A 53,512-nucleotide genomic window follows, 5' to 3' on the forward strand; every position below is an offset into this window, starting at 1 on the left:
TACCTTATCTCGTCGGCTGTGGACGGCAACGTAAATTCGATTGAAAAGATACTAGCATTGTATGACCCGTACATATCAAAATGTTGTTTGCGTCCGTTCTACGACAGATATGGTAATGTCTGCATAGTCGTAGACATGGAATTAAAAGGACGTATCAGAGAAGCACTTATCAAAATGATTTTGGACTTTGATATTCCTTTAGAAACCGAAGAATAACAAGCAGTAATCGCAGAGCATGATTTGTTCAATCCCCTCTTTCCTGCTCTGCACCTGCTTTTACATGAAAGCAACACGCTTTCGCCACAGCTCTTTGACAACTGAATAAAGCAGACAGATACGTTTGTGAGATAGCGAGCCACGGGGACTGTACGCCACGACCTTTTCAAAAGAAAGCGAGCGACCCACGCAGTGATCCGAGAGCGACTGTTGGAAAAGTCGTTTTGCCACGACCTATCCTCGCAGAATAATGATACGTCCGCATGGTGCGGTTCTGCCCACAGGAATGGGAATAGTTGAGATACTAATGGAGCTTTCCAAAGCCGTCTGTCTGCTTCTGTAACATTGTGAAAAATACGCATATTGGATAAGCCTATGTGCGTATGTTGAGAATAGATAGCTGACTAAGGGGGCTGATAACTTGGCTAAAAAAGAACCTGCACAATATATCGTAGAACGGGAATTTTTAGGTAAATTTTCCGTAGAGGAATTGCTTGTCCGTATCGTGAAATCTCATGTAAAAAAAGGACTATCAAGAGGGTAAAACCCTTGAAAACAATGGAAAGAAGCCGTACTTTATGGTATAATATTATCATAGGTACGGCAGTTGAATAGGTGGAAAAATGATTTATCAAAAAGGTTCAAACTTATTTAACGTAGCTATTTATATCAGATTATCACGAGAGGACGGAGATAAGGAAGAAAGCGATAGTGTAGGAAATCAGAGAAAACTTTTAACAGAATATGTGAACAAGCATGATGACTTTATCTTATATGATGTTTATATTGATGACGGTTTTACGGGAACGAATTTTAATAGACCAGACTTCCATAGAATGATTGCTGACATTGAAGATAACAAGGTAAATTGTGTTGTTGTAAAAGACCTTTCCCGTTTCGGACGAGATTACATTGATACGGGGCGATATTTGGAAAGAATATTTCCAGAGCTTAATGTTCGTTTTATTTCTGTAACAGATAATATTGATAGTATGAAGCAGGCATACGATATGTTACTTCCTATTAAAAATATATTCAACGAACAGTATGCCAGAGATATTTCTAATAAAGTTCAAGCGACTGTAAAATCAAAGCAGAAAGCAGGAGAATTTATCGGAGCTTTTACAAGCTATGGTTATAAGAAATCTCCTGCAAATAAAAATAAACTTGTGATTGATGAATATGCGTCCGAAGTTGTAAAAAGAGTATTTACTATGTATACACAAGGAATAGGGAAACAAAGCATTGCAAAAATACTAAATGCAGAGGGTATCCTTTGTCCGTCGGAATATAAAAAGCTCAATGGAGAAAATTACAAAAATTGTAATCGGTTAGAAAAAACTTCTTATTGGACTTATTCTACAATTAAAGTGATGTTGCAAAATGAGATTTATATTGGAAACATGGTACAAGGAAAGAAACATCAACGTATGAGAAGCAAACAGCGTCTAATTGAGAAAGAAAACTGGATAAGGGTTGAAAATACACATGAACCGATTATAGACCGTCAACTGTGGGATAAGGTACAAAAACTGCTGACAAAAAAGCATAGGGATATTGATTTAGAAACAAATAAAAATATCTTTGCAGGTTTTATTAAGTGTGGCGATTGTGGTCGGGCAATGATGAAAAATTTCTGGCGACGTGCTGACGGAAGTAAGTCCTATTCATTCTATTGTGGAACTTACAAAAGAAGCGGAAAAGATTATTGCACTCCGCACACGCTCCCGTTTCAAGTATTGAATGATATTGTGCTGGGAGATTTAAAGCAGATTATCCGCAATGTAGAGAACTTGCAGGAACTTGTAAAATCACAATCTTTCACAGCAACAAAAATCAGAAAATCAACAGACATAGAACTGATAAAGTTAAAAGCAGAGCTTGAAAGAGTGAAGAAGTTGAAAAAGTCAATTTATGAAGATTACAAAGACGAACTGATTTCTAAAGAAGAATTTCTTTCTTATCGAGAGGACTATCAACAAAAAGAAACGCTTTACTCCAAACAGATTGAAACGCTGGAAGAAAAGAAAAAGGAAAGTGTAACAGAAGATGTTTTTGAAACACCGTGGTTAAGGCGGTTGTTGGAACTGAAAGACATTGAAGAATTAGACAGAGATATTATTGTGGAAATGATAGACCAGATAACAGTTTATGAAAACCGCAAACTTAAAATCTCATACAACTTCGGAAATGAACTGGAACATTTATTTTCAAGCGTTTACTGTGAGGACTTGGAGAAAAAGGCTATCTAATCTCAATACATTTCTAACTCCCCATATATACTGGGGAATACATATCACAATTTGCGTAAACTACAACCAGCACACTCAAACAATGATTTTGTTTTAGGGCTTTCAACAGATAAATGGAATGCTTTAAATAATGATGTCAACCAACCATTGATGAGTCGTTATACACAAACCTATACACCCGGTTCATCTATGAAACCTATTACAGCAGCTATTGGGTTAGAAACAAAGACGATTGATCCAAATAAGGATTTAGGGGCTAAGGATAAATGGCAAAAAGATTCAAGTTGGGGTAATTATTATGTGACAACATTACATGCGCCTTCCCCTAATGATTTAAAGAATGCAATCACGTATTCTGATAATGTTTATTTTGCAAGAAGTGCGTTAAATATAGGAAAAGATAATTTATTTAAGTATTATAAAAATTTGAAGATTGGTGAAAAGATTCCTTTTGAACTTGCTTTAAATAAAAGTCAGTATATCAATAAAAATCAAAAAGTAAGTGATCAATTAATTGCTGATAGTGGCTATGGTCAAGGACAAATTTTGATAAATCCACTTCAACTTGCAAGTATCTATAGTGCTTTTGTTAATAATGGATCAATCTATCAGCCACATATAGTTCAAGGACAAACAAAAACATGGATTAAAAATGTTTTTTCAAAAGAAACAACAAAAATAATAAAAGAAGATCTTATTAATGCCATTGCGGATGAAAATGGAACAGGACATGCCATCTATCATGATAATGTCATTCTTGCCGGAAAAACAGGAACGGCAGAAATCAAACAAAGTCAAAGCGATACGACAGGAACAGAACTTGGTTGGTTTACAGTCATGACGATAGATGAAAAACAACCTATTTTAATGACAACTGTCGTGGAAGATGTTAAAAATCGTGGCGGTAGTGGTTATGTTGTTGAACATACAAAAGCACCATTAGATTTATATTTATCTCAAGTAAGTGATTAACTAAATGAATGAAATTTCTAACGAAGTTTCATTCGTTTTTTAAAGAAGGGAAAAAATGGGAAAGTATCTTTTAAAGAAACTTGTGATTATTGAAACGCTTATGATTGGCATTGTTTCTTTATTTATAGTAATGAACTATTTTTCTAATAATACTATTTGGGATTTAATAATTCATGATGAACCTGAAGACGTATTACTTTATGAAAATAAGGATGCGACATCAAAAGCAAAGGTACAAATATATGAAAAATGGAGTTTGTCATTGTTTGATAGATATATCCGTGTAGATATTACCTTTAATAATTTAGAAACATATAGCTATTCAACAGTATGTTATGCAAGTGAAAATCTTGATTTTAATAATACTCAAGATGTAAATGTTAAATGGAAAAGGCATATTCCATCAATTTATATGAGGAATCATCCAACGATAACAATCAGGTCTATAATACAAAAGGAGTAGGTATGAAATATAAAGTAAAGTTATTTATTTTTGGTGTGAAAACATTTATGATATTTTGTATTGTTTCTACAATGATTTTTACCCGTATTTATAATGGCTCCTATTTTTTGATTTTTCATCAATTTGATAAACAAGAGCATCTTATTTTAAAAAAGAAAATAAGTAATCGTGATTCTATTGTTATTTTTGAAAGAGGAGAACCAGTATTCTTTGAAAAGAATCATCTAGAAATAAGATTGAGTAATAGAATTGATGTGATCGACATTGACATTGATAATGCAGGCAAACCTTTAACAAAAAAGAATATAGATATTAATCAAAGACAAGATTTTATTGAAATAACAATCCATAAAAATGATGGAAAGACAATAGTTTATAGTTTGATGAAATAATTAAAAATAAAGTGTCCAACACTTCACAATTCATTAAGAAATAATATATAATTTAGTAGAAATCATAGAAAGGATGGTAATTATATGAATGTTCAATCAGATTGTGAGTCATTATATATAAACTGTATAGAAGAATATAAAAAGAAATATAGTATAGATGATGAAAAGGTTTATGAATTATTTCATGAATATCATATTTTTGAAAATGTTCTCTTACAGCATGAATATTTACATCAAGTAAGTTTTGAAGAAGTATTTCAGTATATTGAAAAACTTATTAAACAAGATTCAAAAAAAATAACAGTGTATCATGGTAGTTGTTTTAAGTTTGATCAAATTGATTTGAACAAATCACATAATCGTAGAGATTTTGGTAAGGGATTTTATACAACAGTATTAATGTCTCAATCTAAAGAATGGGCTTATCGATTATCATTAAGAGAAAAAAAGAATAATTATTATGTATATGAATATTTGTTTGAGAAGAAAGATGATTTAAATATTAAATATTTTGATTCATTAAATGAAGAATGGTTAGAATTCATTAAAGAAAATAGAATTAAAGGCGGTTTACAACATCAATATGATGTTGTTATTGGACCAGTAGCAGACGACAATACAATGCAGACAGTACAATTATATATGTCTAATATTCTAACAGCAACAGAAGCAGTAGAAAGATTAAAATATAGTAAAGTTAATAATCAAGTTTCTTTTCATAGTGAAAAATCATTAAGTTGTTTACGATTTATAAGGAGGATGAAATACGATGCATGATATTTACTATTTTAATGGGCAAGATATTACGATGAGCGTATGTATTCAAATTCATAGAGTTATTAATCTTATTCAGGAACAAGAAAAAATTGATTTTGAAGAAGCAACGGGAAGGTTTTATCATTCTCAAACGTATAAAACACTTACTCAAGTTGAAAATGGTTTATGGGCAGAAAATGCTGAATATATTTTAGATCGTTATAACGAAGAAAAATAGGACTTCCTTAGAAGTCCTATTAGTCTTTTAGAGGCTCTAAATCATGATTATAAAGTTCAATGTTGACTTCTTCTACGGTTTGTTTTTTTAATAAGCCATTTAATAAAATAAGATCTCTGGCATTATGAGGATATAAGTCACCTGCATTATTCAAAGATAATAAGTGATTTGTTTCTTTTTGGGTTAAATTCATAGCAAGAGCTAATCGATAGATTTTATCCTTTGCATTTTTTCCTTTTTCGCCACGGATAATTTTATAAGCATAAGTTCTTTCTAATCCTGATTTTCGTATAATATCTGCTTCTTTTAAATGATATTTTTTAAACAAATGATGGATATATTCAGAAAAATCCATATCATGAATTTGTTTTAAAAGATCATCAATATCTGCTTCATTTTTTAAAGAGTTTTCTATTTCTTCTGTTAAAATCATATCATCACCTAAAAATATGATATACTATATTTTACGGAGAGACAAGATATGATAGTTTTAGAATTAGAAGTTATTAAAGAAACACCCCAAAAAAGAATTACATTAGTAAGAGAATTAGATAAAAGAAATATTTATATAAAAAAAGAATTGAAAACATATAATAAAACAATTTGGGAAAAGTTAAAACAATTAGATATAGAAGGAATACCACATATTTATTCAATAGAAGAAAATGAAGACGGTTTAGAAATCATCGAAAAATATTTAGCTTGTCAAACATTATCTGATATTTTAGATGAACATACTTTTTCAAATTTAGAAGCTTATCAAATTATAAGACAATTATGTATTATTTTAGATGTATTGCATCAACAAGATCCACAAATTATTCATCGTGATATTAAACCCGAAAATATCTTTTATGATGGAAAACAAGTCTATCTTTTTGATTTTGATATAGCTAGAAATTATATTGAAAATCAAAAAAGAGATACTACGGTGTTAGGAAGTCAAGGTTATGCAGCTCCTGAACAATTTGGTTTTTATCAAACAGATATAAGAAGTGATATTTATTCTTTGGGAGTTTTATATCATGTTTTACTTACTAATAAGTTGCCTAGAGATTATGACTTACAAGGAATAGAAAAGAGAATAATTGATAAAATGATTGCTATTGATCCTCAAGGCAGATATCAAGATGTAAAAGAAATTATTAAAGATTTAGATCAATTATTTCATATTGAAAAAAAGAAAGAAAAGAAAATCAAACATCCTAATGCTTTACCGGGATTTAGAAGTGGTAAGCTTTGGAAGATGATTGTAGCGATTATGGGTTATCTTTTATTTATATGGATTTTAATAAGTTTTAAGATTGAAAATCAACCAATAAGTCAGTATCAGTATTTTGTTTATCGCTTGATTTTAATTTCTTGGTTTATTATAACACTTTTATTTTCTACAAACTATTTATCTGTTAGGGACTATTTACCTTATTATAAGAATCATAGGATTGTTGTTAAAGTTTTAACAACGATTATTTCTTGGCTTATTTTATTATTTATCTCTATTATTATTGGAACTCTTTTAATGTATCTTTAATTGTGCCCCGAGGGGGCACCTTTTTTTATGTCTTATAAGATAGATTATAGATGTAGTCTATTTCTAAGATAAGGAGGTTATGTATGGATATAGAAGAATACCAAAGTAAAGATATAGCTGGGAAGATTCTTTATTTAGCATCATTGTTTAAGGGGATAAAAGATCATTTGGATGTATTAAATGAAAGAGAAGAGTTTAATCAAGTTGAATCACAAATATTTACGATTTTAAATGATTTAGAATTAGGTATTCATGAATTATGTATTTTATATGAGATATTAGAAAAGGAATAGACAAAAAAGAAAGGAGAGGGAATATGAAAACTTGGAAATTAGTAGCAGGTATTTTATCAATTATTTTAAGTGTATTTGTTTTTTTCAATCAGTATTAGTAGGGACTGCTAATACAATGTCAGCTAATGGAGAAGTAGGAGGAAGTGCTGGTGTTTTTGTCTCTATTTTTATGTTAGCAGGAGGAATTGTTTCAATTGCTGTAAGGAATAGTCAAAAAAATGGAGGAAATATTGCAATTATTATTTTATTTTTATTAGCGAGCCTTTTAGGATTGGGACTTGCTGGGAATTTTGGTGATTTAAATATTTGGGCTGGATGGTGTTTAATAAATGCTGTTCTAGCAATTATTTCAATTTTTAAACAAAATAAAGGAGTAAAACAATGAAGAAAATAATCAAGATAGTTTTAGTTTTGTTTGTAACACTTACATTAGGAGCATGTGGAAGTAGTGAAGAAAAAGATACAAATAAACATACAAAAACAGAAGAAAAGAAAGAAGAAAAAATATATACGATAGGTGAAACTGTAACATATACTAAAAATAGTAAAGATTTGATTCATTTTACAGTTGATTCAGTAAGAAATACAGATGATCGTAATGAATTTGCAGATAGTCAACCAGAACAAGTCATTATCATACATTATTCTTATGAAAATATAGCAAATGAAGATGATATTTATTTTTCAAGTATTAACTTTAAAGTTATTGATGAAGGTGGAAATGTCTGTGAAACTTATCCAGCTTCTATAGATACTTATCCCCAAACAGCACCTATAGGGACAAAAAGTGAAGGGGAAGAGGCTTATGGTTTAAAGCAACAAAGTTCTAAGATTAAGTTGATTGTAGAATTGGATTATTCAGGAACAAAAGCTACTTATGAATTACCAATTCAATAAAATTAAGAAATAATAAGAAATAACTGTAAACGCTTACAAAAAAGTATTGTTTTTTCCTCTAGGTGAATTTATAATTATATAGTATGGAGGAAGAAAATTATGGGAAGTACTGTCAAAAAAATTGCATTATTATCTGGTGGAGGTGACTGTCCAGGGTTAAACGCTGTTATCCGTACAATTACTAAAACTGCAATCTCTAAATATGGTTATGAAGTGATTGGATTTGTTTATGGTTATAGAGGTTTATACCATAATAATTATGTAGAACTTACTGAAGAATCGGTAGAAGATATTTATAAAGAAGGAGGAACTATTTTATATAGTTCTAATAAAGATAATTTATTTGATTATTTAGTAGATGATGGGCATGGTGGAAAAGTAAAAAAAGATGTTTCTGATGTGGCTGTTGAAAACTTGAAAAAAGATGGTGTTGATGTTTTAGTTATTTTAGGTGGAGATGGAACGCTTACAAGTGCACGTGATTTTTCAAGAAAAGGTGTCAATGTTATTGGTGTACCTAAAACAATGGATAATGATTTAGCAAGTACAGATGTTACTTATGGATTTATTTCAGCAATGTCTGTAGGTACAGAATTTATTGATCGTTTACAAACAACAGCAAAATCACATCATCGTGTTATTTGTTGTGAATTAATGGGCAGAGATGCTGGATGGATTACTTTATACGCAGGTCTAGCAGGAAATGCTGGAGTATGTTTAATTCCAGAAATTCCATTTACCATTGAAAATATTGCTAAAGCAATTAAGAAACGTGATGAAATGGGATTACCTTATACAGTAGTAGCTGTTGCTGAAGGAGCAAAATATGCTGATGGAACAAAAGTTATTGGTAAAATCGTAGAAGATAGTCCAGATCCAGTACGTTATTCAGGATTAGCTGCTAAAGTAGCTGATGATCTTGAAAAAGTAATTCCAAATCATGAAGTACGTTCTGTCAATCCAGGACATATTATTCGTGGTGGAGATATTACAGCATATGATCGTATTTTATCAATTCGTTATGGTGTGGCTGCAGTTGAACTTATTAATGAAGGTAAGTTTGGTAATGTTGTTACAATCAATGGTGATAAGATGGGATATACTTCATTAGAAGAAGTAATTGGTGCTGCTAAGGTTGGTCAACAAAAACATGTTGATCCAAATGGAGAACTTGTTAAAGCAGCTAAAGCAATTGGCATTTCATTTGGTGATGAATAATAATAGTAAAAAGAAGTTTCTTGATGAAACTTCTTTTTTATTGGACAAATAATCCAATAGAAATCAAGGTTTATATCATGTATAATACTTTTAGTAGTACATAATAATACAGATTAGGAAGTGAGTTGATTGTATGAAGTTAATACCTACAGGAATTGAAAATTTTAAAACGATGATTGATAAAAATGCATATTATGTAGATAAAACAAATCTAATTGCAGATATCTTAAATGAACAAGTTGTTTTGTATACAAGACCTCGAAGATTTGGTAAGACACTTAATATGTCTATGCTGTATTATTTCTTTTCTATCAAAGAAAAAGAAAATGCTTATTTATTCAATGATTTATATATTTCAAAAAATAAGGAAGCTTTAGAACATCAAAACAAGTATCCAACAATTTTCATTTCTTTAAAAGAAATGAAAAATTTAACTTTTGATGCACAAATTTCATCTTTTTCGAGTATCATTTACGAATTATTAGAAAAAAACTTAGAAATATTATCAGCTTCTCAATTAACTGATGCGACAAAGAAAAAACTAAATAGTTTGCATGATGAAACAACATCAATTGAAGATTTAAAATTTTCATTAAGGATTATATCTAATGCCTTATATACTTACTATCATCAAAAAGTCATTATTCTTATTGATGAATATGATGTTCCATTACAATCAGCTTATCAAAATAATTATTATGATGAAATGGTTGATTTTTTAAGAAGTGTCTTTTCTTCAGCGCTTAAAACAAATGATGCTCTAGAAAAAGGAATTATGACAGGATGTCTTAGAATATCTAAAGAAAGTATCTTTACTGGTTTAAACAACTTTAAAACTTATTCATTATTAGATGAAATGAATGAAGAATATTTTGGCTTTAATGAAAATGAAGTCAAACAGTTATTAGAAGATTATCAATTATCATCTTATATGGATGAAGTCAAAGAATGGTATGATGGTTATCTATTTGGAAATATAGAAATCTATAATCCTTGGAGTACACTCATGTATGTTGATAAAAAATCACATTTTTCTTCATATAAACCTACTTCCTTTTGGGCAAATACTAGTGGTAATGATCTTGTAGTCAATTATATCCAAAATGGTAGTGATGAACTCCATGAAGAATTTGAACAATTGATTCAAGGCAAATCCTTAGAAAAATACATCAAGCCAGAACTCACTTATCGAGAAATGGATCATATCAATAATATTTATAGTTTTCTTTTACTTACAGGTTATTTAAGAGTTATTGAAGATTTAGGAGAAAACAAATATAAACTGGTTATACCAAATAAAGAAGTCTATGAAATCTATAAGCAATCTTTTATGAGTTATTTTGAAGATTATACTTTTGTAAGAAAAGAAGATCTCTATCAATGTCTTGTTAGAGAAGATGTTGATCAAGCTAATGAAATATTAGGGGATATCTTATCAAGAAGTATCAGTTACTTTGATAATCAAGAATCTTTCTATCATGGATTTCTAGTAGGACTCTTCAGTGGTAAAAAAATCAAGTCAAATAGAGAAGCCATGCATGGAAGATTTGATTTATGTATTTTACCTAAACAAATCTTTCAAACGGCGCTTATCTTAGAATGCAAACATTCTAAGAGTGTTAAAGAACTTGTAAGTGACGCAAAAGAAGGAGCAAAGCAAATCATTGATAATAAATATGAAGATGAAATTATTAATGATGGTTATTTACATGTAAAAGGATATGGGATATCCTTTTATAAGAAATACTGTTATATTGTTAAAGCAGAAAACAGTTAAATATACATCACTTAGGAATAGCGGCTTTATGAAATAACATGATATTTTTAAAACGAAGCTAATTAGATAACATGAGGTTTTTTCGGCGTTCTAAATAATCGAGTGCTTTAGCGAAATTCGCTCTAAATTATTAGGGGGATATTGATGTTGAATCAGTATTCCTTCTAAAATATTCAGTGCTTTTTTAAGAGGAAAATTAGGATGATGTCTGGTCCTGGTTTTCCTCCTTTTATTTGTTTTCTATTTTTATTTTATTTTTTGTAGGCTCCTCTAGGATTTCCTATACGTTTTATTCTGTCTGTATGTTCATTCATTGTGTAAGTTTCATATTTGTTTTGAGAATATAGGATTCTGTTTCTTGCACGTTGAAAATTGGACATACCATTTGCATTGGATAAGATCTTCTTTACATAATTGTTTTTACCTTCACATGGTCCATTAGATATACGTCTGTCATTTATCCATGTAAAAGAGTTGAGTATTTCTTCTTTCCAATGTTCAAGCGTCACCGCAACACTTATACTTTCTTCCACATGTGTATGTTTGAATTAGAACAATTAAATATAGAAATAATCAAACAATACTTGATGAAACTCATTAATAAAGGATTGTCATCAAGTATTGTACAAAGTATTAAGAATGTCTTAAAAGTAATCTATATCACCTATGAAGATCAATATGGTTTAAACCATATTGATTTTTCATTAGTTAAAATAGAACAAGATAAAAAAGAAAATGAATATCTAACAGATAAACAATTTAATCAATTACATCAATACTGTATGAAAGAAAAGAATGATATATGTTTAAGTATCTTACTTGCTATGGATACAGGTATGATGATAGGAGAAATGTGTGCTTTAAAAGTAAGTGATATGGATTTAGATAAACAATTGATTCATATAAGTAAAAGAACACAAAGGATTAAAAATGATGAAGAGGGATCTAAAACTGTTTATGATATTTATGAAGTTGAATGGCCTATTTTAAGAGATATTACAATTCCAAAGGAGTTGTTTTTTTATTTACAAGAATATTTAGATTGTGTTGATAAAGATTGCTATTTAACTTCTTGTCAAGATGTAGTGAGTGATTTTACTAAGTTACAAAGAGGTTTAGATCGTATAGGACATATTTTAGGTTTTAAGACGACTTTTAAGGATTTAAGGAATATGTATAAGGAAAGATGTTTAAGAAGTTGTATGGATATACATATTGTAATGGAGTTATTAGGTGTTCAATCTATGAAACTATCTCTTCCAGAAAATTATAAAAGTTCTGATGAAGAAAAGAAAAAACAAATAAACAAATTATAGCCAATGGAAAGACCATTGGCTATTTTTGTATTTTAATTTTATGTTAATTATAGAGAGTTAAAGATAGTGTGCTTTAATCGATAATATCATTAACTGGGCTATGAAGAGGATGACGAACGTCATTTTCTTTATCATAGCTTATTTTATTTTGGATGTTTGTTTGATAATCTTTTTTGAATAAACAAGAAAAAATCACATTTAAAATATATTCAATTGATGTTTGTGATGCAAAAGGGGCAATCTTGGTAAAAATCTTTTCACGTGATCCAATATTTAAAATATAGTTAGCATAATGGGAAAGTCGATTATCACCAATTGAAGTTAAAACAATGATAGGTGTTTTCTTTTCTTTTAATATTTTTGCTATTTTAATAAGTTCATTAGTTTCTCCTGAATAAGAAATAATCATTGCTATTTTGTTTTCATTGGAATTATAAGACATAAAGACTTGTTCTCCAGCGAGCATTTTGAGATTAACGTTTCTTTGTATTCGCATCATTTTATGTTGGAAAGACATAGCTGCAAGTAATGAATTTCCTGTTCCATAAATATCAATATCTTTGTTTTGATCAAGTAGTTCAACGATTTGATGAAGTTGTTCAAAATCAATCAATTGGATGGTTTCCGCGATGACTTCTTGATTTAAACTAGCTAGTTTATAAGCAATCATGGAATCATTATCTTCTTCATTAAAGGGGAAATTAACATCTATACGATCTGTATGAGCTAAATCAAATTGTAATTCAGCAGAATATTTGATTTTAAAATCACCATAGCCTTCTAATCCTAATTTATGGCAAAGTCTTACAATCGTGGCTGGAGAAGTATAGGTTTTTTTAGCAAGTTCTTTAATTGAAAGATTTAAAACTTTTTCTCCCTCGTTTAATATATAATGGGCGATTTCTTTTTCTGAATGGGAGAAATCAAGCTCAAATTCTAGTTGTGTCATTATACTCATTTTATATCACCATTTATAGTATAACATGAAACAAAGTTTCATGAAATGGCTTTTATTTAAATTAAATATGAAACATTATAAAAAGGAAAGTTGAAGATATTTACTTTCGAGATGAGATGATTAAAATGTTATGTGGATATAAAAGAAGGAGAACATTTTATGGAAAGAAAATTACCAAAAGATTTTTATTGGGGTGGATCAGTTTCATCATTCCAAACAGAAGGACATAGAAATGAAGGAGGAAAAGGTTTATGTGTTTATGATGTAAGACCTATGAATCCTGAATTTTCTGATTGGAACGATGCTATTGATGAATATACTCGTTATGATGAAGATATTGCATTAATGAAAGGTATGGGATTCAACTTTTATCGTTTCTCTATTTGTTGGTCTCGTATTATTCCTAATGGAACATTAGATGAACCAGTTAATGAAGAAGGAGTTAAATTCTATAGTGATTTAATTGATAAGTTATTAGCTGCTGGTATCGAACCAATGATTACATTAGTTCATTTTGATATGCCTTATCATTTAGTAAAAGAATATAATGGATTTGCATCTCGTTATGTTGTAGATTGTTTTGAAAGATATGCTAAAGTTTGTATTGAAAGATTTGGAGATCGTGTTAAACATTGGATGTCATTCAATGAACAAAACTTACACAGTATGATGTTACGTGTATCTAATGCTGAAGTTATTCCTGAAGGTGTTAGTTATCCAAAACACTTATATCAAGTAAACCACAATGTTATGATGGCTCACTGTAAAGCTGTTCGTGCTTTAAGACAAATGCAACCAGATGCTAAATTCTGTGGAATGGGTGCTATTACTAATATTTATGCTTATGAAAATAGTCCAGAAAATAATTTCTTTGCTACTAAAGGATATAATTTATTAAATGGTTTCTTAGTTGATACATTTGCTCAAGGTAAATATCCTGATTATTGGAATGCTTATCTTGAAAACAGAGGATGGATGCCTACTTTTGAAGAAGGTGACGAAGAATTATTAAAATATACTGTTGATTATATTGCTTTCTCTTATTATCGTTCAAACACTGTTAAAACAGGTGAATTTGATTATGAAAGACCAGCTCATGAATGTGTAAATGAAAAACAAATTAAAAACCCTCATTGTGAAGCAAATGAATGGGATTGGGAAATCGATCCAGTTGGATTTAGATGGACATTAAATGATTTACATCATAGAACAGGTCTTCCAGTATTCGTTCTTGAAAATGGTATTGGTTGGCGTGAAGATATGAGTCAAGAAGAAGTAGATCAAATGTTAGCTGAAGGTCGTACAATTGAAGATGATTATCGTATTAATTATCATAGAGATCATATCAAAGAAATGGAAAATGCAATCTTTGAGGATGGTGTAGATTGTTTAGGATATATTACTTGGGGACCAATTGATATTCTAGCAAGTATGTGTAACATGGATAAACGTTATGGATTTGTTTATGTAAATAGAACAAATAAAGATTTAAGAGATATGAAACGTATTCCTAAAAAATCATATCAATGGATCAAAAAAGCATTCGAATCAAACGGTGCTGATTTAGACTAATCAACAAAAAGCCTCGATTATACGAGGCTTTTTATAATATGTGGACGACAAATGGACGACATTTTATAATTTTTCTATATATTCGACTAAAGCGGTACGTCTTTTTTCATAAATATGAGCATAAGTACTTCTTAACATATCAATAGAATGGCCTAATCTTTCAGCGACTAAGCTCTCACTAATCATAGGATTAGAAAGAAGATAACTGGCATGACTATGTCTAAACCCGTGAATCGTTATACGTTTTACATTCACGTTCTTTAAATCGTTATTGAAACGATAACGGAATGTTCCTGGCCAAGTTATAGCGATATCACCAAAAACATAATAATTGTCATTAAATCCATCTAATTTTTTCTTTCTTTCATATCTTTGTTTTAATTCTTCAACAAGTCGATTAGGAAGATCTATTGTCCTGATAGATGTTTTCGTTTTTGGAGAAGTAACTTTTCTTGATGCGGTACTAAATGAACCTCTAACACTTAATTTCTTATGTTCCAAGTCCAAATCGCACCATCTTAACGCACAAAGTTCTCCAATTCTTAATCCAGTTAAAAATAATGTATCATAAGTTTCTTTATGATCAATATTTTCAACAGTAGCAATAAATTTATTAAATTCATCTACTTCCCAAAAGTTTTCAACAGCATTTTCTTCTTTCTTCACTTCATTAGGATCTTTATAAGGCTTAGCATACTTGCAAGGATTATCATCCAATAGTTTATGATTAACAGCGAAAGTTAAAAGGCCTGACATATGTAAATATAAATTATTGGTATATTCTTGACTATAAGGACCACCATTATTGCCAGTCAAAGCTCTTTCTTTGTTCCACTTAGTAATATCAATAGTTTTTATCGTATCAATATACCTATCTCCAAAAAAAGGAATTATATGCAATCGTTCAATCATTTCATACATTCTCAATGTAGAATATTTAATAGCACTTTTCATTTCTTGATGATAAAGTTCAATTAGAGCATTCATCTTAATTCTTCCTTGGCCACCTTTAATTTTTAATAAAAACGCATCTTCTACAGCCTTTGCTTCTTTCTTAGTTTTAAAACCTCTTTTCTTATAATCATGTCGCTTTCCTGCTAAATCACGATACTTACCAGTGTAATACCATTTACCGGTCTTTTCATCTTTATGTACAGACATAAAAAACACATCCTTTCTATTTAATTTAGATGTGCTTATATGTTAAAATTAAAAACGTAGAAGCACATCATAGGTTCTTGCTTTTACACTTTTAGAACTTCCTTATTGCCAGTAAGGGAGTTCTTTTTATTTTGTTATAATTTTCTTCTTTGGAGGTGATATGCATGTCTAAAGAAGAATATATCAAATGCATCACAAGAATATTGATGCAAATTGATGATCTAGAATTGCTAGATGTTATCTATAAAGCAATACATAAACTTTATAGAAAATCTAAATAATTCAATGGGCAGCTATTGCCCATCTTTTCCAAATGCTTTTTCTAAATAATATACAAGAACTTTACGCTCGACTTTATTTAAATTTAAAAAAGCTTTGATAGCTCTAACTTCATTATCTTCTAAATCATAATCTTTTCTCAGTAATTCAATAGAATTGTTATTTTCAATAAAAATATCTCCGTCTCCATCAGTCAACCAATTATAGTTAACTTTAAATTCGTTGCAAATTAACCTAATTGTTGCTTCTGGAGGTGTTCTATCTCCTTTTTCCCAGCCAACAACAGTAGAACCAGCCGAACCTAATCGCTTGCCAAATTCTATTTGTGTCATTTTTAATTCGCTTGTTCTAAGAAATTTAATTCTTTCACGAATAGAGTTGTTATTTTTAATAAAAATATCGCCAATACCATTCGCTAACCAATCGTAGCTAACATTAAATTCATTACAAATTGTTTTGATATTTCTTTTTGTTACTGTACTGCCGCCTTTTTCTAATTTAGCTATTGCAGTACCTCCAACACCGCATACTTCACCTAATTCTAATTGAGTAATTTTAAGAATCTTTTTTCTTAAGTAACGAACTCTTTCGTTTATTGTCATATCCTTTGCATTAATTAGTGTGTCCATTATAGTTTCTCCTGAAATTGTTATTGTTCGTCTTTTCCAATAACTCTTTCTAAATAATTTATGAGAACATCACGTTCATTTTCATCAAGCTTTAAAAATTCTTCAATAAGCCTAACTTCTACATCTCTTAAATTATAATCTCTTTTTAACAATTCAATAGTTGAATTGTCATCTTCAATAAAGATATCTCCATCCCCGTCAATCAACCAATTATAGTTTACATTAAACTCGCTACATATCATTTTAAGAGCAGTTTCACTTGGCTTCATATTACGTTTTTCCCAACCTGTTACAGTTGTACCCGCAATACCGATTTTTTTCCCAAACTCAACTTGCGTTAAATGAAGAATATCTTTTCTTAAATATTTAATTCTCTCATTAAGTGTATTCATTCAGTCTCTCCTTTCAAGAAATATATTATCTCAAAAAAACGTGATTTTCAAGTTTTTTAAATTGATGTTATTGACACAAACGTGAATATAGAGTAAATTATAATTGTAAAACGTGATAATCACGTAAATAAATTAAAAAAACGTGATTAGCTTTCAAAAAAGAAAGGAGGAAATGAAAATGGAAGAGAGAAAAGTGAATTCAAAGAGAAAATCTCTAGATGCTTTATTATCCATTACTAAACAATTAGATGATAAAGAAGTTAGAAGAGTTGCTGACATTTGCCAAGGCATGGTTCTAGCAAAAGCTGCGCTTTCTTCTAATGAAAAGCTCAAAAGAAAGGAGGAGTAGTTATGCCAAGAAGAATTCTTGATACTTCTAAAATTAACAAGACACGTCTAGAACTTATTAACAAAGGCTATCTAACACGTAGTGAAATTGCTAAATTTGTTCCTTGTGGTTCAGTTAAAGCAAGTCAAATTTACCATGAAATTAGAAGTCAAGTTGAAGCAGAGGGTTTAGAAAATTGTTTCAACGTAATTTTGGTTGGAAGACTACTGGCTTTCATGGGTTTAACGACAAGGGAAGTTAGAGAAGCTGCCAAACGTGAGATTTCTTGAAAAGGAGGTGTAGCCAATGATGGGAGATTCAGCAAAGAAGCAAGAGGCTTTAAATACTCTAAATGGGATATCGTACAATGATTGGATGGAAATCAGGTTCAAAATTGACAAGTATTTTTCTGACCAATTAAGCAAATATGAAAAACAGCTTAAGCTTGATTCACAATACACCAATTCTCATTATTAAAAATATTTTTTGTTGGTCATCAAAGAGTCAATTTCTAATCTAAAAGAAGAAAGTTGCTAATTTATTCCATAAAAACAAATCAAAGAGAAGTTGGCTCTTTGATGACCGACAGGAGGAAAGGAAAAACAAAATGGATGAAATAGAACAAAGAGTTGCACATCTTGAAGCTGAAAATGTGAGACTAAAACAACATATCGTTCAATTAGAAGAAATACTTCTAGATACTTTAAAAATGCATAAACAACACACAACTTTAATGATTATGTTGGCAATAAATGTCGTTATTTTGTATTTGAAAATATGGTAGGAAAAAATGTTGAAAATCGAAAATGTGAAAGAGTAGACAATGTTGAGGAAAGAACATTGTTAGTTGTAACTGTTTTAAGAGGCAAAGGAACTAAAGAAGATGTGTGTAGACTTGTAGAGCTTTACTACGAAAAAGATAGAGAGGGGAACTATCATCTTCTATTTGATAAAGATCCTCGAAAAGAAAAAGAGCAAATTTAATTACTCTTTCTTAGCTTTAACTTTTTCATCAGATATCGCAGTTATATCACTATAAAGCAATTCAGTAATGAGTATCAAAATATTTGCTGTAATACTATCAACAATTTCTTTTGTTATTTCGGTGATTAATTTCATTCGTAAATAAAATTTATGAGAAAGGAGAAACAAGATGGACAATGAAAAAAAGGCTCTTGAAGAAAGAATTCAAGAACTCAATGAGCGTATTACAAAATTAGAATTAATAATTTCAATTAATACAAAATCCATAAAAAATAATTCTAATGCGATTATTGCTTTAGCAGTGACAGTAATTCTTCTATCCATAAGGCTAGTGACGTTATGATCAAAGCAAATTTTGGTCAATCAAAAAATATTTAAAAGTAGCAAAAAAGTTTAGGAAAGGACATTCAATGAACACTGTAGAGGCAATTAAAAGAATCTATTGTATTTGTTATCCAATGATTATATGTGTTTTATCTTGCGTTTATTCACAAGATAAAAAAAACCTACAAATTAAAGTGCAGGTTTTGGTAATTGTAACTTATTACATATACATTTATATTCTTCAAACACTGAATTAGTCAATGGATTAAAAATATTATCAAACGCTTTTAGCAAGGGATGTTCAAAATCTAATGCTGTTGAAATATCTGATTTGATTTCAATTAAGTCAAGATATGCTGCATATAAATTTGGAACGTATTTTTGACTGTTTGAATCCATTAAATACATGTTATTGATACATAAATATGTAAATTCTTCAATAACTTCTAAATCCATATGCGATAGCTCATTCTCTTTAGAACAAAGATTTAATGATATGTAGTTTCTATAAAATGGAAAATAAAATTCATCAAATCTTTTGTGTAGGGTATCTGTTTGGATTTGTTTTTTACTGGTTCTATTGTTTATCCACGCTAAAAGTACAGCTGTAATAAAAGGCACAGTTACATTAAGTAAACTAATTATATTTTCAAAGCACATCATAGTTCAACTCACTTTCTAATTAGATTTCGATATTGCAGTATCGATAACTTAATTATAAAGAAAGAGAAGAAATATGTAAAAAAACAATTAGATAATTACTGACTGCCCAGGAATCAATCTCTCCATTTTTTATCGATTCCTTAAATTATAAAATTATATCATTTGCATTTAAATCACAACAAAACAGCAGGTTTTTCATTTTAGTTGGAGATTGGTTCCTGGGTGGTCAGTAGTAGAAAGGATAAGTTATGGAATGGATTTTATTATATTTTTCAGTATTAGCAAATGTTTTGCTGATAGTTGTCTGTATTTGTCTTAAAAAAAGTAGAGACTGGTACAAAAAGAGCTGGTATGAACTAGCTAATTATTTATCTAAAAGACCAATGAGGAATGAAAAATGACAGCAAGAGGTTTAGTAACAATTATTGCTGCAAGTTGTTTTGTAGCTGATTGTTTAGCAATTTTGGTTAGAGCTTTTTAAAGGAGGAATGGAAATATGATTCAAATGGTAACGCTTGACAGCAAGAAAGTTGCATTGGAAATAGCCAAACAAAATTACACAATCAAAGATTTTTCAAAGAAATGTGGGGTTCATCGTTCAACTATAAGTGAAATTATCAATAGAGATAATTCTCAATGTAAGTTATTAATCGCTTGTAAGATTGCAAATGCTTTGAATTTAGAAGTTGCAGATCTTACACCAATAGATAAAAAAGGCAGAGTAATTACTGGTAGAACAAGTATTCCCTGGTATGGAGATAAGGAATATGCCGAAAGAAAAATCGCTGAAATGAATTCCCTTTTTGCAGGAACTGGAATAGAAGCAAAGCTTTATACAAGGCAAGTTGGAAATGGCCATTTGCAATGTGAAGAATATATGATTGTCATTTCAAAATAAAAAGGCTGATACGAAAGTATCAGCACAACATATCAACTAAATTATAGCTAATTTAAGGAGGTTTTACAATATGAAGTTATCAAGAAATGGACAAATAGTGCTTTCAGCCTTATTTGTAGCATCGCTTATTTTTGGTGGTGCAGGTTATGCACAATCAAGAGCTACACAAGCTGCTTATGAAGAGCAAAGCAAACAAATGGCACTTTACAAAGAAAAATTAAACGAAGCTCAAAACACCATTCAAGAAAATACATCCATCCAAGCAAAGTACGAATGTGTGCAGGTCGAAAGAGACCAGCTTCAAAAACAGGTCGAAGAATTAAGCAAGTGAAAAGCGCTTGGCCAGTTTACTATCACATTCTACTGGCCCGGTGAAGACCAATACGGAAATTTAACATCTACAGGAGCTATTGCTAAGGAAGGAAAGACGATAGCTGTAGACCCATCAATCATACCCTACGGCTCAACTATCCTAATCAATGGGAATGAGTACGTTGCGCAGGATTGTGGAGGAGCTATCAAAGGCAGAAAGATAGACGTGTTCGTAGAAAGTCCAAAGATGGAAAAACAAGTTACAGAAGTTTATTTGAAAAGGAGAAATTAAATATGAATGAGTTATTAGATGCAATAATCCAAAAATTAAAAGACGAGGGGGGGGAATTACCCGATATCCATTTGATTGCTATGGAATTAGTAGCAACATCCGAAGATGGAATTGAGTGCAGAGTCCAAGGCAGCCAATTAACAAAAGACCTTCTAGAAGATTTGGAAATCTCTAACGAAGAACTAGATAGAATGCTAAGACCAGCTGCTGTTTGTTTAAAAGAATTTGCTGAAATTTTAATCGAAAGAATGGAGAAAAAAGATGAAGAAAGAAAAGATGAAATATTAGATAAGCTTTTAAAAATATTAAATTAAGAGATAACCATTTGTTGTCTCTTAGCAAATATAGAGACTTCCTTTAACTGCTGCTAGCCATGTTCTTCTCTATATTTGCTAAGAGCTGATAAATAAGCTCTATAGGCTATTATTTGACATTAAGTTTAATTTTAAATTACCTCCAAAAAAATTAATACCGACGAAGAGTTTGTGAAAGATTTGTATGTTTTCAATAATAGCCTATTTTTTTTCACTTGAAAGGAGAAAGAAATATGAAGTGTGTAGATGATGTGGTTGATCGTATCAACGCGTTACAAAAAAGATACACGTATAGGAATGTTTTCAAAGACTATTTAATCATGGTTGCCGGTTGGAATTATGGAGAACACAGATTTGAGGATGGTACTTCATTTGATGATGTAGTAGAGCAATATGGTTATAAAGATTTAGAGGAACTATCTAAATGCGCATTCGCTCTTTATAATACTGGAGCTAGAAATGTCAATTTTCTTTTGGCTGTCAATGACACGTTGAATAATGAGGATCATGATAAAATGCATGATTTTATTATTGAAAAATTCTCATAAAAAAAGAAGCCATCAATTAAATAATTGACGACACCTTTCCAATACTTTTCTCGACACATTGATTATAGCATATGTATTTGAAAATGTGTAGATGTAATCGATAGAAAAGCTGTAGGAAGGGTGTCCTAATCAAGCTTGTAATAGATATTAACATGTCAACGAAAAGAAGACATAGAGAAATAGAATATGATTATGAGAATTTTTATGACACACCAATAGACAGTCTAAAAGATAAATACATAGAAGAGCTGCTAAGAACAAACAAGATAGATCATCATTACACTACAAAAACAATTAAATCAGGAAATCAATTTGAAGTAGAAATATACCCAACATTCAATAAGAAGGATATTGAAAATTATAAACCTCCTAGAAAACCATCGAAAAAAGCTCAAAAGAACTTGAATGAGAAAAATTCTAGAAAGAGGCTCATTAGATTGATCAACGCAAATTTTGATTTGGATGATTGGGCAATCCATTTAACTTACAGTAATGAGAACTTGCCACCGACAGTTGAAGAAGGTGAGAAAGAAGTTCGCAATTATATTAGGAGAATCAACTACCGAAGAAAGAAAGCAGGTCTTCCTAATGCAAAATGGATATATGTAACTGAGTATGATCCTAAAAAGAAAATAAGAATGCATCATCATTTACTGATAGAAAAAGGGATTGATAGAAAGGTTATGAAAAACCTTTGGAAAAACGGAACAAGGACAGAAGTAGAAGAACTTGAACCGGATGAATTTGGATTGACAGGAATTGCCAATTATATCTCTAAAGATCCTAAAGGAAAGAAGCGCTGGAAATCTTCAAAAAACTTGAAACAACCGGTGGAAAGAAAAAGTTACACAGTGTTCTCTAAGAAGAAAATCAGCAAAATGATAAGTGATACTTCATTGATTTCTCAATTTATGAACTCCAACTACAAATCAAAGCAGTATCTATCCCATGAGGTTAGATACAACAAGACAAATCACATGTACTACATCTACGTACAAATGAGAGTCAAAAACAAAGATGAAAGGGAAAGGAGGAATATTTGAGAGATATGGCGGAGGAATTCAAAAGGATTAACATCAAGATAACAAAGTCTATGATGAACAGTTATTTGGAACAGTTCATTGATGAAGAAATAATGGATGAAAAGACTGAATCGACATATAACAAGTATAAATTGGTTCTCACTAAGTTCATTGATTTTATCGAAAATGAAGAAGTTACAAAAAAAGACATGATAGCATACAAGAAAAAAATGCAAGAGAAGTATGCAACTAAAACCATCAACAATTACATTGTCATTATCAATAAGTTTATGAAGTTTATTGAACTGATGGAAGTTGATGATTTTTCTAAAAAGAAACTGAAAAAGCATATCTCAGACAATTATTCTCTTAAAGCAATTAGAGAACAAGAAAAGACAAGTCTTGAAAATGTGCTAGAGCCGAGTGAATTCAAGAGAATGTTGAAAATGGCCAAGAAAATCGGACAGCAAGACACCTACATGATCATGAAAGTGTTCGGCTACACAGGAATAAGATTGAGCGAGTTGAAGTTCTTTACTCTTGAAAACATCCAAGAGAAAAAAGGCTATATAGAAGTCTACAATAAAGGGAAATTAAGACAAGTTCCATTGAGAAACGACCTTAGAAGAGAACTTTTGAAGTATGCCAAGGAAAATAAGATTGAACAAGGCTATTTGTTTCCCGGAGTTAAGGATAAAAACAAGATGTTGGCTAAAAAGACTATTGAAAATAGAATCAAGAAAATTTGTGGCCAATGTAGAGGCATCTCATTAGAAAAAGCCCATCCCCATGCATTTAGACATATGTTCGGCATTCAGTGGGTGCATCAAAATGGCCAAGCTTCACTATCTGAACTTGCAAAGATAATGGGTCATGGATCTATTCAAACAACAGCTATTTATACGAATACTTCTCAGCAAGAGAAAAAAAGAAAAGTAGAAGCTATCAAATATTAAAAGAAAGGAGAAGAAAAAAATGACACTAAAAGATTTGGTAATGACATTAGTACCATCAGGAATGCTATTCATACGTAGCAAAGATGAAGAACCATTACAAACAATAAAAGCTATAGATGCAACCGGCATAGAAGAAGAACTATTAAATAAAGAGGTGTTGTCAGTTGCACCAACCTATACGCTAGACGGCAATAAAATATTAGGTTGTCTAATGATAAAAATAAACTTCAAATTCGTTAAAAAAGAGGTTTAAAAAATCAACAAAGTTTTTAATATGAAAAATTTCTCAAAACCGTTGATATATATAGGTTTCAAAAGATTTAGTTAGTTACGTTTAATATAGGGTTAAACGTAATGAAAATATAGGTTTCAGGGGGTGAAAAATCATGGCCAAAAGGTATAAATATGAATCTTTCACATGTATCAATTATGACGATATGATGGAAACATACAATCAAATGTATGCCGAGGATTATCAGCTTATCGGCTATAGATTATTTAAATCTTCTGAATTGTATCAAAAAGCAGTTTTAACATTATATCCAAGAAGAAAAGGAGTGAAGAAAGATGGAAAAGGAGCAAGAAGCGGTTAAAGATAAGAAAAAAATGGATATAGTTTCAGCAAATCCACTTTATAAATATGTAAAAGGTGTATTCACGTTGATTGGCAAAGATGGAAACAGCACATTATTTCTAAATGATGCTGGATTACACTGTAAAACTAATGATATTTGTATCAAGATTCAAGGGTTTATCAACGGAGTATCGGTTTTTGAAGAATTAGAGCAAGAAAAAGAGTATGAGCTTTGCAAATTGCCCGGAAACAGTTACAGATTATCATCTATTGGCTTCAACGAAGAAAAAGAAACAACTTATAGAGCAATTATTGAATGTACAAATACAAGTGGTGGTTCTATTTGCGGTATCAATCCCGGAGAGTTTGGAGCAACGTCCAAAATCGCCATCTATTCAAGATATTGTTTAAAGGATTCATACGCTAGATCAATCGAAAAATTCGGTCCCTGCGACGTATTTTTAAGTAAAAATAAGCAATATATCATCTTGCACAAGACTGAATATGATAAAAATGCTACTTTTAACTATTATAAGGCTTATTTTACGGTTTCCATGGAAGATATTGAAAGTGAAAAGAAGGCGTATGAGAAATGAGTGTCATAGGTTACAAAGGGTTCGACAGCAAACTAAGAGGAATGGGGATGCAGTTTGAGGTTGGAAAGATTTTTGAAGTTGATGGTGATCCAAAAACTGTTAGAAATGGAATGCATTTTTGTACTGAACCATTCGGCGTGTTTGATTACTATCCAAGGCGTTGTGGCAATCGTTATTGTATTGTAGAAGCTCTTGGTCAAATTTCAACGGATAACAATCTCAATACGAGAGCATCTACAAATAAAATGAGAATTATCGAGGAAATTTCAGAAGATGAAATGGTTAGAATCCAAAAAGAATATAGAGATTCTCTTGATAAAAAAATAAGGAGTGGTATTGATGAATTTCTTAGAGCAGATGCAAAGCAGTAATGATCCAATGATTACAATGATTAAAAATCATCTTTTATCGAGAAGCGATACCAGTGAATTGCTTAAAAAAGAAAATAAGAACATTGAAGATATGATGCTTTTTGTTGGTCACGAACTTTATGTTAAATATTTGAAAGGAAAGAATAATCATCGTATGGCTTGTGTTGCTGGTCCTGATGAAGAACTATATGGAATAGTTATGCATTATCTTGATGAAGATGATATTGATATGAAAAAGATCGAGAATGAGATGTCGAGAATTTCTTTTGTTAATCAGGAACAAAAAAGACCTAATCAGGAAGAAAAAATTCCAAAAAGTGAAGAAAAAGTGAAAAAAATCCTAAAAAATACACATAAAGAATCAAAAACTATCAAAAAAGCCAAGAAAAAAGTAAAAAAATCAACTATCGTCGAAGGACAAATGAGCATTTTTGATTTATGAGAGTTACTAAAAAGCAAATTATAGATGAACTGATAGCAATTCCTGAGTATAAAAAGATTGATTATTTAATCAAAGAGGGCAATAAAGAAGCTAAAAGGTGTGACTGGAATATTCAAATAAGATTGGACAATAACACTTATTACTGTACTAATTGTGAAACTGAATATCATGATAAGAAAGTTAAGATAGGTGAGTATAAAAAGTGTCCTGTTTGTAAAATAAAGTCAGAAGTCCATAGAAAAACAGCAAACCCACAAGGTTTTAGGGCTTTACTTTCACTAACTCATGTAAACAAGAGAAATGAGCTGATCATGAGAACGTTTGAATTCAAAAAAAGATTTAATAAAACATCACGTTCTTTCAGTTATGAAGCCTTTGAAATTTATAGATACAATGTAGATAGAAATATATTCGTAAAAAAGAACGTCAAAGTAAATATGTATTACATCTATTATATTTTTGATTCCGAAGACAAGTGGAGAGTAACACAACGTAGTAGTTCTTGGGCAAAAGATGTAAGACTTACGGGTAAAATAATTGGTTCCAGCAAGAAAAAGAACATCAGCAAGACCAAATACAAGTATGCTTGTCTTTTAGAAGCTTCAAAAATATGGGATTTGAGACAATATATTGAAGTCTATGAAATGTTTCCTGAAATAGAAATCATATTAAAAATGGGAATGCGTGAGTATTTTAAAGACTTGATGCGATATATGGAAATAAGAGATGTGGAAAATGTAAGAAAGTTTTTAAAAGAAAATAAACGTTATTACAAGATATGGTCTAAAGTGAATCCTAGAAGTGCTGAAATGCAAATGATGGTTGATCTAGATACCTATGATTATAAATTTGCAAAAGATGCTTTAACTGTTAGATATCGAAAAAGACAAAATATCTATGCTAGTGATAGAAAAGTAGTAAATTATTTGAAAAAGCAAAGTCAGGATTTCAGTTTTTGGCTTGATTATGTTGATTTTATTCAAAGATTAGGAATAAGTCTTGATAAAAATAGATTGTTTCCTAAAGATTTAAAAACCGAACATGACAAGATGTCAAAGAATCTTAAAATTTTAAATGATGAAGCATATGAAAATGATATTGTTGAATTTGAAGAAATGTTAAGACCTTATAATTTAGAAAATAAAAGATATTTAATAAGATGTGCAAAGACAATAGATGAATTAAAAGATGAATCTAATCAAATGAATCATTGTGTTAGAAATTACATTCCTAAGATAGCACATCATAAATCAGCAGTTTTCTTTTTAAGGGAACAAAGTGAAAAAGAAAAATCCTTAGTGACAATAGAAATAGATCCCGTTGATAAAGTGTTGCTGCAAGCAAGAAGAAAAGACAATGCAGAACCAACAAGTGAACAGATGTCTTTTATCAATGAATGGTGTACTAGAAGAATGATAGATAATTCAGCGTTAACTTATACAGTTTAGGGGTGAAAATATGGATTTAGAAGCCAAAAAACTAGATGATATGAATCAAGAAGATATAAGCCTATGTGATCAATTAAGAGATGCTTTACTCAGTTGGGGCGAGAACATATACTTGCCCCTCATCAAAGAAAATCAAAGGTTAAGATTTCAAAATAAAAGATTATACCAAAAAAATAAATCTTTGTCTGAAAGATTAGCAAGGCTTGATGGTGAAATTGTATTGAAAGAGTCAAATAAGAAGCAATACGCTTTGTACAACACTAAAACTGACGAGATTTTAATGGTTGGCAATGTTCAACAATGTGCTAGTTATTTAGGAATAACAACAGACAATTTCAAATGGAGGCTGACACCGACCGGACGAAGAAGAGCCAAGCGTATTACAATCATTGATGCCGATGAAATAGATAGATTAGAAGAAAAGGAGGAATAAAGAAATGACAGTAAAAGAATTATTAAGCTTTAGAAGAAAAAACGGGCTTTTAGAAAAAGTAACAGTATGGAAAAACTGTAATGAAAATGCTAATGAATATGAAAAAATAGCAGAATTCAATACTGAATTTTATGAGGCAGTTTCTAAAGAAATTCTTGATTTAGAAATTGAAAATTATGATATTGATTTTGAAGAAGATTATTGTCCAACACCAACATTATTAATCTTTGTAAATTCCTAAAAAATAGTATTAAAAAAATTCAAGAAGTTTTCAAAAGCAAAAATCTCTCTAATCCATTGCTATATATAGGGTTTGAGAGATTTAAGTGCTTACGTTTAATTCTAGGTTAAACGAAATGATTATATCTAGGTTAAACGTAACATTTTATAAGAAAACGGGGTAAAAAGAATGAAAAAGGAAAGATTGACCTCTCTATTAAATAACACTAAAAAGCGGGTTAATATATTTGATTGCAAAAGTACTTTTATTTGTGAGGGTCGCGGTTATAAGCTTGGCCAACATATAGGAAGTGCCTTATATAATTCTGAAATTCTTTTCATAAAAGATGATGGTGAAGAACTTAGTGTTGTTGTTAATGTAGAGTTAAAAAAAGAGGTAGGAGAAAAAGTATGAATAAATACCAAGATGCATTAAATTTATTGAAATCATGGGCTAAAAAAGATAGGGACGCCTATAGTCCTAAGCATTTAGAAAATATAAATAACTGTGCAAATACATTACAAGAATTAGTTGATTTTAATAAAACATTTGCACATGTGTTAGGTAGCATTGATTTTAAAGCTCTTAGAAACATTTTAGAAACAAAATTGCCTAAGAAGCCAATCAAGAAAGAAACCGTTACTCTTTCAATGTTAAATATAGATGTAACTTTTGGAAAGTGTCCAACTTGTGGTTCAGCTTTAGCAGGAAAGCAAAACTATTGTACAAAATGTGGACAAGCTATCGATTGGGAGGGTTGAAAATTGAAAAAACCTAGTAGAGAAGAATATACAGAGCGAGGCGCTGCACTCGGTGTCGACGAAACATATAAGTACGTAGAAGCTCTAGAAGGATATTGTGAGCAATTAGAAAAAGCTTACGAAGATGTAAAAAAAGGTTTAGATAATGCTTGCAACAAACTAGAAGGTTTATATCTTTGCATTGATGTTTTAACGGATAAAGAATCTAAAAAAGATAAAGAATATTGGAAAAAGAAGGTAATGAAAGATGACTAAATTTGAATTGAATCTATTAAAAGAATTCTCTGATGATGGATGTGGTGGGATGACTTTGATGAAATCAGTACATTAGTTGGCATGAGGATGAGAGGCTACTTTCAAGATGCCGAAGATGATGAAACCATTGATGAATTGATAGAGAGGTATGAAGAATGTATAAGTCGCCAATAGAAATAGTAATGAAAGAAGTGTTTCAAAAGATGAATGAGGATTTTGAAAATTCAGTATTTAAAGCTATACAAAAAGTCGGCATAAATGTTGATAAAGAAGAACTCCTAAAAGCTCTAATTTATGATAGAGGACAATATGATAAAGGATATGAGGATGCGATGAATGAAATCAAGCATCCTCAACCCCTTAAATTTGAAGATTTAACTCCTGGTATGTGGGTTTGGGATAATTTCTTTACAACTTTTACAAGATTAGAAAATACATATTTATATTCTGATGATGCTCTTGCCAAAGAAACTAAAATGACAACGTTTTATTGCGATGCAGGTGTTCTAACTAAGCCTTTTGAAGAAAATAGATATTATCCAGTTCAAATTCCATGGGAAGGAGATAAAAAACAATGGGAGCGTACTATAGAAAGTTGCAAACAGTAAAACATGCTTTGCAATACTATATCACTAGACCGAACGCTAGTAAAAAGGATCTAGTAAGAGAAAAGAATTTATTGAAGTCAGTTGAAGAAGAAGTAGAAATTTATCAAGAAAGAAATCACATTCCAAAGAAGGAGAACAAGTAAATGAAAAAAGTATTAATCATATTAGCAAGTGTATTTGCTTTAACCGGGTGTTCAAAAGCATCTAGAGTTAATCATAATATTAGAAAAGATGCCAACAACTTTAAAATTACAAGAAAAGTCGTTGCTCTTAATACTAGAACAAATGATCCTTTATTTACCGTTGAGGGAAAGATTTCCCTCGATAGTGATGAAGATGGAGATTTAAACGTAACTATTAAGACTGGAAAAGGAAAATACAAATTATTTTATGCACATCTATCAAATGATGTTACATACACTTGTATTCAAACGGAAGCTAAAAAAGAAAATCCTTATGCTTATGATATTCAATTCTTCCCAGCAAAAGAAGTTGTTGAAAATGGAATTATAGATATCAAATCAAGTGAATGAGAAAGGGTAAAACAATGACAAAGTTTGAATTGGACTTATTGCAAGAGTTAGAAGAGTTAACTAGTGGGCTTGATAATCACTTTGATGAAGTGCCTCTTTTGCTCGGTATGAAAGAAAGAGGATACTTTCAATATGTGCCATACGGCATGACATTAAAAGATGCTATTGTCATGTATAAAAAATTATTATACAAAGAAAAATAGAAAAAAACGTTAAGAAATGTTAAGATTATTTACATAAGGAATAATTAGCAAATCATGAGGAATAGAGATGCAAGAATCAAAGTATCAAGTTATTAATTGGAAACGCTGGAAAGATACAAAAAGGCTTTTAGAAGAAACACGTGATCAACTAAAGGATGATAGAAAAGCAATTACTTATTCTAAAGAAATGCCAGGAACAAATCACATGAGTGTTATTCAAAGATATAATAAAATCTTAGAAAACACTGATATTTACGATGGTTATATTCATGCTTACAAGATTGTAATTGAAAGATTGGAAAATTGTATAGCAACCTTGCTTAATCAAGAGCAAAGAAAGGCCATTATCATTTATGCAAATAATCCAGGAAAGGGAGAAAGTGGGATGCGTGAACAAGAAGCTCTAAAACAAGGCTTCTCAAGAGCAAAATTTTATGAGGTAATAAATCAATCCTTTAATATTTTAGACACTGTTCTAGCCCTTGAATCGGTGCAAAAAACGGATGCTGGACTAATTCAAGACTAAATACTAGAAAAAATGTGTTATATTATTAATGTGGTCAAGCCATAAGAAAGAAAAGCACCCCTTTTCGAAATTCAATAAGAGCAACTTCGGTTGCTTTTTTTCTTTATTTAATATAGCAGGGTAGTAAAAAGGTATAACGCAAGTCTCTTTAGCTTGTATTCCAGGTTCGATTCCTGGTCCTGCAACCACTAAAAAAATAAAGGAGGTGTGTCATATGACAGAAAAGCAAAAGCTGTTCTGTGATGAATATTTAATTGATCTAAATGGCACACGAGCCTACAGAACAGTATATAAGAGCAAAACGGATAGAACAGCTGCAACTAGAGCAAGTAATCTTTTAAAAAAAGAAGATATCGCTGAATACATCAACAAGCGACTTGAAGAAATTCATAATGAAAAGACTGCAGATATTCAAGAAGTCATGGAATATCTCACATCAGTTATGCGTGGAACAAGTGAAGCTAGTACTCTAGCGATGTGCGGTGATGGTATGCAAGAAGTCATAACTAAAAAGCCTGATGAAAGAGAAAGATTGAAAGCTGCTGAACTTTTAGGTAAACGTTTTGGCATGTTTAAAGAAAGTGTAGATATTACTTCTAATGGTCAAACAGTGATTATAGATGATATCGAATAAAGTCAATTTAAAATCAATCATTGGTCCAGCTTTTTATGATGTTCATAAACATATCAAAAATAATGATTTCACCCACTACTGGTTAAAGGGTGGCCGTGGATCATTGAAATCATCGTGTATTGGAACTGAAATTCCTTTAGGTATCATGAGGGATGCAAAAAAAGGATTAATGAGCAATGCAGTTGTAATCAGACGTGTAAAAGATACTTTGAGAGGTTCAGTTTACGAGCAAATCAAATGGGCCATTTATATGTTGAAAGCTGAAAATGATTGGGAAATTCCTGATTCAAAGCTGCAAATGACATATAAGCCAACTGGCCAAGTCATCATATTTAAAGGCGCTGATAACCCTAAAAAGTTGAAATCAACTAAGGTATTTATTGGCTATATTAAATATGTTTGGTATGAAGAATGCGATGAATTTGAAAGTTATGACAAGATAACGAATATCAATCAGTCGTTGCTTCGTGGTGGTCCTGAATATTGTGTCTTTTATTCGTTTAACCCACCTGAATCGCAAAGAAGTTGGGTAAATAAAGAAGTTCTAGTTAAAAGAGATGATTCTTTTGTCTCTCATACAACTTATCTTCAAGCACCGAAAAAATGGCTTGGAGAGCAATTTCTTATTGAAGCTGAACACATGAAAAAGACAAAGCCTGAAAAATACAAGCATGATTATTTAGGCGAAGTAACTGGTACAGGTGGAGAAGTATTTACCAATCTTACAATAAGAGAAATTACAAATGAAGAAATCCAAACATTTGATAGATTAAAGAATGGTTTGGACTTTGGTTACGCTGGTGACCCATTAGCATATCTTAAGATGCATTATGACAAGACGAGAAGACGTCTTTTTATTTTTGGGGAAGTATATGGTACACGTTTATCCAATGCAAAAGCAGTTGCGAAAATTAAAAAGCTTAACCCATTGAATAAATTAGTAACGTGTGACAGTGCAGAACCACGTACGATAAACGAATTCAAGTTGCTTGGATTAAAGGTAACTGGAGCAAAGAAAGGACCTGACAGTGTAGAAAACGGGATAAAGTGGATGCAGGATTTAGAAGAAATCATTATTGATCCTATTCGTTGTCCTAACGCTGCAAGAGAATTTAATGATTATGAGATTGAAAAAGATAAAGAGGGAAATCTTAAAGGAGAGTTTCCTGATAAAAATAACCACACGATTGATGCTGCACGATATGGGTGTGAACAAGACATCATCCAATCAAAAGGTCGAGCAGGTAAGAACCGTGCTAGATATGAAAATTAGGAGGTATCCACGTGTTTACGTTCACAATAGATAGTTCAAATTATGATGAAACAAAGTTGAATCTTGTTCAAATTGAAGAGTTGATCAACAAACATCGTAATTTGATTGGAAGAATTAAAAAGAATCAGCGATATTATGAAGCTAATCATGATATTAAAAGAAGACAAAAGAAGTTGAAGACATCAGCAAATAACAGAGTTGTTTGTAATCACGCTAAAGATATCAGTGATACAGCAACTGGTTATTTTATGAACAGTCCAATTTCTTATGCAAGTTATGATAATCAAAATAAAGAAAGCATTGATAAACTAACGGATGCATTTGATAAAGCGGATGTAGATGATGTCGATAGTGACAATGCACACGATATGAGTATTTGTGGTGTCGCTTATGAATATGTGTATATCAAACAAGGTGAAACTGAAATAGCAGTTAGAAATCTTGAACCTGACCATACATTTTTAGTATACGATGATACGATAGAGCAAAATCTTCTTTTTGGTGTTTATTATTATCGATACAAGGATGTAATCACCAGTCAGCAATGCTATCGTGCGACTGTATGTACTAAGAATTACATCACTACAATGATTTTAGAATGTAACAATAGAAATAGGCATAGGTTTATTGATAAACCAGTTAAGCACTTTTTTGGAGATGTTCCAATCATTGAATATCGAAACAATAAGCTTTGTATTGGCGATTTTGAACAGCAAATCTCTTTGATTGATGCTTATAACAAGCTCATGAGCGATAGGGTTAATGATAAAGAGCAATTTGTTGAATCATTGCTTGTTATTTATGGTTCGCTGATGGGTGATGACAATGAAGAAGTCAGTGAAACAATGAAGATTCTAAAAGAAAATGGTCTTCTAGAATTACCTGCAGAAGCAAGAGCTGAATATCTTTCAAGAGTTTTTGATGAAGCAGGGATGGAAGTATTAAGAAAAGCAATCAAAGAAGATATCTATACATTTTCTCATGTTCCTAACTTAACTGATGAAAATTTCGTTGGTAACAGTTCAGGTGTGGCCATGGAATATAAACTTTTAGGACTTCAAATGATTACTGGAGAAAAGGAAAAGTATTACATAAAAGGATTAAAAAGAAGAATTGAATTGTTCTGCAATTATTTAAATATAAAAGCAATCGTAATAGATCCTGGAAATGTAAAAATCACATTTACTCGAAAACTTCCTAAAAACTTGAATGAGTTAGCTCAAATGATTGCCAATTTAAGTGGAAAGGTATCAAATGAAACATTGATTGAACAACTTCCTTTTATTGAAGATGCTCCAAGTGAAATGGAAAAAGTCAAAAAAGAAAATGAAGAAAGCGTAAAACTTCAACAGCAAATGTTCAAGCAACAAAGTGATGTACCTTTTAATCAAGACGAGGAGAACAAGGATGATGAAACAGGAAATGACACTGATACAAAAAATGATGCTTCAAATGTTAAAGGTAATAAACAAAATTCTAGCATTCCTAATTAAGAAATTAAGATGATATGAAGAATGAGAAATATTGGAAAAAGCGCCAAGAAGAAAAGCTTTCATCTATTTTGAATGATGCACAAGTAGCAAGTGAATATGTTTCAGATATCTACAGTAAGGCTAGTCTTTACACTCAAAGTAAAATCAATGGTATCTTTGAAAAGTATAGAGATGGTCATGGCTTATCAAATGCCGATGCAAAAGAAATGCTTGATTCTTTGATAAGCGATAGGGATTATAATCAAATAAAAAGAATACTTGAAAATAATCCAAAGACCAAACAAAGAAAAGAGCTTTTAAAGAAATTGGATACGCCACCCTATCAATATAGAATCAAACGACTTGAAAATATGCAAAGTCAGTTAGATAAATTGATGAATGAAGTTTATAAAGTTGAAAAAGATGTAAGCACTGATTGTTATATCAACAGTGCTTTTAATGCTTATTATAGAAATGTATATAATCTTCAAAAAGGCATGAAAGTTGCTTATCAGTTCGATATGTTGGATCCTGAACTGATAGACAGCATGTTAAAGTCAAGATGGAGTGGTAAGAATTATTCCAATAGGATTTGGGATAATACGAACGCACTGGCCGAATCTTTAAAAGATGAAATGCTGATGGGCGTTTTAACAAACAAGACTGAAAAAGAAATGGCCGACACGATTATGAATAAGTTTGCTGTTGGTGCTTATCAAGCAAGACGACTTATTCAAACTGAAAGTGCAGCAATGACAGCATTTGCTGATCAACAAGCTTTTAAGGATGCTGGCATTGAAAAAGAAATGTTTATTGCAGTACATGACAGTAGAACATCCCAAATTTGTCAGCATCATGATAGAAGCATCGTAGAAATAGCAAAAGCTAAAGTAGGTGTCAATGTTCCACCTCTTCATCCAAATTGTCGTTCACACATGATTCCTTATATTGAGGGCGTTACTGATGCTATGAAGAAAAGACAACGCAATCCCGTTACTAATAAAGATGAAGTTGTGGATGTTAGTGAAAATTATGATCAATGGTTGAAAAGACAACAAGAAGAACATGGTGTTGATACTGTTAATTCTTTCATGGAAAAAACAAAGAATGCATCTAGCGATAGAAAGCAGTATAATAAATACATTGATGTTTTAGGTAAAGAAAATATGCCAACTTCACTATCTAAATTTCAAGATATGAAGTATAATGATGTTGAGAAATTCAATGATTTAAAATTGCATTTTAAAGATAGTAAGTTGCAAAAGGGAATCACTGAATCTTACAATTTGACTTTACGAGAAGGTCAACAAGGGAAACACATTTTAGGACATAATAATTATCTTGAAGGAAGAAGTTATATAGTTGATGCATCAATGAAAGATATACAAGAATGCATAAAAAAACATGCTGGAAATGGTACAATAAATCGATATAGAAATGGAGACTGGGATAACACAGAGTCTATAGTTGATAATTCAATTGTTGGATATGTATTAAGTATTGACAAGACATGGATAGCAACAAATAAGTTTAAAATACATTATAGTAAAGAGAAAGGTACACATATGGTACCGACACTAAAAGGAGTAAAGAAAAATGACTGAAAGAGAATTGTTTGATTGTTTAGGAAAAAATGTAAAAATCATTTTTAAAGATGGTCAAATTTTAGAAGGATTTTGTGAAGGGTTTGATACTGAAAATGATAATGCTCCTAGAAAGGCATCAATTGATATTAGACAGAAAAATAGTTCACATTGTGTTGTGGCATTTGCTGATGAAATTGAAAAAATAGAATTAACCGACAACTAGTCGGTTTTTATTTTGCCTAAAAAGAAAGGATTAAGAGAAATGTTAAAAGCGTTATTAATTATATTTGTAATAGCAAAAATTCTAGGATTGATTACCTGGCCATGGTGGATTGTGTTATGTCCATTGATTATAGCGATGTTAAGTCCTATTATAGTTTATTTATTTTGTTATATTTTAAGCAAGAAATAGAAACTTGCTTTTCTTTTATTCGTAAAAAGGAGGGCTTTATGTCACAAGGATTAAGACCTCACTTTCATCAAGAATACATTGGTAGAAGTGAACAGTACTACAATAAAAAGAAACATCTTTTAATAAAAAAAGAGCAAAAGATATGTATGATATGTGGCCGAGAGAGATACGTAATTACTAAATGTTATGTACCGCCGCCAAATAGAAAAGAAAATTCAAACGGGTAACTGAGAGGTTGCTTTTTATTTTACTAAAAAGGAGGCATATTATGGCAAAGTTAAGAGTTATTCATAACATGGTTGATACTAGATGTGGAATCACAAGAAGAACTGGAGAAGTTTTTGAAGTGAACGATGAAGAACGTATCAAAGAGTTATTAGATGCAAAAGTAGTAGAAGAAGTAAAAGAAAAAATTAAACCTGATAAATAGGCAATTACTGATTGTCTTTTTATATGTCCAAAAACTTATGACACTAAAAGATGGGATGGTCTTACGGACCTTAACTGGAGGATTTTATGAAAGAAAAATTTTTATTTCCTTTAAACATTCAATTATTTGCTGATGATGGTTCCGGAAATGATTCAGGAAATGATAATGATCAAGGAAACGATGGCCAAGGTAATGACGGCCAAGGAAATGATGGTCAAACTGGCCAAGAAACGAAGACTTTTACTCAAGAGGAACTAGATAGAATCGTTCAAGGAAGAATTGCGAAAGAACGTAAATCTTGGGAAAAGCAATTGGAAGAACAGCAAACAGAAGCTCAAAAACTAGAAAAAATGAGTGAAAAAGAAAAGAAAAAGTATCAGGAAGAAAAAAGAATCAAGGATTTAGATGATAGAGAAGCAGCAATTACACGTAGAGAATTGACTGCACAAGCAAAAGTACAATTGGCCGACAAAGGAATTCCAACTGAACTTGCTGAGATCCTTATTTTAACTGATGCCGATTCTTGTAAAAAAAGTATCGAAACAGTAGAAAAAGCTTTTCAAACAGCTGTGCAAAGAGCAGTGGAAGAAAGAATAAAAGGTAGAGAACCTATGAAAAAAGCTAAAGATGCTAAATTAACTGATGAGGAATTAGTTTATCAAAAAATGATGGGAAAATAGGAGGTAATAAAATATGGCAATTAACACATTAGCAACAGCTACTTTATTTCAAGAAACATTAGATAAAGTAGCTATGCACGAAGCATTAACAGGATGGATGGAAGCAAATGCAGGAGATGTAATCTATAATGGTGGTGCTGAAATTAAAATTCCTAAAATGTCTTTACAAGGATTGGGAGATTATGACAGAGATAATGGATATACACAAGGCTCTGTAACATTAGAATATGAAACAAGAAAAATGACACAAGATCGTGGACGTAAGTTTTCATTGGATGCAGTAGATGTTGATGAAACTAATTTTGTCGCAACTGCTTCAACCGTTATGGGAGAATTCCAAAGAGTTCATGTTGTTCCTGAAATCGATGCATATCGATTATCAAAAATTGCAACAGATGTTATTACAGCTAACAAAACAGAAATGATTGAATATGGATATACTCCTGCAGAATCAACTATTTTAAGAAAAATGAAAACTGGTATTAAAAAAATCAGAGATGCAGGATATAACGGTGATTTAATCATCCATGCAACTGGAGATGTTATGTTAGAACTAGAAATGTTCTTATCAACAAAAATGCAAACAGCAACAATTTCAATCGGTGGAATTGATTTAACAGTTCCAGCAATTGATAAATGTGCAATCATCGAAACACCTCAAAATCGTATGTATACTTCTATCAAAATGAACGATGGAAAAACATCTGGTCAAGAAGTAGGTGGATACGCAAAAGGTACAACTGCAAAAGATATCAACTTTATGATTATTCCTAAACCAGGTGCGATTGCGGTTTCTAAACAAGACAAAATGCGTATCTTTGATCCTAATACAAACCAAAAAGCTGATGCATGGGCAATGGATTATAGACGTTTCCATGATGTTTGGACAAAAGACAATACATTACCATTAATTTATTTAAATATTAAAGATGCTGCGTAATAGGAGGTCTTTTTGATGAAAACTATTATCAATAGCAATGTTGAAAGAATTATCGAAGATGAAATGTTAGAAAAATATAAAGCCTTAGGCTACAAAGAAATTTCATCTTCAAAAGCAAATGATAACGCTCCTGAAAATAAGCCGTTATCTAAAATGAAAGTTGATGAATTAAAAGCATTAGCAACAGAATTAGGAATTGAAAATACAGACTCACTTACAAGAGATGAATTGATTGCAGTAATCAAAGAAAAGAAAAATGGATAAATTAAAAGAGCAGTTTAAAAAACTAACAGGAGAAACTGATGAAGAATTGGTTTCTTCTTTTCTTTTAAAATCTCAAAATACTGTATTATCAAAAACCAATCGAAGTGAGTTGATTGATGATCTCAATGATTATGTTTTGAAATTGGCCATTGCACTTTACAATCGTCAAGGAAACGAGGGGCTTGCATCTTATAGCGAGGGTGGAGAGAGTGAAAGTTATCAAAGTGAAGATGAAATTCTTTCAGGTATTTCCAATTATCGCTTATCAGCTATGGCAAGGAGATTGAAAGATGAAAAAAAGAAGTCTCAAGAAGTTTCAAATTAAAACTTACAGTGCTGTAAAAGATGATGAGGGCAATGTCATTGAAACCTATAGTGATGAAGCAAATGAAGATGTAGCTCTTATATGGCCAGCATCTTCAAAACTTCAAACTGAACTATATGGTATGCGTGTAAATGGTATCTTGAATATGCATTATTATGGCTCTCTAGCAATTAAAGAGCATGACATGATTAATTATGAGGGTATCAGCTATAAAGTCATCAGCATTCAAAATTTCAAGCGATTTAAAGCAATTGAGATTGAAAGAGTATGACAAGCACTGATTTTAGCAATCTCATAAGAAAACTTTCAGCGTTGGACAACCAAGCATGTCAGGAGGTTGCAGTTACAGCTGTTAAACAAGCAGGTGTGATGGTTCAATCTCAAGCAAGACTGCTGATATCCAGTGATACTGGAGCATTGGCCCGTTCAGTCAAGGTGAAAAATGAGGTCAAGGAAAACAAGGCAACAGCCACTGTTTACACTAATTCAGCTTATGCACCTTACTATGAATTTGGAACTGGTCCTAATGGAGAAGCCAATCATCAAGGTATTTCTCCTCAAGTATCACCCAAATATAAACAAACAGGTTGGATGATACCTGCAGATGCGATGACAGTTGATAAAGCTGAAATGTATGGTTTCAAGGTTGCTTATAAAGATGGTGAAGTCATTGGTTATTACACTAAAGGTCAAATGGCAAGGCCTTTTATGTATCCTGCGCTTCATGATCAGGAAGATACCATTAATAAAAATACTGAAAAGCTATTTAAAAATAAAATAAGGGAGCTATGTAAAAAATGATTAATGTTAAAGATATCGTTTATAAAGGATTGTCTCAAGTTGTTGAAAATGTAAGTGATGCTTATCCACAAAACTGGAGCAAAACACCTGCAATTCAATATGTTGAGGAAGAAAATAAGCCATATGAATTTACGGATGATAAGGAACAGCTTTCTTTTGTTCGCTTTAGAATCGACATATGGGATATGAAAAGTACTTCACAAACAGCATGTGATGTAGATGATATCATGTCGTCTCTAGGATTTTTAAGAACGACATGTGCGGATGTTCCTGACCCAAGCGGTTTAAAACATAAACAAATGAGATATGAGGCAATCATTGATTGCAAAAAACAATTTATTTATCACACAAAATAAAGGAGGAGTAGAAAATGTTAGCGAATGGAGCAACATTAGAATATAAGAGTAAGTCAGTAACAAGCTTTGCTAAATTAAAAGGCTTGAAAGAAATTCCTGAAATTGGAGTGGATCCTGAAAAAGTAGATAATACTGATTTGGAAGCCTCTCAAAAAGTGTATGAAATGGGAATTGGAGACCCAGGAGACATCACTTACAAATTCAAATATGAAAATACTGAAACTGACAGTCCATATCGTATTTTAAGAGCATATGAAGCATCAGGAGAAACTTTATCTTTCAAAGAAACATTGAAAGATGGAACAACTACTGAATTCGATGGCCAAATTTCTCTTAAGAGAACTGGTGGCGGTGTCAATGGTGTTATTGAATTTGATTTAAATATTGCATTAGCAAGTGCATTTAAAATTACTGATCCAAAAATTGTTTAGGAGGCTGAAAAATGGGAGTATTAAGTGGAGAAACCGAAGAAGTTCAAGCAGAAGTCGTTGAGGCACCAAAAAGAAAACCTTTTACCATTTGGGAAGTTGATGGTAAAGAATACAGATTAAAACTCACTACTTCTGAAATTGTCAGCTTAGAATCAAAATTAAGAGTTAACCTATTAACGATTATTTCTAGTGCTGATGATGGTTCATTGCCACCATTGAAAGTAATGTTATTGATTACACATGGTGCAATGAAAAAGTTCCAACATGGAATCAAAGAAGATGATGTCATCGAATTATTTGATAAATATTGTGAAGAGGGCGGAACTCAAATGACATTCATGACGGATGTGTTCTTGCCAATTTATCAGGTAAGTGGTTTTTTCTCCCAAACTCAAGCGGAAACGATGGACAAGAGACTAGTGGAAGCGAAAGAGCAAATGTAGAAAACATAGAATTTGAATATGTATCTGATTTAATAAATGAACTATATCCAGTCGCTTTAGATTGTGATATCAGTTCATTTTTATTTTGGGAATCTTCGGTACTTGAAATCACTGACTATATCGAATCGTATCGAAGAAAAGAAAAGAGAAAACAAAAGCAAATAGCAATCGACAATCATATTCTTGCTGATCAACTGCTTAAAGGAATATCAGTTATTTTCAGTGAAGAAAATAAAGCTATTGAAATCAATGAATTATGGGATTATTACCCTGGATTATTTGAAGAAGAAAAGAAACAGCATCTTATTGAACAAGAAGAAAATGAATTTGAGAACTTTAAGGCAAGAAGAATGAAATTTGCGAATGCTTACAATAAAAAATTTAAAGGAGATGATTAAAAAGACACTAGAAGAATTAAAAGTTATCATCTCAGCTGAAACAAGCAAATTCAAGAATGCATTGAAAGATGCGACGAATGAAGCAAAAACATCAGCTAACAGTATTGAAAGCTCTACTGGTCGAATCAGCAGAGCAGTAAGTGGAATTAAATCTATGGTAGCAAAGGTTGCTGCAGGTTTTGGTTTGTACAAATTAGGAAAAGAAGCGATTGAGGTTGCTTCCAATATTACTGAGGTACAGAACGTAGTAGATACAGCCTTTGGAGATATGTCATGGAAAGCCGATAGGTTTGCACAAAATTCCATTCAACAATTTGGTATGAGTGAACTCTCAGCCAAAAAGACAGCATCTACATACATGGCCATGGCATCAGGTATGGGACTAGGTGCTGACAAAGCGAGTGATATGGCTATTTCTTTGGCTGGACTTTCAGGGGATGTTGCATCGTTCTACAACATTTCACAAGAGTTAGCGGATATCAAATTGAAATCAGTATTTACTGGTGAAACTGAAACCTTAAAAGATTTAGGAATCGTTATGACACAAACTAACTTGCAATCTTACGCATTGAGCCAAGGAATCAGCAAGAATGTAAGTGACATGTCACAAGCTGAATTGACAACTTTAAGATACAACTTTGTATTGAATCAATTATCAATGGCTCAAGGAGACTTTGCGAAAACAAGTGGAACATGGGCCAACCAAGTGCGTATCTTGCAAGAACAGTTCAAACAGTTATTAGGAATCATTGGTAATGGATTGATTGCTGTATTGACACCAGTCATTCAAGTTATAAATATGATTATTGGAAAACTCATTACACTAGCAAATGTAATTGCAGGTGTTTTTGGCAAATTATTTGGTAAAAAGAGTGGAGCAAAACAAGCAAGTGCTGGATTTACTGCTGCAGGTGATTCAGCTAAAAAAGCTACAGCTTCAACTGGTGGCTTAAATAAGTCATTGAAAGGTACTGAGGGTCAAGCTAAGAAAACAGCAAAGGCCTTAGGCTCATTGGCATCATTTGATGAAATCAATACAATCAGCGCAAGTGATTCATCAGGTTCAGGTGGTTCAGGCAGTGGAGCAGGTGGAGGCGTTGGTGGTGGAGGCTATGATATAGATCCAATCGATTGGGACAGTGCTTTTGGAGAACCTGATACGAGCGGTATCGATAAAGCAGTCGACCATGTATTGAAGAAAATTAATTCTATCAAGGAATGGCTCGTACAAAACAAGCCAATCATTCTTTCATTGATTGCAGGTATCGTTGCTGGATTCCTTACTTTTGAAGTGATCAAGAATTGGGGTACGATTATTGCTGCAGTCACTTATCCATTTCAATTATTAAGTCTTGTAGTTTCTACATTCTTATCAGGAATGGCTGAGGGCGGTGGAATATTAGGTGGATTTCAGGCAGTCTTGGGTGTTACAGCAGGAACTGCAGCATACTTTGCAACAATTGTAGCAGCGATTACTGCCGCATTGGTTTATTTATATCAAACGAGTGATAGCTTTAGACAGTTAGTAAATGATTCAATAGGAGAACTTGTAGGAATTTTAAATAATTTCTATAAGAATATTCTTGTTCCTATTTTTGATTTCTTATTAGATTTGTTTAATACAATTATCGTTCCTTTAGCAACCTTTATAGCAAAAGTCTTTGTAAAGGCAGTAGAAGCAGTCTTTACTATAGCTCTTTCATTATGGAAAAACGTTTTGGCACCACTAGCTAACTTCTTAGTAAGTGTGCTTTCAGTAGTATTACAAGGTGTCTTGGAAGTATGGAATACATGGAAACCGGGCATTGAAGCAATTGGAAAAGCAATCAATTGGGTATGGGACAATGTTCTTTCTCCATTGGTTGACTTTATTCTTGGGTCATTCAGCGATACATTCAAATCATGGGGCGATTTGATCAACAAATTGATTCCTGATGTTATTGAAATCTTCCAAGGATTGACTGATTTTTTTGTTGGAGTATTTACTGGCGATGAAAAGCGTTGTTGGGAAGGAATTAGAAAAATATTTGAAGGATTCTCAAGCTTTCTTAAAAATATCTTTGCAACTGACTGGACACAATCATTTGGTTTATTAGGTGTTCCTCTTAATGCATTCTGTTCAACGGTTACAACTATTTGGAACACGATAAAAGGTGTCCTAAATGGAATTATCACGTTTATTAGAGGTGTATTTACTGGAAACTGGAGACAAGCATGGGAAGGTGTTAAACAAATCTTTTCAAGCATCGTCAGTGGATTAGCAAATATTTTTAAGGCACCAATCAATGCAATTATCAGTGGAATCAACAGTTTCATTGGTGGATTAAATAAAATTAAAATTCCTAATTGGGTTCCAGGTGTCGGTGGAAAAGGATTTAATATTTCAAAAATTCCAAAATTGGCTGAAGGTGCAGTTGTTTCAAAAGCAACTCCTGCAATCTTTGGGGAAGCAGGAACTGAAGCAGTTATCCCTTTACAAAGAAATACTAGAGGTTTAGACTTAATTGCTCAAAAGATTTCTGAAAGATTGCCACAAGTTGATAATGGTAATGGAGGTACTTATGTTATCAATTTAGTTTTAGAAAATGGTAAAGTTTTAACTAGAATGGTGATTGATAATATCAAAGAATTTGAAGCGCAAACTGGTAAGCCAGTATTCGATTATTAATTAGGAGGTGTAGAATATGGCCGATGAAGCTAAAATAAAAGTGAATGGTGTATTATTACCTACGCCTTCTGATATCAGTGTTGAAATCCAAGATTTGGATGGTGATAGCATTAGACCTATCGCTACAGGAGTTTTAAGGCGTAACAGAATAAGGTCAAATATGTTGAAAGTGACATTGACATGGAATCTAAAGACATTTGTAGATGTCATGAGCATTCTAAATGCAGTTACTCCTGCAGAGTTCAATGCGGAGCTGTATATTCCTGATCATGGAATACGTGGCACCAAAAAAATGTATGCTGGAAATAAGAAATTTAATTATGTAAGGACAAAGGTTGGGCTCAAAGCACAATCTTTTTCTTTTGCTTTGATTGAGGTGTAGAAAATGCTTATTAAATATGGAGATTTGGATGTAACCCATCGTTTATTGGAATATAAAGTATCTGTTGCCTTTGCAAAGGGATATCTTATCGGGAATGTTCCTACAATGCAGTTGAATCTTAAATTCGATAACTACGATGGCATCCTTGATGATTTGGATATAACCAAGTATTGGGAAGTACAGGAAAATGACAATAGCGATGTAAGATATTTCAAAGTATATGATCAACCTGAAAAATATACAAAGTCATTGAGTTTGAAACTATATGATGATAACTATGAATTGGATGTTCCTTATGCAACTCAATTATCTTATCCAGTAACAATTAAAGACCAGTTATATGAAATAGAAACGCTAACTGGTTTTTCTATTGTAAGAACCAATATTCCTGCGTATGTCTTAGAAAAAGAGGTTTCCTGGTACGATAACACAATTGTCATTAGAAACTACTTAGGATGGATTGCTGAGCTTTTTGGAGCAAATGTATTTGCAAGTGGTAAAAGCTCTCTTGAATTTGTTCAAGTAACTAAGGATGTGTTTGCTAAAACAGATACGTTAACAAACTATGAAAAAAATGAATTGTACTGCGTGTCTAGAATTTATTATGAAAATGGGTTAAATCCATTAGAAAAAGGAGATACAACGGGTAATACCATATTTCTAGATTCTAATAATTTATACTTAACAGATGAACAAAATTTGATTGATAAACTATATGATCAATTAAATGGATTAACATTTTATTCAACAAAAAGCATATCAATGATTTCAATAGATAACTTGTTACCAGGATGTTTAGTAAATTATAATGATGAATTCAATTTTATGGTTACTGATTTGTCTATCACATATAAAGGTGGAGAATTTTCTATAAGTGAAGTTGATGGAAATACTCCAACAAAAAACGAAGAACGTGTTATTAAGAAAATTACCAATTCAACAAGAATTAGAAAATTACAGATAACTCAGGACCAAGAAAAATTAAAATTAGATATTGTTGCTAAAGAGCAAGAAGATCTAAATACAAAAATGGGTGAGTTATCATTATCAAATGAAGAAATCAAAACAAAGATTAATGAAATAGAATCCAAAATAGATGATTTGGATGTTTCATTGATTACTGTTAATCTTGTACCTAGTGCAACTATACTTAATAGTTATAATCAAAGTATTAAAATTGCATGTCATGTTATGAATTCTAATGAAGATGTTACTGAAAATTATAATGATCTAAGTTTTCAATGGTATTTAAATGATAAAAAATACAAAACAGGTAAATTTATCACATTAACTCCTGATGATATTAATATGTCAGTTAATGTCAAGTGTGTATTTACATTGGACAATATTCAATTTGATACAGGATACACAACAATAGTTGATGAAAGTGATGCAGTTCATTTAGGAAATAGTTTTCTAGACGTTACTAATACTACATTAACTCAAAAATTAAATGACAACGGAACTTACATTCCTGATTGGACCATTACACCAGCAATCATTACACCTTGTATTATGGACGGTAATGTAATTATAGAATTAAGTAATTGTACGATTGGTTATAAAAAAATAATCAATAGTAAGGAAGTCGACATAGACAGTAGTTATGAGATCGTAAAAGATGGTATTTTATCAGTTAATAAAAATATTATGACAAACAAATTGCCTAATGTAACATACGTTTGTGATGTTGCATATAAAGGTACTTCGATTAGATTATATGTAAATTTTTCATTAGCTGAACAAGGAGTAGGAATTCAAAATATTACAACCTATTATTTAGCATCAAGTAAAAGTAAAGATATAAGAGTAGACAGTGAGGGATGGACAACATCTATTCAAACTATCAATGCAAATAATAAATATCTATGGACATATTCAGTTACAAATTATACTGATGGTTCATCAAAAACAAGTGAACCACTTATAATGGGAACTTATGGTGATGATGCAATAACTCTATATATTGAATCCTCAAATGGAAATACATTCAAAAATAGTGATATTGCAACTATATTGACAGTTCATATTTATGTCGGTGCTGAAAGAATTGAAAGTGCTGAACAATTGGAAAAAAGATTTGGCAAAAATGCATATCTTCAATGGCATGTAAAGAAATTTGGAGAAAAAGAATTCTCACCTATAGATATTGAAGATACAAGAATAAATGATAAAGGATTTATATTTACTATAAGTCCAAGAGATATAAATAAGAAAGCAGTTTTCAACTGTGAATTAAATTTGGAGGAATAAAAGAATATGGCAATCAAAGCAAGTAATCAAGTAGATTTATTAGATATGACGGATGGGTATACCGTTGTATTGACAAATGATAACTATACATTTTTAGGAACTACTACTGCTGTTAATGGAACTCAAACAACAAGCACACAAGTAATGGCTTTGCAAGGTTCTGAAACAGTACCCGCTAAAATAGGTACAATTACATGCCCAACAGGTATTAGTGCTGTTAGTGATGGAAAGACTCCAATGCCTACTATCACAATTACTGCAACCAGTGCATTAACAAAAACAGGTAGTTTCACTATACCAGTAACTGTTAATGAGGGAACGGTAAATGAAGTAACTATTAACAAAGTATTTTCTTATTCTATTGCTTTTAAAGGAAATCAAGGAATTCAAGGTACAAGTGTTAAAATCTCATCTAAATCAATTCAATATGTCGGTTCTTCAAGTGGTACAACAACACCAACTAGTGGATGGCAAGATACTATTCCATCAGTTAGCGCAGGAAACTACTTATGGACAAAAACAACAGTAACTTATAGTGATGGTACTTCTACAGTATCTTATTCAGTCGCTAGACAAGGCGCTAATGGTTCATCACCTACAGTATCTAAAACAGTTACTGAATACGTTCAATCAACAAGCGGAACAACAACACCAACTAGTGGATGGTCTACAACTCCACCAACAGCAACTGCTGGGCAATATATTTGGACAAGAGTAACAGTGACTTATAGTGATGGTAAGACAGCTGTTAGCTATACTGTATCTAAAAATGGTGCTAACGGGGCAAAAGGTGATAAAGGAGATAAAGGGGAAACAGGTGCTAAAGGTGATGATGCAATCTATATGAATATTACTTCGTCTAATGGAAATGTATTTAAAAATACCGCAATTGCCACAACTTTAACTGCACATGTTTATAAAGGCGCTACAGAATTAACTGGCGCTGCTATTACAGCTTTAGGAACTATCAAATGGTATAAAGATGGTGGAACAACTTCTATTGCAACTGGTCAAGCATTTACTGTCAGTGCAGGTGATGTAACAAATAAAGCAACTTATACTGCTCAATTAGAGGGATGATATATGGCAGTTAAATCTAGTGCAATTCTAACATTGATTAGAATTGATGATGCAAGCATTAGAAGTGCAACTGCACCTAGTGATACTACAAAGTTGTGGTTTGATACAACTACACAAACTTTAAAGAGATATGACAGTTCAAGTGGTACTTGGGAAATTGTTAACGATTATGCTGATGATATGAACAATATGAGACAAGAAATATCTGTTGAATATAACTCAGCGATAACTCAATTAAAAAACTCATTAACATCATTAGTAGAAGAACTGCAAACAACAACTACTAATAATACAACATCTATCAATAGTCTTAGTTCTCAAATTATTCAAAATGCCAGTTCAATTCAGTTGGTTACGAATAACGTTAATTCTATTACTGATAAATTAACGGGAGTGGCTACAAAAGAAGAAATTTCTCAATGGGCTAAGTTTGAAGAAGGAATATTAAAATTAGGATCTAGCAATAGTCCTTTTGATGTAAGACTGTCCAATACGGAACTTGGATTTTACGAAAATGATAAAAGAATTGCTTATCTTTCAAACCAACAATTGAACATATCACAAGCAGTTGTAATGAAACAAATCAACCTGGGTACTTTTCAAATTATCTATGATGAAGATTTAGGATTGTTAATTTTGTAGGAGGTAATATATGGCAACATTTGGAACCACTAATAAATATATAAATTACAGTGTTAATTCGCAGGAACTGTCATATGACATCAATTCTAACACATCAGTTGTTCGTGTTTGGATTGATGTATGGCGTACAAATACAGGATATACGACATATGGTAATGGTACAGTATATGCTCGTATAAATGGAACAGTATATAGTGCTGGAATAGGTACTGGCCAAAAAATTACTTCCAGTGCAATTCGATTAGGAACTTGGGATGTAACTGTAGGACATAATAGTGATGGTTCAAAGTCAATCGGTGTAAGTGGTTGGATTAGTCATGATAGATTCAGTTCAAGTGAAAATGGATATACACATACATTAACCACTATTCCTCGACAAGCCAATATAACCGATTCACCAACAACTTTCAAAGATACTGATAATCCTTGGTTCAAATACAGTAATCCAGGTAACTTCAATATGGAATGTTGGTTGGAACCAAATCCTAATGGAGAACATTACGCTAAAAGGACATTAAGTGGTACGAGTGGTACGTTTACATGGGAACTTACTAATGATGAAAGAAAACAGTTAAGAGAAGCATGTAAGGGCAAAACATGCACTATTCGTATAGGACTATATTCAAATAACTGTTCCTGGGCAAGTTATCACGATAGAACATATCAGATGACAAACGCTGAACCAACTATAAATAGTGTTGTAACAAGTATTATTGATCCCTTTGGAAGTCTATGTTTACAAAATAGATCCAATATTAAATTTACTATTTCAGCAACAGCTAAATATGGAGCAACAATTACTAATTATGCGGTTAGTGGTAATAACTTTAGCTATGCAGGAAGTAAAAATACGTGTCAAACTTCAAATATCAGGGATAGTGGAAGCTTAAAATATACAGTCACAGTTACTGACAGTAGAGGGTTTACAGCTTCTACAACAAAAACAATCAATGTTACTGGGTATTCCTATCCAACTATTTCTATGGAGGCGTTTAGAAGTAATTCAAGCGGTACAAAGGATGTATCCAGTGGCACTTATATTTGTGTCAAACCAGTATTTACGTATTCAGCAATAACTGGCAATTCAATAGCAAGCAAAGCTATTAAAATAAATAACATTTCTAAAAGTACAAGCTTTTCAAGTGAAGGAAGTTATGTATTTAGTGGTTATTCATTAAACGATTCTTATGATGTAGTGTGCACTGTAACAGATTCCGTTGGAAACAGTGCAAGTATAACAGCCACAATCACAGGTGCTAAAATACCTTTTAATATATCGAAGAATAAAGATGCTATAGGATTGGGAACAGTAGCTAAATATGAGGGTTACATCAATATTGGCTATGGATTTTGCAACGAGAATGGAGAACAGTTGTTTATGTTTGGAGTAACTGATAATTATGATGATGATTAAGGAGGAAAAATCTATTATGCAAGAATTTAAAATCTTCGGGGGGGGGTGCGATATTTACTATTTAAATATTGCATTTCCAAAGAAAGAAGGTGCGCTAATTTAATTAGTGGACCAAGTGGTGATTGTGTATGAAATTTCTAAAACCACCAAAGAATATGTTCTTGAGAAAAAAGGATGTGTACTTTAAATATTCTATCGAAGAACAATGGACTGGTGAATATTGGTTGGATGGAAAGAAAATATATAGCAAAGTTATACAATCAACAGGTGTATTATCTTCTGCTGGTGTAGTTAATATTAAGCATGATATTGTTAATTTAAATGAATTTATTGATTATGAAGTTTTTATTCAAGGTGATAATACATTTTACAAACTACCAGTAGTTTATTATTCTAATGCGACATCAGGGACTTTTTATGATATGTTTGCAAGAATAAACGAAACAAGTCTTCAAATAATTAATAATAGTGTCGGCTGGAACAAATACGCAGTAACTGCTATTATATATTATACAAAAAACACATATCACGATTTTGACTAATTAAATTTAGCAGTAAAAATGAGTTTCATAAAACTTTTTGGAAATAAAATTAGAGCAAAGGATGTTGTAAATAAAACAGGTGTAGATCTTTTGATATGGAAAGAAACAAAGAAAGGTGCAAGGTTTGGCCAAACAATAAATTTAATAGACGGAGCTACGGAATATTTATTTTTATGCCACATGGCTCCAGGTACTGATGGATCATTAACATATCCTTTTTATATACCAGCATTCCTTTGCTCAAATATTGCAACTAATAATTTAACTTTTAGATTTGGAGGATATTTAACAAGTGGTGTAAGTCATGGAATGACTATAATGTTTGACAAAACAAGTAACTATTTTAAGTTGTCGGATTGGTATTATGGAAGTTCACCTAAAAACACCACATATACAGTTGATATCTATTATCGCTAATAGTAAATATCAAAACAAATGAAATTTATTAAGTTTTTTGGAAACAAAGTTAGAAAGAAAGATGTTTATTTCAAGTATTCTACTGAAGAACAGTTTACGGGTGAATACTGGATAGACGGAAAAAAAATATATTGTAAAGTTATATCCGTAAGTGGCTTCACTAAAGATAAATATGTAGCACATAATATATCTAATTTAAAACGAGTGTTGAGTTGTGACCTTTTTGTAATGTTTGCTGATAATACAAACCATATGATGCCACGTGCTCATATGGATAATGATCATGATGGTATTTCTATTCAAGTCAATAAAACTAATTTGATATTACAAGTTGGTACATCAAATGGTTTTGCGGATACAACAGGTTATGCAATATTAAAATATATCAAAACAACTTAAAAAAAGGAGACAAAATATGGATAACAAAACAAACGTATATACATTAGATGTAAGTGAAAAAACATTTAATGATGTACAAGCTAATAAATTCTATATTACTGATACAAAGAATTTAAAAGCAGGAGATTATATATTATTTAGAGTAGTTGTTAAAGATGAACAACAAAATGATAGTTATACTGGAGCAAATGTAATGTTAACCGTTAGTACAATTAATGATACATTTGTAGGTTTAGAAAAAGGATACAGTGTTGTATTTCTTAAGTAGAAGGTGAGGAAAATGAATAATATGGAAAAAGCATTCAACACAGCAGTAGCTATCTTAGCTACTTTTTTTACGTATCTATTTGGTGGCTGGGATTTAGCTTTAAAGATTTTAATTACATTCATGGTGTTAGATTATATGACAGGTGTAATTTATGCTTATGTAATTAAAACACTTAATAGTGAGGTCGGCTTTAGAGGATTAATTAAAAAATGCATGATTCTAGCCGTTCTTATTGTAGGAGTGGAATTAGATCGTATGCTTGGAAATGGTGGCACTTGGGTATTTAGAACTCTTGTAGCGTATTTCTATATTGCGAATGAAGGAATTAGCCTATTAGAAAACATTTCTAATCTAGGTGTTCCAATTCCAAATAAAATCAAAACTGCGTTAGAACAGTTAAACAATGATGAAGATCAAGAGAAAGAGTAGTCGAAAAGGGCTACTCTTTTAATTTAAATAACGAAGGAGAATAGAAAATGAAAAAATATGTTGGAGTTAAATTAATTGAAGCAAAACCAATGACAAGAGGAGATTATAACAACTATCGTGGATGGACTATTCCAAAAGATGAAGATCCAAAAGATGAAGGATATTTAGTTAAATATTCTAACGATTATGAAAGCTGGTCTCCTAAAAATCCATTTGATGAATCATATAGAGAATATGATGCAAATGCATTACCTCAAACTGCTTTAGGAATGATTAGTAGAGATTATAAAGAGAGATTTAAAGCTGAATACGAACAACTTGTTATTAGATATAACGGCTTAAATAGAATGATTGAAAATTGGGATAGAGGTTGTTTATCTTTTAAACCAACATGCCCTAGAAGCACATATGATTTACAATTAAAAACTATGAGAGATTATATTGCTGTTTTAGAAGCTAGGGCAGTTATGGAAAATGTTGAATTATAGGAGGAAATAAAAAATGAATATTATTGAAAAAACATATAACTGGAAAGGTAGTTTAAAAAATAGAACTTCAACAAAGAGAATCATCTTACACCACGCTGAATCAAAATCATGTACTGCAGATGATATTCATAGCTGGCATTTAGCAAATGGATGGGCAGGTATTGGGTATCATTTCTTTGTAAGAAAAGATGGATCTATTTATAGAGGTAGACCTGAAGGTGTTGTTGGATCACACGCTAAAGGTTCTAATAGTGATTCTATTGGTATTTGTTTTGAAGGTTCATACATGACAGAAACAATGAATCAAACTCAAATCAATGCTGGTAGAGAATTAGTAGCTTATTTAAAAAATAAGTATGGTATTTCTAAAGTCCAAAAACATAAAGATGTATGTTCTACTAATTGTCCAGGAACAAATTTTCCTTTTAATGAAATTGTAAATGGAACTGTTGCTCCAAAACCTACACCATCACCAACTCCTGCAGCTAAACCATCTACAAGTGGGAAAGCAATTGGAACATATGAAGTTACAGCTAGTGATCTATCAGTTAGAACTGGTCCTGGTACTAATTATCGTAGAAAAAGACATGATGAATTAACAGCTGATGGTAAAAAACATGATAAAGACAAAGATGGATGTTTAGATAAAGGAACACGAGTAACAGTATATGAATGGAAAAATGGGTGGGCAAGAACGCCTAGTGGATGGTTATCAGGAGACTATTTAAGAAAAGTTTAATTTATTGTATAATATATATGCACATTTGTTGTATTAGTTAATAAAAAAAGTGAAATGTAATATTATCTATTCTTCGAAAAAATCTACAACCTTATTTATTAACTAATAATTGCATGAAAAGACCTACTCATAAATTTGGGTAGGTTCTTTTTTTATTTTTAATGTATTTTTTATGGAAAAATAGCATATAAATAAAATAGTGAATTTTAACACAATATAGAGTGTTTTATAACAATATGAAGAGGTATAAAGGAGTATAAAAGGTTTCTAAACGAGAAAAATATTGCCAAATTGTGAATAGCCTTGATATAATAACGTTGAAAATGTGAATAACTTAATGTTTATGTGAATTGTTGTATGGAGGGAAAAATTATGAAAGGAAAGTATTCTGCTTTGACAGTAGCAAAGTGGTTTTTGTGGTAC

Annotated in this window: 84 protein-coding genes and 1 tRNA gene (2 of these 85 cut by a window edge); 77 read left to right on the plus strand and 8 right to left on the minus strand. The window is 31.5% G+C overall.

All coding sequences use genetic code 11. The features are described from left to right. From HUU89_RS01015 to HUU89_RS01045, 8 genes are all read left to right on the plus strand, one after another. Positions 1-216, plus strand: partial view of a helix-turn-helix domain-containing protein gene (locus HUU89_RS01015; RefSeq protein ID WP_008393959.1) — the 3' portion only. The gene continues 27 nt to the left of window position 1, outside the view; only the last 216 of its 243 coding nucleotides appear in the window; the start codon falls outside the window, past its left edge; the stop codon is at positions 214-216. Positions 217-637: 421 nt separating this feature from the next. Beyond that, the gene (locus tag HUU89_RS15230; RefSeq protein WP_002323371.1) at positions 638-760 is read left to right on the plus strand and encodes a hypothetical protein; all 123 of its coding nucleotides are present in this window, start codon (positions 638-640) and stop codon (positions 758-760) included. A 79-nt stretch (positions 761-839) separates the two neighbouring features. Further along, positions 840-2,468, plus strand: coding sequence for a recombinase family protein (locus HUU89_RS01020; RefSeq protein WP_008393956.1), 1,629 nt, complete (start codon positions 840-842; stop codon positions 2,466-2,468). 51 nt (positions 2,469-2,519) lie between these two features. Next, positions 2,520-3,440, plus strand: coding sequence for a penicillin-binding transpeptidase domain-containing protein (locus tag HUU89_RS01025; RefSeq protein WP_254697672.1), 921 nt, complete (start codon positions 2,520-2,522; stop codon positions 3,438-3,440). 55 nt (positions 3,441-3,495) lie between these two features. After that, positions 3,496-3,903: a hypothetical protein gene (locus HUU89_RS01030; RefSeq protein ID WP_117792448.1), complete on the plus strand. Its 408-nt coding sequence runs from the start codon at positions 3,496-3,498 to the stop codon at positions 3,901-3,903. Between the two features lie 2 nt (positions 3,904-3,905). Beyond that, positions 3,906-4,295 carry a hypothetical protein gene (locus tag HUU89_RS01035; RefSeq protein ID WP_175300749.1) on the plus strand — a complete coding sequence of 130 codons (390 nt, stop codon included), beginning with the start codon at positions 3,906-3,908 and terminating at the stop codon, positions 4,293-4,295. Positions 4,296-4,379: 84 nt separating this feature from the next. Beyond that, complete coding sequence (locus HUU89_RS01040; RefSeq protein ID WP_117867750.1) at positions 4,380-5,072, plus strand: DUF3990 domain-containing protein; 693 nt, start codon at positions 4,380-4,382, stop codon at positions 5,070-5,072. Next, positions 5,065-5,289, plus strand: coding sequence for a hypothetical protein (locus HUU89_RS01045; protein WP_117867749.1), 225 nt, complete (start codon positions 5,065-5,067; stop codon positions 5,287-5,289). Before HUU89_RS01040 ends, HUU89_RS01045 begins: the two co-directional genes overlap by 8 nt. 19 nt (positions 5,290-5,308) lie before the next feature. Here HUU89_RS01045 and HUU89_RS01050 read toward each other — a convergent pair whose 3' ends face one another. After that, entirely contained in the window at positions 5,309-5,722 is a 414-nt protein-coding gene (locus tag HUU89_RS01050; protein WP_032091348.1) for a hypothetical protein, read from the minus strand. A 48-nt stretch (positions 5,723-5,770) separates the two neighbouring features. On the opposite strand from HUU89_RS01050, the gene HUU89_RS01055 reads away from it, so the two are divergent. The 6 genes from HUU89_RS01055 (at position 5,771) to HUU89_RS01080 (ending at position 11,005) form a co-directional block, all read left to right on the plus strand. Beyond that, on the plus strand, positions 5,771-6,820 hold the full coding sequence (locus tag HUU89_RS01055) for a serine/threonine protein kinase (protein ID WP_175300750.1): 1,050 nt from the start codon (positions 5,771-5,773) through the stop codon (positions 6,818-6,820). A gap of 83 nt (positions 6,821-6,903) precedes the next feature. Then, on the plus strand, positions 6,904-7,113 hold the full coding sequence (locus HUU89_RS01060; protein WP_022001110.1) for a hypothetical protein: 210 nt from the start codon (positions 6,904-6,906) through the stop codon (positions 7,111-7,113). Positions 7,114-7,144: 31 nt separating this feature from the next. After that, positions 7,145-7,498 (plus strand): hypothetical protein, encoded by a 354-nt coding sequence (locus HUU89_RS01065; RefSeq protein WP_254697673.1) that lies wholly within the window; start codon positions 7,145-7,147, stop codon positions 7,496-7,498. Beyond that, a complete protein-coding gene (locus tag HUU89_RS01070) occupies positions 7,495-8,010 on the plus strand; it encodes a lipoprotein (RefSeq protein WP_119363218.1) in 516 nt (171 codons plus the stop codon). Before HUU89_RS01065 ends, HUU89_RS01070 begins: the two co-directional genes overlap by 4 nt. Positions 8,011-8,109: 99 nt before the next feature. Then, positions 8,110-9,228: a 6-phosphofructokinase gene (locus tag HUU89_RS01075; protein WP_032091342.1), complete on the plus strand. Its 1,119-nt coding sequence runs from the start codon at positions 8,110-8,112 to the stop codon at positions 9,226-9,228. 133 nt (positions 9,229-9,361) lie between these two features. Continuing rightward, positions 9,362-11,005: an AAA family ATPase gene (locus tag HUU89_RS01080; protein WP_175300751.1), complete on the plus strand. Its 1,644-nt coding sequence runs from the start codon at positions 9,362-9,364 to the stop codon at positions 11,003-11,005. Between the two features lie 251 nt (positions 11,006-11,256). Here the strand turns inward: HUU89_RS01080 and HUU89_RS01085 are convergent, their stop codons facing one another. Then, positions 11,257-11,538 (minus strand): transposase, encoded by a 282-nt coding sequence (locus tag HUU89_RS01085; protein WP_317992311.1) that lies wholly within the window; start codon positions 11,536-11,538, stop codon positions 11,257-11,259. Between the two features lie 6 nt (positions 11,539-11,544). Between HUU89_RS01085 and HUU89_RS01090 the strand changes: the two genes are divergently transcribed. Next, positions 11,545-12,321 carry a tyrosine-type recombinase/integrase gene (locus tag HUU89_RS01090; RefSeq protein WP_175300752.1) on the plus strand — a complete coding sequence of 259 codons (777 nt, stop codon included), beginning with the start codon at positions 11,545-11,547 and terminating at the stop codon, positions 12,319-12,321. Between the two features lie 73 nt (positions 12,322-12,394). On the opposite strand, the gene HUU89_RS01095 is transcribed toward HUU89_RS01090, so the two are convergent. Beyond that, positions 12,395-13,279, minus strand: coding sequence for a MurR/RpiR family transcriptional regulator (locus tag HUU89_RS01095; protein ID WP_032091339.1), 885 nt, complete (start codon positions 13,277-13,279; stop codon positions 12,395-12,397). Between the two features lie 159 nt (positions 13,280-13,438). Here HUU89_RS01095 and HUU89_RS01100 point away from each other — a divergent pair, with 159 nt between their 5' ends. Further along, positions 13,439-14,851, plus strand: a complete 1,413-nt coding sequence (locus HUU89_RS01100) for a glycoside hydrolase family 1 protein (protein WP_032091338.1) — start codon at positions 13,439-13,441, stop codon at positions 14,849-14,851. Positions 14,852-14,914: 63 nt separating this feature from the next. Here the strand turns inward: HUU89_RS01100 and HUU89_RS01105 are convergent, their stop codons facing one another. The 3 genes from HUU89_RS01105 to HUU89_RS01115 form a co-directional block, all read right to left on the minus strand. Further along, the gene (locus tag HUU89_RS01105; RefSeq protein WP_117827136.1) at positions 14,915-16,012 is read right to left on the minus strand and encodes a site-specific integrase; all 1,098 of its coding nucleotides are present in this window, start codon (positions 16,010-16,012) and stop codon (positions 14,915-14,917) included. Between the two features lie 293 nt (positions 16,013-16,305). Then, entirely contained in the window at positions 16,306-16,920 is a 615-nt protein-coding gene (locus HUU89_RS01110; protein WP_117575743.1) for a helix-turn-helix domain-containing protein, read from the minus strand. Between the two features lie 20 nt (positions 16,921-16,940). Then, a complete protein-coding gene (locus tag HUU89_RS01115; RefSeq protein WP_117575745.1) occupies positions 16,941-17,312 on the minus strand; it encodes a helix-turn-helix domain-containing protein in 372 nt (123 codons plus the stop codon). A 178-nt stretch (positions 17,313-17,490) separates the two neighbouring features. On the opposite strand from HUU89_RS01115, the gene HUU89_RS01120 reads away from it, so the two are divergent. From HUU89_RS01120 to HUU89_RS01140, 5 genes are all read left to right on the plus strand, one after another. Next, positions 17,491-17,661, plus strand: coding sequence for a hypothetical protein (locus HUU89_RS01120; protein ID WP_158548300.1), 171 nt, complete (start codon positions 17,491-17,493; stop codon positions 17,659-17,661). A gap of 2 nt (positions 17,662-17,663) precedes the next feature. Next, positions 17,664-17,930, plus strand: a complete 267-nt coding sequence (locus HUU89_RS01125; protein ID WP_117575747.1) for a hypothetical protein — start codon at positions 17,664-17,666, stop codon at positions 17,928-17,930. Between the two features lie 16 nt (positions 17,931-17,946). Next, complete coding sequence (locus tag HUU89_RS01130; RefSeq protein ID WP_158548301.1) at positions 17,947-18,117, plus strand: hypothetical protein; 171 nt, start codon at positions 17,947-17,949, stop codon at positions 18,115-18,117. A gap of 130 nt (positions 18,118-18,247) precedes the next feature. Then, a complete protein-coding gene (locus tag HUU89_RS01135) occupies positions 18,248-18,424 on the plus strand; it encodes a hypothetical protein (RefSeq protein ID WP_175300753.1) in 177 nt (58 codons plus the stop codon). Next, complete coding sequence (locus HUU89_RS01140; RefSeq protein WP_175300754.1) at positions 18,418-18,624, plus strand: hypothetical protein; 207 nt, start codon at positions 18,418-18,420, stop codon at positions 18,622-18,624. Before HUU89_RS01135 ends, HUU89_RS01140 begins: the two co-directional genes overlap by 7 nt. Here the strand turns inward: HUU89_RS01140 and HUU89_RS15235 are convergent, their stop codons facing one another. Next, positions 18,625-18,759, minus strand: coding sequence for a hypothetical protein (locus HUU89_RS15235; protein WP_317992312.1), 135 nt, complete (start codon positions 18,757-18,759; stop codon positions 18,625-18,627). 34 nt (positions 18,760-18,793) lie between these two features. Here HUU89_RS15235 and HUU89_RS01145 point away from each other — a divergent pair, with 34 nt between their 5' ends. Further along, positions 18,794-18,967 (plus strand): hypothetical protein, encoded by a 174-nt coding sequence (locus HUU89_RS01145; protein WP_175300755.1) that lies wholly within the window; start codon positions 18,794-18,796, stop codon positions 18,965-18,967. 170 nt (positions 18,968-19,137) lie between these two features. Here HUU89_RS01145 and HUU89_RS01150 read toward each other — a convergent pair whose 3' ends face one another. Next, complete coding sequence (locus HUU89_RS01150; protein WP_175300756.1) at positions 19,138-19,404, minus strand: hypothetical protein; 267 nt, start codon at positions 19,402-19,404, stop codon at positions 19,138-19,140. Positions 19,405-20,107: 703 nt separating this feature from the next. On the opposite strand from HUU89_RS01150, the gene HUU89_RS01155 reads away from it, so the two are divergent. The 55 genes from HUU89_RS01155 to HUU89_RS01420 form a co-directional block, all read left to right on the plus strand. After that, positions 20,108-20,509, plus strand: a complete 402-nt coding sequence (locus HUU89_RS01155; protein WP_175300757.1) for a helix-turn-helix domain-containing protein — start codon at positions 20,108-20,110, stop codon at positions 20,507-20,509. 70 nt (positions 20,510-20,579) lie between these two features. Beyond that, positions 20,580-20,840 (plus strand): hypothetical protein, encoded by a 261-nt coding sequence (locus HUU89_RS01160; RefSeq protein ID WP_175300758.1) that lies wholly within the window; start codon positions 20,580-20,582, stop codon positions 20,838-20,840. Positions 20,841-20,939: 99 nt separating this feature from the next. Next, on the plus strand, positions 20,940-21,113 hold the full coding sequence (locus HUU89_RS15380) for a 3D domain-containing protein (RefSeq protein ID WP_411897122.1): 174 nt from the start codon (positions 20,940-20,942) through the stop codon (positions 21,111-21,113). Positions 21,114-21,115: 2 nt separating this feature from the next. Beyond that, positions 21,116-21,427, plus strand: a complete 312-nt coding sequence (locus tag HUU89_RS01170; protein ID WP_175300759.1) for a hypothetical protein — start codon at positions 21,116-21,118, stop codon at positions 21,425-21,427. A gap of 233 nt (positions 21,428-21,660) precedes the next feature. Further along, complete coding sequence (locus HUU89_RS01175) at positions 21,661-21,975, plus strand: hypothetical protein (protein ID WP_175300760.1); 315 nt, start codon at positions 21,661-21,663, stop codon at positions 21,973-21,975. A gap of 152 nt (positions 21,976-22,127) precedes the next feature. Then, complete coding sequence (locus tag HUU89_RS01180; RefSeq protein ID WP_175300761.1) at positions 22,128-23,018, plus strand: hypothetical protein; 891 nt, start codon at positions 22,128-22,130, stop codon at positions 23,016-23,018. 5 nt (positions 23,019-23,023) lie between these two features. Then, positions 23,024-23,953 (plus strand): tyrosine-type recombinase/integrase, encoded by a 930-nt coding sequence (locus HUU89_RS01185; protein ID WP_227359236.1) that lies wholly within the window; start codon positions 23,024-23,026, stop codon positions 23,951-23,953. A gap of 19 nt (positions 23,954-23,972) precedes the next feature. Further along, the gene (locus HUU89_RS01190; RefSeq protein ID WP_175300763.1) at positions 23,973-24,206 is read left to right on the plus strand and encodes a hypothetical protein; all 234 of its coding nucleotides are present in this window, start codon (positions 23,973-23,975) and stop codon (positions 24,204-24,206) included. Between the two features lie 133 nt (positions 24,207-24,339). Further along, entirely contained in the window at positions 24,340-24,546 is a 207-nt protein-coding gene (locus tag HUU89_RS01195; RefSeq protein WP_175300764.1) for a hypothetical protein, read from the plus strand. Next, entirely contained in the window at positions 24,521-25,123 is a 603-nt protein-coding gene (locus tag HUU89_RS01200) for a hypothetical protein (protein ID WP_175300765.1), read from the plus strand. Before HUU89_RS01195 ends, HUU89_RS01200 begins: the two co-directional genes overlap by 26 nt. A gap of 47 nt (positions 25,124-25,170) precedes the next feature. Beyond that, a complete protein-coding gene (locus HUU89_RS01205) occupies positions 25,171-25,494 on the plus strand; it encodes a hypothetical protein (protein ID WP_175300766.1) in 324 nt (107 codons plus the stop codon). Continuing rightward, positions 25,463-25,936 (plus strand): Cas9 inhibitor AcrIIA9 family protein, encoded by a 474-nt coding sequence (locus HUU89_RS01210; protein WP_117827271.1) that lies wholly within the window; start codon positions 25,463-25,465, stop codon positions 25,934-25,936. The genes HUU89_RS01205 and HUU89_RS01210 overlap by 32 nt, the downstream gene beginning before the upstream one ends. Then, positions 25,933-27,384 (plus strand): PcfJ domain-containing protein, encoded by a 1,452-nt coding sequence (locus HUU89_RS01215; protein ID WP_117575779.1) that lies wholly within the window; start codon positions 25,933-25,935, stop codon positions 27,382-27,384. The genes HUU89_RS01210 and HUU89_RS01215 overlap by 4 nt, the downstream gene beginning before the upstream one ends. A gap of 10 nt (positions 27,385-27,394) precedes the next feature. Continuing rightward, the gene (locus tag HUU89_RS01220) at positions 27,395-27,817 is read left to right on the plus strand and encodes a hypothetical protein (protein ID WP_175300767.1); all 423 of its coding nucleotides are present in this window, start codon (positions 27,395-27,397) and stop codon (positions 27,815-27,817) included. Positions 27,818-27,821: 4 nt separating this feature from the next. Beyond that, a complete protein-coding gene (locus HUU89_RS01225; protein ID WP_175300768.1) occupies positions 27,822-28,058 on the plus strand; it encodes a hypothetical protein in 237 nt (78 codons plus the stop codon). A gap of 168 nt (positions 28,059-28,226) precedes the next feature. Next, a complete protein-coding gene (locus HUU89_RS01230; protein ID WP_175300769.1) occupies positions 28,227-28,451 on the plus strand; it encodes a hypothetical protein in 225 nt (74 codons plus the stop codon). Next, positions 28,448-28,798: a hypothetical protein gene (locus tag HUU89_RS01235; RefSeq protein WP_175300770.1), complete on the plus strand. Its 351-nt coding sequence runs from the start codon at positions 28,448-28,450 to the stop codon at positions 28,796-28,798. The genes HUU89_RS01230 and HUU89_RS01235 overlap by 4 nt, the downstream gene beginning before the upstream one ends. A gap of 3 nt (positions 28,799-28,801) precedes the next feature. Then, entirely contained in the window at positions 28,802-29,053 is a 252-nt protein-coding gene (locus HUU89_RS01240) for a hypothetical protein (RefSeq protein WP_117828510.1), read from the plus strand. A gap of 39 nt (positions 29,054-29,092) precedes the next feature. After that, entirely contained in the window at positions 29,093-29,227 is a 135-nt protein-coding gene (locus tag HUU89_RS15240; RefSeq protein ID WP_317992313.1) for a hypothetical protein, read from the plus strand. 8 nt (positions 29,228-29,235) lie between these two features. Further along, positions 29,236-29,661 carry a hypothetical protein gene (locus HUU89_RS01245; RefSeq protein WP_175300771.1) on the plus strand — a complete coding sequence of 142 codons (426 nt, stop codon included), beginning with the start codon at positions 29,236-29,238 and terminating at the stop codon, positions 29,659-29,661. Next, entirely contained in the window at positions 29,628-29,804 is a 177-nt protein-coding gene (locus HUU89_RS01250) for a hypothetical protein (RefSeq protein ID WP_175300772.1), read from the plus strand. The genes HUU89_RS01245 and HUU89_RS01250 overlap by 34 nt, the downstream gene beginning before the upstream one ends. Then, a complete protein-coding gene (locus HUU89_RS01255) occupies positions 29,805-30,194 on the plus strand; it encodes a membrane lipoprotein lipid attachment site-containing protein (RefSeq protein ID WP_175300773.1) in 390 nt (129 codons plus the stop codon). Next, positions 30,191-30,397, plus strand: a complete 207-nt coding sequence (locus HUU89_RS01260) for a hypothetical protein (RefSeq protein WP_175300774.1) — start codon at positions 30,191-30,193, stop codon at positions 30,395-30,397. The genes HUU89_RS01255 and HUU89_RS01260 overlap by 4 nt, the downstream gene beginning before the upstream one ends. A gap of 67 nt (positions 30,398-30,464) precedes the next feature. After that, a complete protein-coding gene (locus HUU89_RS01265; RefSeq protein ID WP_117575819.1) occupies positions 30,465-30,923 on the plus strand; it encodes a hypothetical protein in 459 nt (152 codons plus the stop codon). Between the two features lie 114 nt (positions 30,924-31,037). Continuing rightward, positions 31,038-31,111, plus strand: a tRNA-Lys gene (locus HUU89_RS01270). Positions 31,112-31,137: 26 nt separating this feature from the next. Beyond that, positions 31,138-31,557 carry a terminase small subunit gene (locus tag HUU89_RS01275; RefSeq protein ID WP_117575821.1) on the plus strand — a complete coding sequence of 140 codons (420 nt, stop codon included), beginning with the start codon at positions 31,138-31,140 and terminating at the stop codon, positions 31,555-31,557. Then, positions 31,544-32,830, plus strand: coding sequence for a PBSX family phage terminase large subunit (locus tag HUU89_RS01280; RefSeq protein ID WP_175300775.1), 1,287 nt, complete (start codon positions 31,544-31,546; stop codon positions 32,828-32,830). The genes HUU89_RS01275 and HUU89_RS01280 overlap by 14 nt, the downstream gene beginning before the upstream one ends. Before the next feature lie 11 nt (positions 32,831-32,841). Further along, positions 32,842-34,323: a phage portal protein gene (locus HUU89_RS01285; RefSeq protein ID WP_175300776.1), complete on the plus strand. Its 1,482-nt coding sequence runs from the start codon at positions 32,842-32,844 to the stop codon at positions 34,321-34,323. A gap of 14 nt (positions 34,324-34,337) precedes the next feature. After that, entirely contained in the window at positions 34,338-35,906 is a 1,569-nt protein-coding gene (locus HUU89_RS01290; RefSeq protein ID WP_175300777.1) for a polymorphic toxin type 50 domain-containing protein, read from the plus strand. Beyond that, a complete protein-coding gene (locus HUU89_RS01295; RefSeq protein WP_175300778.1) occupies positions 35,899-36,111 on the plus strand; it encodes a hypothetical protein in 213 nt (70 codons plus the stop codon). The genes HUU89_RS01290 and HUU89_RS01295 overlap by 8 nt, the downstream gene beginning before the upstream one ends. A gap of 227 nt (positions 36,112-36,338) precedes the next feature. Next, complete coding sequence (locus HUU89_RS01300) at positions 36,339-36,527, plus strand: hypothetical protein (RefSeq protein WP_175300779.1); 189 nt, start codon at positions 36,339-36,341, stop codon at positions 36,525-36,527. Positions 36,528-36,568: 41 nt separating this feature from the next. Beyond that, positions 36,569-36,730, plus strand: coding sequence for a hypothetical protein (locus HUU89_RS01305; RefSeq protein WP_175300780.1), 162 nt, complete (start codon positions 36,569-36,571; stop codon positions 36,728-36,730). Between the two features lie 86 nt (positions 36,731-36,816). After that, a complete protein-coding gene (locus tag HUU89_RS01310) occupies positions 36,817-37,410 on the plus strand; it encodes a DUF4355 domain-containing protein (RefSeq protein ID WP_175300781.1) in 594 nt (197 codons plus the stop codon). Between the two features lie 13 nt (positions 37,411-37,423). Further along, on the plus strand, positions 37,424-38,350 hold the full coding sequence (locus tag HUU89_RS01315) for a hypothetical protein (RefSeq protein ID WP_175300782.1): 927 nt from the start codon (positions 37,424-37,426) through the stop codon (positions 38,348-38,350). Between the two features lie 15 nt (positions 38,351-38,365). Next, positions 38,366-38,614: a Rho termination factor N-terminal domain-containing protein gene (locus HUU89_RS01320; RefSeq protein WP_175300783.1), complete on the plus strand. Its 249-nt coding sequence runs from the start codon at positions 38,366-38,368 to the stop codon at positions 38,612-38,614. Then, positions 38,607-38,939, plus strand: coding sequence for a phage head-tail connector protein (locus HUU89_RS01325; protein WP_175300784.1), 333 nt, complete (start codon positions 38,607-38,609; stop codon positions 38,937-38,939). The genes HUU89_RS01320 and HUU89_RS01325 overlap by 8 nt, the downstream gene beginning before the upstream one ends. Further along, complete coding sequence (locus HUU89_RS01330; protein ID WP_175300785.1) at positions 38,905-39,210, plus strand: hypothetical protein; 306 nt, start codon at positions 38,905-38,907, stop codon at positions 39,208-39,210. Before HUU89_RS01325 ends, HUU89_RS01330 begins: the two co-directional genes overlap by 35 nt. Next, on the plus strand, positions 39,207-39,740 hold the full coding sequence (locus tag HUU89_RS01335; protein ID WP_117827083.1) for an HK97-gp10 family putative phage morphogenesis protein: 534 nt from the start codon (positions 39,207-39,209) through the stop codon (positions 39,738-39,740). Before HUU89_RS01330 ends, HUU89_RS01335 begins: the two co-directional genes overlap by 4 nt. After that, on the plus strand, positions 39,737-40,096 hold the full coding sequence (locus HUU89_RS01340) for a hypothetical protein (RefSeq protein WP_117827081.1): 360 nt from the start codon (positions 39,737-39,739) through the stop codon (positions 40,094-40,096). Before HUU89_RS01335 ends, HUU89_RS01340 begins: the two co-directional genes overlap by 4 nt. A gap of 14 nt (positions 40,097-40,110) precedes the next feature. Continuing rightward, a complete protein-coding gene (locus HUU89_RS01345) occupies positions 40,111-40,527 on the plus strand; it encodes a phage tail protein (protein WP_117575841.1) in 417 nt (138 codons plus the stop codon). An 11-nt stretch (positions 40,528-40,538) separates the two neighbouring features. Beyond that, positions 40,539-40,970, plus strand: a complete 432-nt coding sequence (locus tag HUU89_RS01350) for a DUF6096 family protein (protein WP_175300787.1) — start codon at positions 40,539-40,541, stop codon at positions 40,968-40,970. Between the two features lie 363 nt (positions 40,971-41,333). Next, the gene (locus tag HUU89_RS01355; RefSeq protein ID WP_254697674.1) at positions 41,334-44,036 is read left to right on the plus strand and encodes a hypothetical protein; all 2,703 of its coding nucleotides are present in this window, start codon (positions 41,334-41,336) and stop codon (positions 44,034-44,036) included. A 16-nt stretch (positions 44,037-44,052) separates the two neighbouring features. Further along, positions 44,053-44,418: a DUF6711 family protein gene (locus HUU89_RS01360; protein ID WP_175300788.1), complete on the plus strand. Its 366-nt coding sequence runs from the start codon at positions 44,053-44,055 to the stop codon at positions 44,416-44,418. A gap of 3 nt (positions 44,419-44,421) precedes the next feature. Beyond that, on the plus strand, positions 44,422-46,671 hold the full coding sequence (locus tag HUU89_RS01365) for a hypothetical protein (RefSeq protein ID WP_175300789.1): 2,250 nt from the start codon (positions 44,422-44,424) through the stop codon (positions 46,669-46,671). Between the two features lie 6 nt (positions 46,672-46,677). After that, positions 46,678-47,751: a hypothetical protein gene (locus HUU89_RS01370; RefSeq protein WP_175300790.1), complete on the plus strand. Its 1,074-nt coding sequence runs from the start codon at positions 46,678-46,680 to the stop codon at positions 47,749-47,751. A 3-nt stretch (positions 47,752-47,754) separates the two neighbouring features. After that, positions 47,755-48,393: a hypothetical protein gene (locus HUU89_RS01375; protein ID WP_175300791.1), complete on the plus strand. Its 639-nt coding sequence runs from the start codon at positions 47,755-47,757 to the stop codon at positions 48,391-48,393. Positions 48,394-48,403: 10 nt separating this feature from the next. Further along, positions 48,404-49,807: a DUF859 family phage minor structural protein gene (locus HUU89_RS01380; RefSeq protein WP_175300792.1), complete on the plus strand. Its 1,404-nt coding sequence runs from the start codon at positions 48,404-48,406 to the stop codon at positions 49,805-49,807. Positions 49,808-49,935: 128 nt separating this feature from the next. Then, entirely contained in the window at positions 49,936-50,349 is a 414-nt protein-coding gene (locus HUU89_RS01385; RefSeq protein ID WP_175300622.1) for a hypothetical protein, read from the plus strand. An 18-nt stretch (positions 50,350-50,367) separates the two neighbouring features. Further along, positions 50,368-50,766, plus strand: a complete 399-nt coding sequence (locus tag HUU89_RS01390; protein ID WP_175300793.1) for a hypothetical protein — start codon at positions 50,368-50,370, stop codon at positions 50,764-50,766. Positions 50,767-50,784: 18 nt separating this feature from the next. Continuing rightward, positions 50,785-51,165: a hypothetical protein gene (locus tag HUU89_RS01395; RefSeq protein ID WP_175300623.1), complete on the plus strand. Its 381-nt coding sequence runs from the start codon at positions 50,785-50,787 to the stop codon at positions 51,163-51,165. A 16-nt stretch (positions 51,166-51,181) separates the two neighbouring features. Next, a complete protein-coding gene (locus tag HUU89_RS01400) occupies positions 51,182-51,433 on the plus strand; it encodes a hypothetical protein (protein WP_175300794.1) in 252 nt (83 codons plus the stop codon). Positions 51,434-51,445: 12 nt separating this feature from the next. Next, positions 51,446-51,862: a holin family protein gene (locus HUU89_RS01405; RefSeq protein WP_175300795.1), complete on the plus strand. Its 417-nt coding sequence runs from the start codon at positions 51,446-51,448 to the stop codon at positions 51,860-51,862. Between the two features lie 47 nt (positions 51,863-51,909). Beyond that, complete coding sequence (locus tag HUU89_RS14615) at positions 51,910-52,350, plus strand: crAss001_48 related protein (RefSeq protein WP_217498390.1); 441 nt, start codon at positions 51,910-51,912, stop codon at positions 52,348-52,350. 13 nt (positions 52,351-52,363) lie between these two features. Beyond that, positions 52,364-53,089 (plus strand): N-acetylmuramoyl-L-alanine amidase, encoded by a 726-nt coding sequence (locus HUU89_RS01415; RefSeq protein ID WP_175300796.1) that lies wholly within the window; start codon positions 52,364-52,366, stop codon positions 53,087-53,089. Between the two features lie 372 nt (positions 53,090-53,461). Next, positions 53,462-53,512, plus strand: partial view of a Panacea domain-containing protein gene (locus HUU89_RS01420; RefSeq protein ID WP_175300797.1) — the start only. 405 nt of this gene lie beyond the right edge of the window; the window shows 51 of its 456 coding nt (coding positions 1-51); the start codon lies at positions 53,462-53,464; its stop codon lies off the right edge, out of view.

It is taken from the genome of Faecalibacillus sp. H12 (assembly GCF_013361255.1).
Lineage (GTDB): Bacteria > Bacillota_I > Bacilli_A > Erysipelotrichales > Coprobacillaceae > Faecalibacillus > Faecalibacillus intestinalis.

Excerpts from the sequence above, each read along its gene's own strand:
- HUU89_RS01020 (WP_008393956.1), top strand. The coding sequence starts at position 840 with ATGATTTATCAAAAAGGTTCAAACTTATTTAACGTAGCTATTTATATC.
- HUU89_RS01030 (WP_117792448.1), top strand. The coding sequence starts at position 3,496 with ATGGGAAAGTATCTTTTAAAGAAACTTGTGATTATTGAAACGCTTATG.
- HUU89_RS01035 (WP_175300749.1), top strand. The coding sequence starts at position 3,906 with ATGAAATATAAAGTAAAGTTATTTATTTTTGGTGTGAAAACATTTATG.
- HUU89_RS01040 (WP_117867750.1), top strand. The coding sequence starts at position 4,380 with ATGAATGTTCAATCAGATTGTGAGTCATTATATATAAACTGTATAGAA.
- HUU89_RS01045 (WP_117867749.1), top strand. The coding sequence starts at position 5,065 with ATGCATGATATTTACTATTTTAATGGGCAAGATATTACGATGAGCGTA.
- HUU89_RS01050 (WP_032091348.1), bottom strand. The coding sequence starts at position 5,722 with ATGATTTTAACAGAAGAAATAGAAAACTCTTTAAAAAATGAAGCAGAT.
- HUU89_RS01055 (WP_175300750.1), top strand. The coding sequence starts at position 5,771 with ATGATAGTTTTAGAATTAGAAGTTATTAAAGAAACACCCCAAAAAAGA.
- HUU89_RS01060 (WP_022001110.1), top strand. The coding sequence starts at position 6,904 with ATGGATATAGAAGAATACCAAAGTAAAGATATAGCTGGGAAGATTCTT.
- HUU89_RS01070 (WP_119363218.1), top strand. The coding sequence starts at position 7,495 with ATGAAGAAAATAATCAAGATAGTTTTAGTTTTGTTTGTAACACTTACA.
- HUU89_RS01075 (WP_032091342.1), top strand. The coding sequence starts at position 8,110 with ATGGGAAGTACTGTCAAAAAAATTGCATTATTATCTGGTGGAGGTGAC.
- HUU89_RS01080 (WP_175300751.1), top strand. The coding sequence starts at position 9,362 with ATGAAGTTAATACCTACAGGAATTGAAAATTTTAAAACGATGATTGAT.
- HUU89_RS01090 (WP_175300752.1), top strand. The coding sequence starts at position 11,545 with ATGTTTGAATTAGAACAATTAAATATAGAAATAATCAAACAATACTTG.
- HUU89_RS01095 (WP_032091339.1), bottom strand. The coding sequence starts at position 13,279 with ATGAGTATAATGACACAACTAGAATTTGAGCTTGATTTCTCCCATTCA.
- HUU89_RS01100 (WP_032091338.1), top strand. The coding sequence starts at position 13,439 with ATGGAAAGAAAATTACCAAAAGATTTTTATTGGGGTGGATCAGTTTCA.
- HUU89_RS01105 (WP_117827136.1), bottom strand. The coding sequence starts at position 16,012 with ATGTCTGTACATAAAGATGAAAAGACCGGTAAATGGTATTACACTGGT.
- HUU89_RS01110 (WP_117575743.1), bottom strand. The coding sequence starts at position 16,920 with ATGGACACACTAATTAATGCAAAGGATATGACAATAAACGAAAGAGTT.
- HUU89_RS01115 (WP_117575745.1), bottom strand. The coding sequence starts at position 17,312 with ATGAATACACTTAATGAGAGAATTAAATATTTAAGAAAAGATATTCTT.
- HUU89_RS01120 (WP_158548300.1), top strand. The coding sequence starts at position 17,491 with ATGGAAGAGAGAAAAGTGAATTCAAAGAGAAAATCTCTAGATGCTTTA.
- HUU89_RS01125 (WP_117575747.1), top strand. The coding sequence starts at position 17,664 with ATGCCAAGAAGAATTCTTGATACTTCTAAAATTAACAAGACACGTCTA.
- HUU89_RS01130 (WP_158548301.1), top strand. The coding sequence starts at position 17,947 with ATGATGGGAGATTCAGCAAAGAAGCAAGAGGCTTTAAATACTCTAAAT.
- HUU89_RS01135 (WP_175300753.1), top strand. The coding sequence starts at position 18,248 with ATGGATGAAATAGAACAAAGAGTTGCACATCTTGAAGCTGAAAATGTG.
- HUU89_RS01140 (WP_175300754.1), top strand. The coding sequence starts at position 18,418 with ATGGTAGGAAAAAATGTTGAAAATCGAAAATGTGAAAGAGTAGACAAT.
- HUU89_RS15235 (WP_317992312.1), bottom strand. The coding sequence starts at position 18,759 with ATGAAATTAATCACCGAAATAACAAAAGAAATTGTTGATAGTATTACA.
- HUU89_RS01145 (WP_175300755.1), top strand. The coding sequence starts at position 18,794 with ATGGACAATGAAAAAAAGGCTCTTGAAGAAAGAATTCAAGAACTCAAT.
- HUU89_RS01150 (WP_175300756.1), bottom strand. The coding sequence starts at position 19,404 with ATGGATTTAGAAGTTATTGAAGAATTTACATATTTATGTATCAATAAC.
- HUU89_RS01155 (WP_175300757.1), top strand. The coding sequence starts at position 20,108 with ATGATTCAAATGGTAACGCTTGACAGCAAGAAAGTTGCATTGGAAATA.
- HUU89_RS01160 (WP_175300758.1), top strand. The coding sequence starts at position 20,580 with ATGAAGTTATCAAGAAATGGACAAATAGTGCTTTCAGCCTTATTTGTA.
- HUU89_RS01170 (WP_175300759.1), top strand. The coding sequence starts at position 21,116 with ATGAATGAGTTATTAGATGCAATAATCCAAAAATTAAAAGACGAGGGG.
- HUU89_RS01175 (WP_175300760.1), top strand. The coding sequence starts at position 21,661 with ATGAAGTGTGTAGATGATGTGGTTGATCGTATCAACGCGTTACAAAAA.
- HUU89_RS01180 (WP_175300761.1), top strand. The coding sequence starts at position 22,128 with ATGTCAACGAAAAGAAGACATAGAGAAATAGAATATGATTATGAGAAT.
- HUU89_RS01185 (WP_227359236.1), top strand. The coding sequence starts at position 23,024 with ATGGCGGAGGAATTCAAAAGGATTAACATCAAGATAACAAAGTCTATG.
- HUU89_RS01190 (WP_175300763.1), top strand. The coding sequence starts at position 23,973 with ATGACACTAAAAGATTTGGTAATGACATTAGTACCATCAGGAATGCTA.
- HUU89_RS01195 (WP_175300764.1), top strand. The coding sequence starts at position 24,340 with ATGGCCAAAAGGTATAAATATGAATCTTTCACATGTATCAATTATGAC.
- HUU89_RS01200 (WP_175300765.1), top strand. The coding sequence starts at position 24,521 with ATGGAAAAGGAGCAAGAAGCGGTTAAAGATAAGAAAAAAATGGATATA.
- HUU89_RS01205 (WP_175300766.1), top strand. The coding sequence starts at position 25,171 with ATGCAGTTTGAGGTTGGAAAGATTTTTGAAGTTGATGGTGATCCAAAA.
- HUU89_RS01210 (WP_117827271.1), top strand. The coding sequence starts at position 25,463 with ATGAATTTCTTAGAGCAGATGCAAAGCAGTAATGATCCAATGATTACA.
- HUU89_RS01215 (WP_117575779.1), top strand. The coding sequence starts at position 25,933 with ATGAGAGTTACTAAAAAGCAAATTATAGATGAACTGATAGCAATTCCT.
- HUU89_RS01220 (WP_175300767.1), top strand. The coding sequence starts at position 27,395 with ATGGATTTAGAAGCCAAAAAACTAGATGATATGAATCAAGAAGATATA.
- HUU89_RS01225 (WP_175300768.1), top strand. The coding sequence starts at position 27,822 with ATGACAGTAAAAGAATTATTAAGCTTTAGAAGAAAAAACGGGCTTTTA.
- HUU89_RS01230 (WP_175300769.1), top strand. The coding sequence starts at position 28,227 with ATGAAAAAGGAAAGATTGACCTCTCTATTAAATAACACTAAAAAGCGG.
- HUU89_RS01235 (WP_175300770.1), top strand. The coding sequence starts at position 28,448 with ATGAATAAATACCAAGATGCATTAAATTTATTGAAATCATGGGCTAAA.
- HUU89_RS15240 (WP_317992313.1), top strand. The coding sequence starts at position 29,093 with ATGTGGTGGGATGACTTTGATGAAATCAGTACATTAGTTGGCATGAGG.
- HUU89_RS01245 (WP_175300771.1), top strand. The coding sequence starts at position 29,236 with ATGAAAGAAGTGTTTCAAAAGATGAATGAGGATTTTGAAAATTCAGTA.
- HUU89_RS01250 (WP_175300772.1), top strand. The coding sequence starts at position 29,628 with ATGGGAGCGTACTATAGAAAGTTGCAAACAGTAAAACATGCTTTGCAA.
- HUU89_RS01255 (WP_175300773.1), top strand. The coding sequence starts at position 29,805 with ATGAAAAAAGTATTAATCATATTAGCAAGTGTATTTGCTTTAACCGGG.
- HUU89_RS01260 (WP_175300774.1), top strand. The coding sequence starts at position 30,191 with ATGAGAAAGGGTAAAACAATGACAAAGTTTGAATTGGACTTATTGCAA.
- HUU89_RS01265 (WP_117575819.1), top strand. The coding sequence starts at position 30,465 with ATGCAAGAATCAAAGTATCAAGTTATTAATTGGAAACGCTGGAAAGAT.
- HUU89_RS01275 (WP_117575821.1), top strand. The coding sequence starts at position 31,138 with ATGACAGAAAAGCAAAAGCTGTTCTGTGATGAATATTTAATTGATCTA.
- HUU89_RS01280 (WP_175300775.1), top strand. The coding sequence starts at position 31,544 with ATGATATCGAATAAAGTCAATTTAAAATCAATCATTGGTCCAGCTTTT.
- HUU89_RS01290 (WP_175300777.1), top strand. The coding sequence starts at position 34,338 with ATGAAGAATGAGAAATATTGGAAAAAGCGCCAAGAAGAAAAGCTTTCA.
- HUU89_RS01295 (WP_175300778.1), top strand. The coding sequence starts at position 35,899 with ATGACTGAAAGAGAATTGTTTGATTGTTTAGGAAAAAATGTAAAAATC.
- HUU89_RS01300 (WP_175300779.1), top strand. The coding sequence starts at position 36,339 with ATGTCACAAGGATTAAGACCTCACTTTCATCAAGAATACATTGGTAGA.
- HUU89_RS01305 (WP_175300780.1), top strand. The coding sequence starts at position 36,569 with ATGGCAAAGTTAAGAGTTATTCATAACATGGTTGATACTAGATGTGGA.
- HUU89_RS01310 (WP_175300781.1), top strand. The coding sequence starts at position 36,817 with ATGAAAGAAAAATTTTTATTTCCTTTAAACATTCAATTATTTGCTGAT.
- HUU89_RS01315 (WP_175300782.1), top strand. The coding sequence starts at position 37,424 with ATGGCAATTAACACATTAGCAACAGCTACTTTATTTCAAGAAACATTA.
- HUU89_RS01320 (WP_175300783.1), top strand. The coding sequence starts at position 38,366 with ATGAAAACTATTATCAATAGCAATGTTGAAAGAATTATCGAAGATGAA.
- HUU89_RS01325 (WP_175300784.1), top strand. The coding sequence starts at position 38,607 with ATGGATAAATTAAAAGAGCAGTTTAAAAAACTAACAGGAGAAACTGAT.
- HUU89_RS01330 (WP_175300785.1), top strand. The coding sequence starts at position 38,905 with ATGAAAAAAAGAAGTCTCAAGAAGTTTCAAATTAAAACTTACAGTGCT.
- HUU89_RS01335 (WP_117827083.1), top strand. The coding sequence starts at position 39,207 with ATGACAAGCACTGATTTTAGCAATCTCATAAGAAAACTTTCAGCGTTG.
- HUU89_RS01340 (WP_117827081.1), top strand. The coding sequence starts at position 39,737 with ATGATTAATGTTAAAGATATCGTTTATAAAGGATTGTCTCAAGTTGTT.
- HUU89_RS01345 (WP_117575841.1), top strand. The coding sequence starts at position 40,111 with ATGTTAGCGAATGGAGCAACATTAGAATATAAGAGTAAGTCAGTAACA.
- HUU89_RS01350 (WP_175300787.1), top strand. The coding sequence starts at position 40,539 with ATGGGAGTATTAAGTGGAGAAACCGAAGAAGTTCAAGCAGAAGTCGTT.
- HUU89_RS01355 (WP_254697674.1), top strand. The coding sequence starts at position 41,334 with ATGCTTACAATAAAAAATTTAAAGGAGATGATTAAAAAGACACTAGAA.
- HUU89_RS01360 (WP_175300788.1), top strand. The coding sequence starts at position 44,053 with ATGGCCGATGAAGCTAAAATAAAAGTGAATGGTGTATTATTACCTACG.
- HUU89_RS01365 (WP_175300789.1), top strand. The coding sequence starts at position 44,422 with ATGCTTATTAAATATGGAGATTTGGATGTAACCCATCGTTTATTGGAA.
- HUU89_RS01370 (WP_175300790.1), top strand. The coding sequence starts at position 46,678 with ATGGCAATCAAAGCAAGTAATCAAGTAGATTTATTAGATATGACGGAT.
- HUU89_RS01375 (WP_175300791.1), top strand. The coding sequence starts at position 47,755 with ATGGCAGTTAAATCTAGTGCAATTCTAACATTGATTAGAATTGATGAT.
- HUU89_RS01380 (WP_175300792.1), top strand. The coding sequence starts at position 48,404 with ATGGCAACATTTGGAACCACTAATAAATATATAAATTACAGTGTTAAT.
- HUU89_RS01385 (WP_175300622.1), top strand. The coding sequence starts at position 49,936 with ATGAAATTTCTAAAACCACCAAAGAATATGTTCTTGAGAAAAAAGGAT.
- HUU89_RS01390 (WP_175300793.1), top strand. The coding sequence starts at position 50,368 with ATGAGTTTCATAAAACTTTTTGGAAATAAAATTAGAGCAAAGGATGTT.
- HUU89_RS01395 (WP_175300623.1), top strand. The coding sequence starts at position 50,785 with ATGAAATTTATTAAGTTTTTTGGAAACAAAGTTAGAAAGAAAGATGTT.
- HUU89_RS01400 (WP_175300794.1), top strand. The coding sequence starts at position 51,182 with ATGGATAACAAAACAAACGTATATACATTAGATGTAAGTGAAAAAACA.
- HUU89_RS01405 (WP_175300795.1), top strand. The coding sequence starts at position 51,446 with ATGAATAATATGGAAAAAGCATTCAACACAGCAGTAGCTATCTTAGCT.
- HUU89_RS14615 (WP_217498390.1), top strand. The coding sequence starts at position 51,910 with ATGAAAAAATATGTTGGAGTTAAATTAATTGAAGCAAAACCAATGACA.
- HUU89_RS01415 (WP_175300796.1), top strand. The coding sequence starts at position 52,364 with ATGAATATTATTGAAAAAACATATAACTGGAAAGGTAGTTTAAAAAAT.